General features: G+C 52.1%; 47 protein-coding genes (2 of these 47 only partly in view). 38 read left to right on the top strand and 9 right to left on the bottom strand.

Features of this window, described 5'->3' with window-relative positions:
- From PCAR_RS11910 to gatC, 7 genes are all read right to left on the bottom strand, one after another.
- Nucleotides 1–157, bottom strand: partial view of an ABC-F family ATP-binding cassette domain-containing protein gene (locus PCAR_RS11910; protein ID WP_011341925.1) — the 5' portion only. It extends 1,493 nt beyond the left edge of the window; the window shows 157 of its 1,650 coding nt (coding positions 1–157); the start codon lies at nt 155–157; the stop codon falls past the left edge of the window.
- A gap of 177 nt (nt 158–334) precedes the next feature.
- A complete protein-coding gene (locus PCAR_RS11905) occupies nt 335–1,186 on the bottom strand; it encodes an IPT/TIG domain-containing protein (protein WP_011341924.1) in 852 nt (283 codons plus the stop codon).
- Nucleotides 1,187–1,267: 81 nt separating this feature from the next.
- Nucleotides 1,268–4,462, bottom strand: a complete 3,195-nt coding sequence (gene glnE / locus PCAR_RS11900; protein ID WP_011341923.1) for a bifunctional [glutamate--ammonia ligase]-adenylyl-L-tyrosine phosphorylase/[glutamate--ammonia-ligase] adenylyltransferase — start codon at nt 4,460–4,462, stop codon at nt 1,268–1,270.
- A 15-nt stretch (nt 4,463–4,477) separates the two neighbouring features.
- On the bottom strand, nt 4,478–5,512 hold the full coding sequence (mtnA, locus tag PCAR_RS11895; RefSeq protein WP_011341922.1) for an S-methyl-5-thioribose-1-phosphate isomerase: 1,035 nt from the start codon (nt 5,510–5,512) through the stop codon (nt 4,478–4,480).
- A gap of 113 nt (nt 5,513–5,625) precedes the next feature.
- Complete coding sequence (gatB, locus tag PCAR_RS11890) at nt 5,626–7,062, bottom strand: Asp-tRNA(Asn)/Glu-tRNA(Gln) amidotransferase subunit GatB (RefSeq protein ID WP_011341921.1); 1,437 nt, start codon at nt 7,060–7,062, stop codon at nt 5,626–5,628.
- A gap of 106 nt (nt 7,063–7,168) precedes the next feature.
- Complete coding sequence (gene gatA / locus PCAR_RS11885) at nt 7,169–8,626, bottom strand: Asp-tRNA(Asn)/Glu-tRNA(Gln) amidotransferase subunit GatA (protein ID WP_011341920.1); 1,458 nt, start codon at nt 8,624–8,626, stop codon at nt 7,169–7,171.
- Nucleotides 8,627–8,721: 95 nt separating this feature from the next.
- Nucleotides 8,722–9,009, bottom strand: coding sequence for an Asp-tRNA(Asn)/Glu-tRNA(Gln) amidotransferase subunit GatC (gene gatC / locus PCAR_RS11880; protein WP_011341919.1), 288 nt, complete (start codon nt 9,007–9,009; stop codon nt 8,722–8,724).
- 509 nt (nt 9,010–9,518) lie between these two features.
- Here gatC and PCAR_RS11875 point away from each other — a divergent pair.
- Nucleotides 9,519–10,193, top strand: coding sequence for an OmpA family protein (locus PCAR_RS11875; RefSeq protein ID WP_011341918.1), 675 nt, complete (start codon nt 9,519–9,521; stop codon nt 10,191–10,193).
- Between the two features lie 225 nt (nt 10,194–10,418).
- Nucleotides 10,419–12,950: a bifunctional aconitate hydratase 2/2-methylisocitrate dehydratase gene (locus PCAR_RS11870; protein ID WP_011341917.1), complete on the top strand. Its 2,532-nt coding sequence runs from the start codon at nt 10,419–10,421 to the stop codon at nt 12,948–12,950.
- Between the two features lie 175 nt (nt 12,951–13,125).
- Here the strand turns inward: PCAR_RS11870 and PCAR_RS11865 are convergent, their stop codons facing one another.
- Nucleotides 13,126–13,674, bottom strand: a complete 549-nt coding sequence (locus PCAR_RS11865) for an HD domain-containing protein (RefSeq protein ID WP_011341916.1) — start codon at nt 13,672–13,674, stop codon at nt 13,126–13,128.
- 108 nt (nt 13,675–13,782) lie between these two features.
- Between PCAR_RS11865 and PCAR_RS11860 the strand changes: the two genes are divergently transcribed.
- Nucleotides 13,783–15,000 (top strand): TIGR00300 family protein, encoded by a 1,218-nt coding sequence (locus PCAR_RS11860; protein WP_011341915.1) that lies wholly within the window; start codon nt 13,783–13,785, stop codon nt 14,998–15,000.
- Nucleotides 15,001–15,105: 105 nt separating this feature from the next.
- Here the strand turns inward: PCAR_RS11860 and PCAR_RS11855 are convergent, their stop codons facing one another.
- Nucleotides 15,106–16,287: an MFS transporter gene (locus PCAR_RS11855; protein WP_011341914.1), complete on the bottom strand. Its 1,182-nt coding sequence runs from the start codon at nt 16,285–16,287 to the stop codon at nt 15,106–15,108.
- Nucleotides 16,288–16,398: 111 nt separating this feature from the next.
- Between PCAR_RS11855 and PCAR_RS11850 the strand changes: the two genes are divergently transcribed.
- The 35 genes from PCAR_RS11850 to accC form a co-directional block, all read left to right on the top strand.
- A complete protein-coding gene (locus PCAR_RS11850; protein ID WP_041531367.1) occupies nt 16,399–17,988 on the top strand; it encodes a sensor histidine kinase in 1,590 nt (529 codons plus the stop codon).
- On the top strand, nt 17,989–19,344 hold the full coding sequence (locus PCAR_RS11845) for a sigma-54-dependent transcriptional regulator (protein ID WP_011341912.1): 1,356 nt from the start codon (nt 17,989–17,991) through the stop codon (nt 19,342–19,344).
- A gap of 133 nt (nt 19,345–19,477) precedes the next feature.
- On the top strand, nt 19,478–20,077 hold the full coding sequence (locus tag PCAR_RS11840; protein ID WP_200858969.1) for a GspH/FimT family pseudopilin: 600 nt from the start codon (nt 19,478–19,480) through the stop codon (nt 20,075–20,077).
- Nucleotides 20,068–20,535, top strand: a complete 468-nt coding sequence (gene pilV, locus PCAR_RS11835; protein ID WP_011341910.1) for a type IV pilus modification protein PilV — start codon at nt 20,068–20,070, stop codon at nt 20,533–20,535. Before PCAR_RS11840 ends, pilV begins: the two co-directional genes overlap by 10 nt.
- Nucleotides 20,532–21,593, top strand: a complete 1,062-nt coding sequence (locus PCAR_RS11830; protein WP_081425067.1) for a PilW family protein — start codon at nt 20,532–20,534, stop codon at nt 21,591–21,593. The genes pilV and PCAR_RS11830 overlap by 4 nt, the downstream gene beginning before the upstream one ends.
- A gap of 24 nt (nt 21,594–21,617) precedes the next feature.
- Nucleotides 21,618–22,154 carry a pilus assembly PilX family protein gene (locus tag PCAR_RS11825; RefSeq protein ID WP_011341908.1) on the top strand — a complete coding sequence of 179 codons (537 nt, stop codon included), beginning with the start codon at nt 21,618–21,620 and terminating at the stop codon, nt 22,152–22,154.
- A 229-nt stretch (nt 22,155–22,383) separates the two neighbouring features.
- Nucleotides 22,384–27,045: a PilC/PilY family type IV pilus protein gene (locus PCAR_RS11820; RefSeq protein WP_425358613.1), complete on the top strand. Its 4,662-nt coding sequence runs from the start codon at nt 22,384–22,386 to the stop codon at nt 27,043–27,045.
- 49 nt (nt 27,046–27,094) lie between these two features.
- Nucleotides 27,095–27,511: a type IV pilin protein gene (locus PCAR_RS11815; RefSeq protein ID WP_011341906.1), complete on the top strand. Its 417-nt coding sequence runs from the start codon at nt 27,095–27,097 to the stop codon at nt 27,509–27,511.
- Between the two features lie 226 nt (nt 27,512–27,737).
- Nucleotides 27,738–29,087 (top strand): DUF1015 domain-containing protein, encoded by a 1,350-nt coding sequence (locus tag PCAR_RS11810; RefSeq protein ID WP_011341905.1) that lies wholly within the window; start codon nt 27,738–27,740, stop codon nt 29,085–29,087.
- A gap of 79 nt (nt 29,088–29,166) precedes the next feature.
- Complete coding sequence (gene rnr, locus PCAR_RS11805; protein WP_011341904.1) at nt 29,167–31,329, top strand: ribonuclease R; 2,163 nt, start codon at nt 29,167–29,169, stop codon at nt 31,327–31,329.
- Nucleotides 31,330–31,339: 10 nt separating this feature from the next.
- The gene (locus PCAR_RS11800) at nt 31,340–32,332 is read left to right on the top strand and encodes a bifunctional riboflavin kinase/FAD synthetase (RefSeq protein WP_011341903.1); all 993 of its coding nucleotides are present in this window, start codon (nt 31,340–31,342) and stop codon (nt 32,330–32,332) included.
- Nucleotides 32,329–33,180, top strand: coding sequence for a shikimate dehydrogenase (locus PCAR_RS11795; protein ID WP_011341902.1), 852 nt, complete (start codon nt 32,329–32,331; stop codon nt 33,178–33,180). Before PCAR_RS11800 ends, PCAR_RS11795 begins: the two co-directional genes overlap by 4 nt.
- 112 nt (nt 33,181–33,292) lie before the next feature.
- On the top strand, nt 33,293–34,993 hold the full coding sequence (gene pilB / locus PCAR_RS11790) for a type IV-A pilus assembly ATPase PilB (RefSeq protein ID WP_011341901.1): 1,701 nt from the start codon (nt 33,293–33,295) through the stop codon (nt 34,991–34,993).
- A 95-nt stretch (nt 34,994–35,088) separates the two neighbouring features.
- Nucleotides 35,089–36,213 (top strand): type IV pilus twitching motility protein PilT, encoded by a 1,125-nt coding sequence (locus PCAR_RS11785; protein ID WP_011341900.1) that lies wholly within the window; start codon nt 35,089–35,091, stop codon nt 36,211–36,213.
- A 125-nt stretch (nt 36,214–36,338) separates the two neighbouring features.
- Complete coding sequence (locus tag PCAR_RS11780) at nt 36,339–37,556, top strand: type II secretion system F family protein (RefSeq protein ID WP_011341899.1); 1,218 nt, start codon at nt 36,339–36,341, stop codon at nt 37,554–37,556.
- 86 nt (nt 37,557–37,642) lie between these two features.
- A complete protein-coding gene (locus PCAR_RS11775; RefSeq protein WP_158447424.1) occupies nt 37,643–39,235 on the top strand; it encodes a two-component system sensor histidine kinase NtrB in 1,593 nt (530 codons plus the stop codon).
- A 128-nt stretch (nt 39,236–39,363) separates the two neighbouring features.
- Entirely contained in the window at nt 39,364–40,785 is a 1,422-nt protein-coding gene (locus tag PCAR_RS11770) for a sigma-54-dependent transcriptional regulator (RefSeq protein ID WP_041531366.1), read from the top strand.
- Nucleotides 40,786–41,023: 238 nt separating this feature from the next.
- A complete protein-coding gene (locus tag PCAR_RS19135; protein WP_011341896.1) occupies nt 41,024–41,614 on the top strand; it encodes a type IV pilin protein in 591 nt (196 codons plus the stop codon).
- A 177-nt stretch (nt 41,615–41,791) separates the two neighbouring features.
- The gene (locus PCAR_RS17930) at nt 41,792–42,349 is read left to right on the top strand and encodes a type IV pilin protein (RefSeq protein ID WP_011341895.1); all 558 of its coding nucleotides are present in this window, start codon (nt 41,792–41,794) and stop codon (nt 42,347–42,349) included.
- A 27-nt stretch (nt 42,350–42,376) separates the two neighbouring features.
- Nucleotides 42,377–43,120 carry an ABC transporter ATP-binding protein gene (locus PCAR_RS11755; RefSeq protein ID WP_011341894.1) on the top strand — a complete coding sequence of 248 codons (744 nt, stop codon included), beginning with the start codon at nt 42,377–42,379 and terminating at the stop codon, nt 43,118–43,120.
- Nucleotides 43,117–43,929 carry an ABC transporter permease gene (locus tag PCAR_RS11750; protein WP_011341893.1) on the top strand — a complete coding sequence of 271 codons (813 nt, stop codon included), beginning with the start codon at nt 43,117–43,119 and terminating at the stop codon, nt 43,927–43,929. Before PCAR_RS11755 ends, PCAR_RS11750 begins: the two co-directional genes overlap by 4 nt.
- Entirely contained in the window at nt 43,926–44,789 is an 864-nt protein-coding gene (locus tag PCAR_RS11745) for a hypothetical protein (protein ID WP_011341892.1), read from the top strand. The genes PCAR_RS11750 and PCAR_RS11745 overlap by 4 nt, the downstream gene beginning before the upstream one ends.
- Nucleotides 44,790–44,850: 61 nt before the next feature.
- The gene (locus tag PCAR_RS11740) at nt 44,851–45,630 is read left to right on the top strand and encodes a prepilin peptidase (RefSeq protein WP_011341891.1); all 780 of its coding nucleotides are present in this window, start codon (nt 44,851–44,853) and stop codon (nt 45,628–45,630) included.
- Between the two features lie 634 nt (nt 45,631–46,264).
- The gene (gene pilM / locus PCAR_RS11735; RefSeq protein WP_245523288.1) at nt 46,265–47,371 is read left to right on the top strand and encodes a type IV pilus assembly protein PilM; all 1,107 of its coding nucleotides are present in this window, start codon (nt 46,265–46,267) and stop codon (nt 47,369–47,371) included.
- Nucleotides 47,368–47,946, top strand: coding sequence for a PilN domain-containing protein (locus PCAR_RS11730; RefSeq protein ID WP_011341889.1), 579 nt, complete (start codon nt 47,368–47,370; stop codon nt 47,944–47,946). The genes pilM and PCAR_RS11730 overlap by 4 nt, the downstream gene beginning before the upstream one ends.
- On the top strand, nt 47,943–48,554 hold the full coding sequence (locus PCAR_RS11725) for a type 4a pilus biogenesis protein PilO (protein WP_011341888.1): 612 nt from the start codon (nt 47,943–47,945) through the stop codon (nt 48,552–48,554). The genes PCAR_RS11730 and PCAR_RS11725 overlap by 4 nt, the downstream gene beginning before the upstream one ends.
- Nucleotides 48,554–49,087 (top strand): pilus assembly protein PilP, encoded by a 534-nt coding sequence (locus PCAR_RS17925; protein WP_011341887.1) that lies wholly within the window; start codon nt 48,554–48,556, stop codon nt 49,085–49,087. The genes PCAR_RS11725 and PCAR_RS17925 overlap by 1 nt, the downstream gene beginning before the upstream one ends.
- Nucleotide 49,088: 1 nt before the next feature.
- Nucleotides 49,089–51,713 carry a type IV pilus secretin PilQ gene (gene pilQ / locus PCAR_RS11715; RefSeq protein WP_011341886.1) on the top strand — a complete coding sequence of 875 codons (2,625 nt, stop codon included), beginning with the start codon at nt 49,089–49,091 and terminating at the stop codon, nt 51,711–51,713.
- A gap of 92 nt (nt 51,714–51,805) precedes the next feature.
- Nucleotides 51,806–52,969, top strand: a complete 1,164-nt coding sequence (aroC, locus tag PCAR_RS11710; RefSeq protein WP_011341885.1) for a chorismate synthase — start codon at nt 51,806–51,808, stop codon at nt 52,967–52,969.
- 107 nt (nt 52,970–53,076) lie between these two features.
- The gene (aroB, locus tag PCAR_RS11705) at nt 53,077–54,165 is read left to right on the top strand and encodes a 3-dehydroquinate synthase (protein WP_011341884.1); all 1,089 of its coding nucleotides are present in this window, start codon (nt 53,077–53,079) and stop codon (nt 54,163–54,165) included.
- Nucleotides 54,166–54,182: 17 nt separating this feature from the next.
- Nucleotides 54,183–54,983, top strand: coding sequence for a tetratricopeptide repeat protein (locus PCAR_RS11700; protein ID WP_081425065.1), 801 nt, complete (start codon nt 54,183–54,185; stop codon nt 54,981–54,983).
- On the top strand, nt 54,952–55,311 hold the full coding sequence (locus tag PCAR_RS11695) for a roadblock/LC7 domain-containing protein (RefSeq protein WP_011341882.1): 360 nt from the start codon (nt 54,952–54,954) through the stop codon (nt 55,309–55,311). Before PCAR_RS11700 ends, PCAR_RS11695 begins: the two co-directional genes overlap by 32 nt.
- Nucleotides 55,312–55,535: 224 nt before the next feature.
- Complete coding sequence (locus tag PCAR_RS11690) at nt 55,536–56,627, top strand: aminopeptidase P family protein (protein ID WP_011341881.1); 1,092 nt, start codon at nt 55,536–55,538, stop codon at nt 56,625–56,627.
- A 92-nt stretch (nt 56,628–56,719) separates the two neighbouring features.
- On the top strand, nt 56,720–57,196 hold the full coding sequence (gene accB, locus PCAR_RS11685) for an acetyl-CoA carboxylase biotin carboxyl carrier protein (RefSeq protein WP_011341880.1): 477 nt from the start codon (nt 56,720–56,722) through the stop codon (nt 57,194–57,196).
- Nucleotides 57,197–57,359: 163 nt separating this feature from the next.
- Nucleotides 57,360–57,671, top strand: the beginning of a protein-coding gene (accC, locus tag PCAR_RS11680; RefSeq protein WP_011341879.1) for an acetyl-CoA carboxylase biotin carboxylase subunit. 1,026 nt of this gene lie beyond the right edge of the window; 312 of the gene's 1,338 nt are visible here — the first part of the coding sequence; its start codon is at nt 57,360–57,362; its stop codon lies off the right edge, out of view.

Raw genomic sequence — 57,671 nt, 5'->3', positions numbered from 1 at the left:
CCGTCTCCTCGCCGGTTACCAACCGGAAAATGGAGGTCTTGCCGGCACCGTTGGGGCCGACCAGACCGGTGCGCGTACCGGCGGGAAGTTGAAAACTGGCCCCTTGAAAAAGAACCTGCGAGCCGTACTGTTTGGAAATATTGGTAACGTGAATCATGGCGCCTCTCAGAAAAAAGTTCCGCATTGGTACCACAGCCCGGCCATGGACGGCAAGACCATTGATGCGTTAATCCGCTTTGTCGGGAGGCTATCAGAGTTAATTTGGATAAGGATAGGGCTTGGGGTGGGGCCTGTCTGAAGAGTTCGGCAAGGCGTGCTGCCGGTTTCTTGGCATTCACGGTGCGCTCAGAGAATAAACGGCACTTTCCCTGCCGTCCGGATTGACGATTTGCAGGGTCAGTTGGGTCGGTTGGCTGCTGGGCGGGTAACGTTTGTAGATCAGGGTGTTGCAATCCAGAAAAGAGAGGCTGTCAACCTTTAACGAGCCAGGATAAAAAGGGGTAATTGGTTGTCCGTTGACCATCAGCGTGGAGTTGTGAAAAAAATTTCTCCCGGAGATTCGTAGTTCGTAATAATTGACGTTTTCCTCCCCTCGGGACACGTTTTGGATTTCGGGCAGGGCATCGATGAGCAGGGCTACCGGCAGGGAATATTTGCCATTGGGATTGACCAGTTGAACCTGGTGCATGCCCGGTGTCAGCTCGGGTAAAGTGATGACCAGACTGTCGTCATCACGGTCTGCCGCCAGAGCTACGCCGTCCAGCAGTACTTGAACTCCGGGCAGAATATCTCTACCCTGGATCGTCACTTGTCTCTGAGAGCCGGTCACACACGCCTCAATTTTTGATGGGACCAGGCTGACAATGCCCGGGGCCGGAAGGGCAACCCGGAAAAACAGACTGTGTGCCGATTTTTCCTGCCCCTGTTGCAAAAACAGCAGATAATCGCCTTCCGGAAGTTCCGGCACGGAAAAGGTGATCCGCTTTTGCGTGATGTTGGCTGGTTGCAAGGTGAGGTCTCCGAAAACGACCCGGACTTGTTGCTCGAAAGGACCGCCGATGATGCTCACGGGACTTCCGGGGCTTGCAACGGCGGGGAATACGCCAGTCAACTCGGGAGCCAGAGCCAAGGCCGGACCGGGTAGCAGTATCAGGATTATCCATAGGAAAAACGATATCCGGATCATACTTTCTCCTTGCTACGAGTCACCTTTCCATTAAAACATCGAAATAGCGAAGTACAAGTCCGGATGCGCAGGCCTTTGGTGTCAGTCGGAAGTCATTTTTTCCGGGGCCAGATAACGATCGAAGATGGCGCGGATGTTTTCCGTCGCGTTGTGGTAGTCGGTCAGCAATTGGCGGTCGGCCCGGTCTTGCTGGTAGCCGAGGCGTCGGGCCATTTTTGCCAGGCCGGCGGGGTCGTCGGTGAAGGCGTTGATGGATTGGTCGTGAACCAGGCGCAGACGGTTCTCCAGACGACGTAAAAACTGGTAACCGCTGGCCAGCAGACGATAGTCGGTTTTATTCAGCAGATCCTGGCGATGCAAAACCTTCAGGGCCGTCAGCGTGTTCTGAGTCTGTAGCGCCGGGCAGCTGTCGCCATGCAAAAGTTGCAGGTACTGGACGAGAAATTCCACATCGACAAGCCCGCCGCGGCCGGTCTTGATATTGAGCCGGCCGCCGTCCTCGCGGGCGATTTCCTGTTCCATGCGTTGACGCAGACGATAAATCTCCTGTTTGTGATCTGCAGGCAGGGGGCTCTGGTAAACAATCGCATGATTGCATGCGGCGATACGTTCGGCCAGCGGGGCCGGCCCGACCACCACCCGCGCTTTGATTAAAGCCTGGCGTTCCCAGAGCTGTGACGATGTAGCGTGGTAGGCACGATAGGCAGACAGGCTGGTGACCAACGGACCCTGATGACCCGAAGGGCGCAAACGGGTGTCGAGCTGGTACACGTAACCTTCGCCGGTAATCAGGCCCAATATGGAGATGATACGCTGGGCCAGTCGTGCAAAATATTCCTGATTGCTGCGTGGCCGGAATCGCTCGGGGTCGCTTTCCGGTGCCGCCGCGGTGTTCCCTTCCCCCTCAAAAATGAAAATGATGTCCAGATCCGAGTGGTAGGTGAGTTCGCAGCCCCCGAGTTTTCCCATGCCGACAACCGCAAATGCAGCTTCGCCGATGCTGCCATCCGGGTTCTGGCATGTCGGGATGCCGAAGCGCGGCAGCAGTTCCCGACGAGCAATGAAGACCGCTTTTTCAAGGCAAATTTCAGCCACTTGCGTCAGTTGGCGTGGGCCTTCCTGGGGAGCCATTTTGCCATACAGATCGTTGAGGGCGATGCGCAGGAATTCTTCGTTGCGAAAGCGGCGCAAGGCATTGAGCTGGCCTTCGTAATCGGGCGCCAATTGCAGTAGGCGTTCAAGATCCTGTTTCATGGTGTCGCGGTCTTTGCGTTCCACGGCATGGGCCCGGGCCACCAGCATGTCGAGGATTTCCGGATGCTGGATGAGATTGCGGGACAAAAACTGGCTGGTGCCGAACAAGGAAATGAGCAGCTTGGGAATCTGCAGATTTTCAGCCAGCAGCGCGTAAAAGGTGGCCCGTGCATGCAGGCCGGATAAAAAATGCTCCAGGTTTCTCAGCGCCATGTCCGGTTCGGGAAAATCAAGGACCTCCTGCAGCAACAGCGGTGCGATACGCTCGAGATGGCGCCGGCCCATGGGCGACAATCTCACATGGGGCGGACCGTCCCGCAGAGTCAGTAGATTGGTATAGGCCGCATCCGGAAGGCTGAAGCCTTTTTCTTCCAGCAGGTCCTTGGCCAGATCTTCGTCAAGGGCCGGATCGAGCAGCATGCGCACCTCGCGACTGACTTCGATGGCGGCCTCCTCTTCACCGGTGTAGAACAGGTCGTGGTAGATCGCTTCCACACCCTGGCGGTGACGCTCCAGTTCGGCCATGAACGCACCTTGCTCGGCGAAACCGCAGCGGCGTCCCAGCAGCGACAGCTCATGACTGTTCAGCGGCAGGTTATGGGTCTGGCGTTCCTGCTCCACCTGGATGCGATGCTCGGTGGTGCGCAGGAAAATATAGGCCTCGGACAGGGTGTTGTAGGTTTCTTCGTCGGCCAGTCCTTCCCGGCGGAGCAGCGCCAGTGCCTTGAGGGAGTTTCGTTCGCGCAATTCCGGTTTCTTGCCGGAGTGGACCAGTTGAATGGCCTGGATGAAGAATTCGATTTCGCGGATACCGCCGCGACCGAGTTTGAGATTCAGCTCGCCTTCTCGTTCACGGGTCAGGTTGCGGTTGATCTTCTGCTTCATCAATTTAAGGTCTTCGATCATGGTGTAATCGAGAAACCGGCGGTAGATAAACGGTTCCAGATAGTCAAGCAGTTGTTCGCCCAGGGCCAGAGAGCCGGCTATCGGCTTGGCTTTGAGCATGGCGCAGCGCTCCCAGCTCTGCCCCCAATGTTCGTAATAGGCTTCGGTGTTACTCAGCGAGTTGACCACTTCGCCGCTCTTGCCTTCCGGACGCAGGTCGAGATCGACCCGGAACACCAATCCTTCCTCGGTGCGTTGGCCGATGGCGCGGGTGACCAGTTCTGCGAGTTTGACAAAGTACTGGTGGAGCCGCAGGCGGTTTTTCATGCCGCCTTTGCCGTCAGGGGTTCCGGTTGTTTGTCCCTGATCGCTTGAATAGCAGTAAATCAGGTCGATATCGGAGGAAAAATTGAGTTCGCGGCCACCGAATTTGCCCATGGCCAGCACCACGAACTCTGCCTCGATTCCGGGGTTACCGTCGGGCGTGTCGATCAGCGGGGCACCATGTTCGGTTTGCAGCAGTTCCCCGCAGATGTCGACTGCGCGCTGCAGGCAGGCTGCGGCCAGGTCGGACAGTTCGGCGGTGACCTCTTCCAGTGGCGCCAGGCCGCCAAGATCGCGGCCTGCGATGCGCAGGATCTCCTGCTGTTTGTACAGGCGCAACTCTTTTTGCAGGGCGGGAAAATTCCGGGGACGGTCAGATTGCCGGCACAGGTCGTCCAGCATGTCGGCGGTATTTTTGTTTTTCAGCAGTCCGCCATCGACAAACAGGGGGCGGCAAAGGGTGGGGCGTCGGCACAGGATGTTGGTCAGGAAGGTGGACGCTCCCAGAACGATGAGCACATGCCAGCAAGCCTGCGTCGAGGAAAAAAGGGCCTGTCGATCCTCCGGTTGCAGCATGCCGGCCAGACGTTCCAGGCCGTTGAGGGCCTGGTCGGGGTCTGCCGCAGCGAGGGCCTGTTGCGCCAGTTGAGCCAGATTGGCGCCGCTGCCGGCCCACGGGTAGAGCAACAGAAGGTTGGCGGCGCTTCTGGAGCTTTGGACAAAGCCGAGCTCGGCGGCGAGATGAGCCAGGGCTTTCTCGTCGCCTTGTTTACAGAAGCTCTCCAGTTGCGCCGATAGGCTTTCCGGGCTCATGAATCAGGGCATCTCCTAAAAGAGGTTGGCCAGGCCGCGGACATAGTCCCCCCGAACCACACCGCGTTCGGTAATGATAGCAGTTATCAGGCCTGCCGGGGTGACATCGAAGGCCGGGTTACGCACGTTGATGCCTTCGGGGGCCAATCGGGTCGGGCCGCAATGGGTAACCTCGCTGGTATCCCGTTCCTCGATGGGGATGTGATCGCCATCGGGAATTTTCAGGTCGATGGTCGACAGGGGGGCGGCCACATAAAAGGGCAGGCCGTGTTCTTTGGCCAGTACCGCTACACTGTAGGTGCCGATTTTGTTGGCGACATCGCCGTTAGCGGCGATGCGGTCAGCGCCGACAATGACGCAGTCGATTTCGCCCTGGCGCATGAGGGCACCGGCCATGTTGTCGCAGATCAGGGTGACGGGGATGCCATCTTTGTGCAGTTCCCAGGCGGTCAGCCTGGATCCCTGCAAAAAAGGGCGGGTTTCGTCGGCCAGAACGCTGATTTTTTTGCCGCTTTCCACCGCTGCGCGGATCACTCCCAGCGCGGTGCCGTAGCCGCCGGTGGCGAGAGCTCCGGCGTTGCAGTGGGTCAGCACCCGCGCGTTGTCGGCGATGAGCTCGGCACCATGCCGGCCCATGGCACGGTTGATGGCATCGTCCTGGGCGGCGATGGCCTGGGCCTCGTCCATCAGGGCCGCCTTGATGGCGTCCAGCGGCAGCGCAGCGAGTTCGCGGGCTTTGGCTTGCATGCGCTCAAGAGCCCAGAACAGGTTGACGGCCGTGGGGCGGGTGGCGGCGAGGGTGTCGCAGACGTTTTTCAAGGCGGCGAGAAAAGACTCGAAGCTGTCGGCTTCGATGTCGCGGGCACCGAGGGCGGCGCCATAGGCCGCCGCCACACCGATGGCCGGCGCTCCACGTACCACCATGGTAAGGATGGCCTCGGCAACCGCCTGGTAATCACGGTATTCGAGCCATAGCTCCTGCGTGGGGAGCAGGCGCTGATCGATCATGCGCACGACTCCGTCACGGTATTCGATAGGCTTGATGGACATGCTGATTTTCTCCAACGGGCTGTGATGTCTGTCTGGTTGGCCGCCTTGCCCCATTATACGTCCGATGGGGCGCGCAGGACATAGGCGGTCAGAAAATAAATAAGGCGCCCCGATTATTCCCCTGTCAGTTTTTTCTTCAACAGTTCATTCAGGGTCTTTGGATTGGCCTTGCCCTTGGTGGCACGCATGACCTGTCCGACGAAGAAGCCCATCAGCTTGTCCTTGCCGCCTCGGTATTCTTCAACCTGACTCGGGTTGGCCGCCAGTACTTCGTCGATGACAGCTTCGATGGCCCCGGTATCGGTGACCTGCTTGAGGCCCTGCTCCTCGATAATCGTATCAGCATCCTTGCCGCTCTGCCACATGGCATCAAAGACGGTCTTGGCGATTTTGTTGGAGATGGTGTTGTCGTCGATGCGTTGCAGAATGCCGGCCAGCATCGGCGGGGTTACCGGACACTCGGCAATACCTGCGCCGCTGTCGTTGAGTGCGCGCTGCAGTTCGCCCATGACCCAGTTGGCGCACAGCTTGGCGTTGCCATGCGCTTTAACCAGACTATCATAGTATTCGGCCATGGCCCGATCCGCGGCCAGAACCTCGGCATCGTATTGGGGAATACCCAGCTCGCCGACAAACCGGGCAATCTTGGCTTCCGGCAGTTCGGGCAGCTCGCGGCGTATCTGTTCAACCCAGTCGTCCGAGACGATCAACGGCACAAGGTCGGGATCCGGGAAGTAGCGGTAGTCGTGCGCTTCTTCCTTGCTGCGCATGGAGCGGGTGGTGCCGCTGGCGGTGTCGAACAGGCGGGTTTCCTGGACGACCGTGCCACCGTCATCGAGGATGTCGGCCTGGCGTTCGATTTCGTAATCGATGGCCTGCTTGATAAACCGGAAGGAGTTGATGTTTTTGAGCTCGGCACGGGTGCCGAATTCCTTCTGTCCCCAGGGTCGGATCGATACGTTGGCGTCGCAGCGGAAGGAACCTTCTTCCAGATTGCCGTCGCAGACGCCCAGGTAGACGACGATCTGATGCAACTTTTTCAGGTAGGCGATGGCTTCATCCGAGGAACGCATGTCCGGCTCGGAAACAATTTCCATCAGCGGCGTGCAGGCGCGGTTGAGGTCGACCCGCGAGGTGTCGCCGTCGTCGTGCAGCAGCTTGCCGGCATCTTCCTCCATATGAATGCGGGTGATGCCGATCGATTTGCTGGTGCCATCGACGTCGATATCGAGGCGCCCGTGTTCGCAGATCGGCAGTTCAAACTGGGAGATCTGGTAGCCTTTGGGCAGGTCGGGGTAGAAGTAGTTCTTGCGCGCGAAAATGGAACGCGGCGCGATGCTGCAATTGGTCGCTAGGCCGGTTTTGATGGCGTACTCGACGACCTTGCGGTTGAGAACCGGCAACGCTCCGGGCAGGCCCAGGCATACCGGGCAGGTCTGGCTGTTGGGCTGGTTGCCGAAGGCGATGGAACAGTTACAGAAAATTTTGGTCTGGGTGGTGAGCTGGACGTGAACTTCCAGCCCGATAACAACTTCGTATCGCGATGTCATGGTCGATTCCTTCCGCACGCAGGATGCCGGCCGGGTTTCGCCTGTGCCTGCATGGATGTCATGGTCGATGCCCTTGGAACCGGGGGCTTTGCTCCCCGATCCGTGGCTACAGGGGCGCGCAGTGGCGGTGCCAGTCGGTAGCCTGCTCGTACGCGTAGGCGGTCCTGAGAATCGTTTCTTCACCGAACGGCCGGCCGATGAGTTGCAGGCCGATAGGCAAACCGTCATGGGAGAATCCGCAGGGGACGCTCATGCCGCAGGTGCCCGCGAGGTTTACCGGGATGGTGAAGATGTCCGAAAGGTACATCTGCAGCGGGTCGGCGGTCTTCTCGCCCATACGGAAGGCCGGAGTCGGTGCCACCGGGGTCAGGATGACATCAACCTGATTGAAGGCATCGAGGAAATCCTGGCGGATGAGGGTGCGCACTTTCTGGGCTTTGAGGTAGTAAGCATCGTAGTAACCCGACGACAGGGCATAGGTGCCGAGCATGATGCGCCGTTTGACCTCGGGGCCGAAACCGGCGGCGCGGCTTTGCATGTACATGTCGATTAAGCCGCGGCCCTGATCGACCCGCTCGCCATAACGTACGCCGTCATAGCGGGCCAGGTTGCTGGACGCCTCGGCGGTGGCGATGAGGTAGTAGCAGGCCACGGCATATTCGGTGTGGGGCAGGGAGACTTCGACGGGCTCGGCACCGAGTTTCCGTAAGGTGGCGATAGCCTTGTCGATGGTTTGGCGAATATCCGTATCCAGGCCTTCGATGAAATATTCTTTGGGCAATCCGATTTTGAGACCTTGGATCCCCTGTTTCAGTGCGGCCTGGTAGTCGGGGACCGGCGTGTTGATGGAGGTCGAATCGGCCGGATCGTAACCGGCCACGGCGCCAAGCATCAGGGCGCAGTCCTCGACGTCACGGGTCAGCGGCCCGACCTGGTCGAGGGACGAAGCATAGGCGATGACCCCGTAACGCGAAACGCGGCCGTAAGTCGGTTTGAGTCCCACGACGCCGCAATGGGATGCCGGCTGGCGAATGGAGCCGCCGGTATCGGTGCCGAGTGTGGCTACAGCCTGACGCGCCGCCACGCAGGCCGCCGAGCCCCCGGAAGAGCCGCCGGGCACGCAGTCCTGGTTCCATGGATTTTTGACCGTGCCGAAGGCGCTGTTTTCGTTGGAACTGCCCATGGCGAATTCGTCCATGTTCAGTTTGCCGAGGATAACCGCGTCCTGCTCCTGCAGCTTGCGCACGGCGGTGCCGGAGTACGGCGGAACAAAGTTGTCAAGAATACGCGAGGCGCAGGTGGTGCGCATGCCCTCGGTGATAAAAATATCCTTGAGGGCCAAGGGGATACCGGTCAGGCTGGCCGCATTGCCGGCGGCGAGACGTGCGTCGGCGGCCTCCGCGTTTTTCAGGGCAGCTTCTTCACTTTGGGTGATAAAGGCGCCGATGCGCTGGTCGGTATCGGCAATGCGCGTCAAAAAAGCCTGGGTCAGCTCGCGAGAGGAGATTTCCCGGTTTTTCAGAAGCGCCTGCAATTCGTGGATAGTCAAATCCGTTAATGCCATGTTGCTCTCCTGTATGCGTACAGGGCGATCGGAGCCGGCCTGCGACAGAAACTGCGGCAGATGTCAGGCCATGCCCAGGTTCCCTGGAGTCAATGTTATTCGATAACCTTGGGGACGACAAAGCAGTTATCCGAAGCTTCGGGGGCATTCTGCAAGGCCTTGTCCGTGCCGATGGATGATCCGGCGCAATCTTCGCGAAAGGCGTTTTCCACAGGTACGGCATGGGCGGTGGGGATAATATGATCGGTATCGAGTTCGTTGAGCTTTTCGACATAGCCGAGGATGGCATCCATGTCGTCGGTCAGGCTGGCCAGTTCATCCTCCGACAATGCCAGCCGCGCCAGTCGCGCGACATGCTCAACCTGTTCTCTGTTTATTTTCATCGGTCAACCTCCGTAAATTTGGTGTCCCATTTTCACAAACCGTCAAACTAGCATGGAAAAGGCGAGATTTTCAAGTTTTAAGCCGGAGCGGGTTGATCGACCGTTGCGAATTCTGGTTGCTAAAGGTCCTTGCGATTTTTGTCACAAGGCCGCTGCCTTTTCGTCCATCGGATCAACTTTGTTCGGAGGTATGGATATACGATGATTCGCCTGCCCCCGATGGGGGAGCGGCTTCGTCATGGGGGGCGCTGCGATCGCCTCGCCTCGTCTTTTAGACAAAACTGGTTTGCACCTCGGGCATAATTGATTACGCGGATAAGAAAAAATGCGGGTAGCTGGTAAACTTTCCTCAAGATAATCCGTCTCAAGAATACAGGCTGTTTGTGAGTGAAGTATTATTGAAACGATCTAGGAATTTTTCCTGAGGCATGTTAGAAATATGTGGGTTTGAATAAGGTTTCGCCATCGTTATACTCAAAACCATAATTTGTTCTAGGAAGGAGCAGGCTATGAAAAGATTTTTGACTGTTGTTGCGGTGCTTTCCCTGGTTGCTGCCGGTTGCAGCCAGCCCATGACGCGGACCCAGAAAGGCACGGCCATCGGCGCGGGGGCTGGTGCGGCCGTAGGCGCAGGATTGGGACAACTCATCGGCGGTGATACCGAGGGTACTCTTATCGGTGCCGGTATCGGTGCCGCGTTGGGAGGGACGGTAGGCGGTTTCTATGCCAATTATATGGAAAAGCAGGAACAGGCCATGCGGCAGCAATTGGCCGGGGTCGAAGGGGCCAGTATTCAACGTGATGCCGAAGTGCTGGCGGTGACGTTCAAGTCCGACGTGCTGTTCGATGTCAATTCCTATTCCGTCAAATCCGGCGGTTACGACGAGTTGCAGCGAGTTGCCGGGGTGCTCAACAATTATCCCCAGACCAGCATCCAGATTGCCGGACATACCGACAGCACCGGCTCCGAGCAATACAATATGCAGTTGTCCCGGCAGCGCGCCGAGGCGGTTAAGAATGTGCTGGTCGGTTATGGGGTGGCACCCGCTCGCCTGATGACCGTCGGCTACGGCGAAAGCAAGCCCATTGCCAGCAATGCCAACGAGGCCGGTCGTCAGATCAACCGACGTGTGGCTATCACCATTACGCCGAATCAGCAGCAGATGTCCACCCAGCCTTACTGATAAGCATAAGCAATGTCATTCAAAAAAACGCCCGCCCGGGTTCACGCCCGGCGGGCGTTTTTTATACATTTGCGTGTTATTCGAGGGGCGTCAGGTTTTTTTAGATCACAGGAAGCTTGACCGGGACTGAATATGTCCTTAAATTTATTGAAGTGTGGACAATGTGACAATAGGCGAAATCCTGGCTGACGGCCGTTGTCGGCCCATGAAATATGAGGAGACTTTATGCTCAATGAATATTTGCAACATGTTGATGATCGTGCAGCAATGGGGATCCCGCCTCTGCCGCTGTCTGCAGAACAGACGGAAGCACTCTGCCGGTTGTTGACCGCTCCTCCGTCCGGTCGGGAGACGCTGCTGGCGGATCTATTGAAAAACCGGGTGTCGCCCGGAGTCGATCCGGCGGCTCAGGTCAAGGCGGATTTTCTCGGACGCATTCTGCGCGGTGGGGTTGTCAGTCCCCTGGTCGACAAAACCACCGCCGTCGAGCTGCTGGGTGCCATGCTGGGGGGCTACAATATAGCGCCGCTGCTGGGGGCATTGCGTGATGCGGAGTTGGCACCGTTGGCGGTCGAAGCCTTGAGCGGAATGACTCTGGTTTACGATGCCTTCGATGATATCGTGGCCTTGGCTGAGAACAATGATTATGCCCGTCAGGTTCTGGAAAACTGGGCTGCGGCCAGTTGGTTTACATCCCGCCCGAAGGTGCCCGAGAGCATCCGGGTGAAAGTTTTCAAGGTTGAAGGTGAAATCAACACCGATGACTTTTCGCCGGCCGGCGATGCCTGGAGTCGTCCCGATATTCCTCTGCATGCCTTAAGTATGGGCGGCAGCCGCTTCGCCGGCGGTATCGAAACCATAGCGGCATGGCGCAAAGCCGGCCATCAGGTGGCCTTTGTCGGGGATGTGGTCGGTACCGGATCTTCGCGCAAATCGGCCTGCAACAGTCTGCTCTGGCACATCGGTGAAGATATACCCGGCGTACCCAACAAGCGTCGAGGCGGGGTGATCATCGGCGGCGCCATTGCCCCGATCTTTTTCAATACGGCACAGGATTCCGGTGCGCTGCCTATCCATGCCGAGGTCGACAAGCTCGAGCATGGCGCGGAGGTGACCATCGAACCTCTGTCTGGGCGTATTCTGGATTCTGCGGGGAAGCTGCTGACCTCTTTCGAATTGGCGCCCAATACCCTGCCGGACGAGTATCAGGCCGGTGGCAGAATCCCTTTGATCATCGGTCGTTCCCTGACGGAGCGGGCGCGGAAGGTGCTAAAGGTGGAACCCGCCGACTTTTTCACCTTGCCGGACAACCCCGTACCCCAGCCCGATCAGGGTTACACCCTGGCCCAGAAACTGGTGGGCAAGGCCTGCGGATTACCCGGAGTGCTGCCCGGAACAGCCTGCGAACCGCGTATGACCACGGTCGGTTCGCAGGATACCACCGGTCCGATGACCGCGGACGAACTGAAGGAGCTGGCCTGTCTCAAATTTCAGACGCCGCTGTTCATGCAGTCGTTCTGCCATACTGCCGCCTATCCCAAGCCGGCGGATGTCAAGATGCACCATAGTCTGCCGGAGTTCATGGCAGAGCGCGGCGGGGTCGCCCTGCACCCTGGCGACGGCGTGATCCACAGCTGGTTGAACCGCCTGTTGCTGCCCGATACGGTTGGTACCGGCGGCGATTCCCATACACGCTTTCCCATGGGCATTTCTTTCCCGGCGGGTTCCGGCCTGGTAGCCTTTGCCGGAGCGCTGGGTTTTATGCCGTTGGACATGCCGGAATCGGTACTGGTGCGCTTCAAGGGCTCGCTGAAGCCGGGCATCACCCTGCGCGATGTGGTCAATGCCATCCCCTACACGGCTATTAACCAGGGGCTTCTGACGGTTCCGAAAAAGAATAAGAAAAACATTTTCAACGGCCGTATTCTTGAAATGGAAGGGCTTGAAGACTTAACCGTCGAGCAGGCTTTCGAGTTAACCTGTGCGGCAGCCGAACGCAGCGCCGCGGCCGGCTGCATCCAGCTGAACGAGGAGCAGGTGGCCACCTTCCTGCGTTCCAACCTGGCGCTGATGAAGAGTTTGATAGAGGATGGGTACGAAGCGTCCGAAACGTTGCAAAATCGCATCGACGCCGTCGAAGAGTGGCTGAAAAATCCCACTTTGTTGCGCGCCGACGCCCATGCCCGTTATGCGGCTGTGATCGAGGTGGATCTCGATGAGCTGAATGAACCTCTTATCTGCTGCCCCAACGACCCGGATGACGTGCATCCGTTGTCGGAAATTGCCGGCGAAGCCATCGACGATGTTTTTATCGGCTCCTGTATGTCCAATATCGGTCATTTTCGTGCTGCTGCGGCCATCTGGGAGGGGCGACATTTCAATGACCGAGTGCGTACCTGGGTCTGTCCGCCGACCCGCATGGACCATCAGCAGTTGAAGGATGAAGCGTTGTTTGCAACCTTCAGCGCCATTGGCGCCCGTATTGAACTGCCCGGATGTTCCCTGTGTATGGGGAATCAGGCGCGGGTTCCGGCCCGCGCGCGGGTGTTTTCCACTTCCACGCGTAATTTCGATAATCGACTCGGCGATGATGCTCAGGTTTATCTCGGTTCGGCGGAGCTGGCGGCCATTATCGGCTGGCTTGGTCGCATTCCGACAGTGGAGCGGTACTTTGCGATTTACGAGGAGCGGATATCCTCTCGGACTGAGGATATATATCGTTATCTGCAACTGGATGAGAAGGAAGCGCTTCGGTAGTCTGTTGCGACTAAGGCCGTCTCCCTCAGGGGGGGGCGGCCATCGTTTTTTCGGAAGATAAAGTCCTCGGCACAGGCCGGTTGTCGAATTATTCAATCCAGCCAGCATCGGTCCTGCAACAGCTTTCCGCAATCATTGGCGAACCAGGGGGGGGGTACAGCAGGCGGGATTGAATTCATACCGTGAACATGCTGTGCCACCGGTCGAATATGTCCACCTTGTCGGATCCGAAGCGCATCAGGGAAGCGCGCACTTCGTCCGGGGTTCGTTCGCGACCGTGGTTGGCGGGGTTTTTGGAGAAAAACAGGTCGGCATAGGCGATAATCTGTTCCTCGAGAGTTGTCGGCAACATGTCCCGCTCGGGCAGCGGGAGTTGTTGCCGGATAATCTCGGCCGAGGTCAGTCCGACGCCGATATGCCGTTCGCATACCAGGGCATGACGTGGCAACCCTTCGGCTTCGAGCAGTTGCCGTCCTTTCAGGCCATGACACAAATAGGGCAAGTCTCCGAAACAACCAAGGGCCGCCGCCGATGTGTAACATATGCCGATATCATGCAACAATGCCGCCTCGGTGACGAAAGTTACGTCGACAGACCCATCTGGCAGGCTGCCTGCAATATCGGTGGCCTTTGCGGCAACGCTTCGACTGTGCGCCAGCAGGATCCGATGGGCTTGGCTGGCGGGGATATAGTACTTATCTAAAAGGGCAATGGCATCGATCATGGTCGCATATCCTTGTGCATGCATTTTCACCATTTTACTGCATTAGGTATGTGTTGCGCCAGAGGGGATTTTCGTAGTCCTCGGCCTTAGTCCTGAAGGAAGGTGTAAATGCCAGCGCAGCATGTCAAACTTGAGGGACACATTATCGATCAGCCGATCCTTTCCCGGGTACTCGACACCGTGGAACGTTTCGGTGGGTGTTACGAAATTGTCGAATTGGATATCGGCACAACACGCAAAGCTGAGAGCCGGGCGCTGCTTTGCGTTAAGGCGGATGATGAAGCGACGCTTCAATCGGTATTGCAGAATCTGGCGTTGCTGGGAGTTGAGCCCGTGATGCCGATACCGGCGAAATGGGAAGATGCTCCGGCCGATGGGGTATTGCCGGATCGCTTCTATGCCACAACCAATCTCCCCACGGAGGTTTTCGTCGAAGGCCGCTGGCTTTCGGTAACCGGTCAGGAAATGGATCTGGCCATTGTGCTTGACGAATCGATGCAAAGGGCGTGGACCGTGCCCATGGCCGACGTCAGGGCGGGGCAGAGGGTGGTGGTGGCAACCGAAGGGGTGCGTGTCAGTTATCCTCCGCGCCAACAGGACAGCACCGGTTTCCGTTTTATGGAGAGTGCCGTCTCGGCAGAAAAACCCAAACGGCCCTTGTTGCAGCGGATCGTTGCCACGGCGCGCCGGATCAAGGCCGAAGGTGGCAAGGTCCTGCTGGTCGGCGGCCCGGCGATTATTCATACCGGTGCCGGACCGGTACTGGAAAAACTTATTCGGGACGGTTGGATCGATGTACTGTTCGCCGGTAATGCGTTGGCGGCTCACGATATCGAGGCCGCCCTGTACGGTACCTCTCTTGGCGTGCCTGTCGAGGGCGGTCCGCCGGGTGGCGAAGGCCATGCCCACCACTTATGGGCCATCAACCGAATCCGCAGGGCCGGTTCCATCGCCGGGGCCGTGGAGCTTGGCAGCCTGACCAAAGGGGTGATGCATGCCTGCATAAGCCGGTCGGTACCTTTTGTGTTGGCCGGTTCGATTCGCGACGACGGTCCTCTGCCCGATGTGATTACCGATACCCTGACGGCCCAACGTGCCATGCGTAGCCATGTCCAGGGTGTTGGGATGGCCATTATGGTCGGCACCACCCTGCATGCCATCGCCACCGGCAATCTTTTGCCTGCCGGTGTCGTAACCGTGTGCGTCGATGTCAACCCGGCGGTCGTCACCAAACTGCAGGACCGCGGCAGCCGTCAGTCCCTCGGTATCGTCATGGACGCTGCCTCGTTTCTTGAATATCTGGCGGATGGGCTGGGGCAACGGTAAAATCCCCAAGTGACAAGTGACAAGTGACAAGTGACAAGTGACAAGTGACAAGTGACAAGGATCAAGGACCAAGGACCAAGGACCAAGGACCAAGGTATACCTATTTTACGTTGTGGCGTATGCCAGAAACTTTTTCGCCATGGGCGGCAGTAGCAATGCAAATACTCCTGCCAGCAGCAGGAAGGCGACATCCATCCCCCAGCGGTCTGCGACCATGCCGATCAGGGGGCCGCTGGCGATGAAGCCGATGCGAAAAGACAGGCTGTGCAACGATTGAATACTGGCGCGATTGCGACGTGCGCTGGCTTGTTGCAGCCGGTGTCGCATCATGGGGCCTTGCAGACCGCGCATGGCGGTGAGCAGGTAATAAAACACAAAACTGCCCAGCCCCGCGGTCAGGCCGAGACCGCTGTAGGCAATGACAATCAGGGAGATGAACAGCACGCTCATGCCGCGCATGCCGAGGTAGTACTGGAGTCTGTGACTGAGCAGGGAAAAGACGGCGATGGTCAGATTGGCGCCGGCCCATATGGGCCCGAACCAGGCAAGAGGGACCTGGCATTGCTGCATGAAGGGTTGAATCATCCATACGGTGTAAAACGATGCCAGTCCCAGCAGGGTGCCGAATACCATGGTGGTGCGAATGGCCGGATTGTCGCGCCAGGCATAGCGGCATACCCCCAGCGCTTCGGTCAGATGGGACTGGATGGCCGGGCCTTGTTCGGTCGGCGATTCACGCAAGGTCAGACAAATTCCCAAAGCCAGGATCCAGATCACGATCTGCAGGGCAAAGGGCAGCAGCGGCGAGGTGGCGTACATCAGCCCGGCAAACAGTGCGCCGGCCGCTTCGCCGGTCTGCCCCCAACTGGTCATGCGCCCGTCAAATCGCGCATATTGTTCCTCCTGTTTTTCGGCCTGCAGCGTTTCGAACAGCAGTGCGCTGTCGGATCCGCTGATGAAAGCGTAGCATACCCCGAGCAGCAATTCCGCCAGCAGGACACTCGCAAAGGAATCCGCAAACAGGTAAAATGTCCAGCCGATAATGCCAAACAAGGCCGCCACCAGCAGCGCGGCACGGTATCCCAACCGGTCGCTGAGGTACCCTGAAGGGTATTCCATCACCACACTGGCGAGGGAAAACAATCCCTGCAGCACCAGAATCTCGGTCAGGCTCAGGCCGATATGATCCTTCCAGAACAGGGTGATGATCGCCATGGGAAACAGGGTCATCTTCAGGAAGGCGAAGATGTAAAGTTTGTAGACGTTGGCAGAGATTATTTGTTTCAATGGTTTTGTACCTGCAATTCATTTAGCGGTCTGGAAGGTGTTTGTATTTAAAGTGAAGGTGCCTTTTTTATTGAAGATATTGATTTATTGTTGTGGATGAAAGTCTATGCTATGCTCAAGATTTATGAGATAAAAAACATGATAAAAATCAATTTTTTCTTGACGCCGATATTGTTTATTTTCAAAACCCGGTCCCTCGGTCTCCGGTCTGAACTTATCATGCATTTGGTGTTTTTGGTCGGAGCTGCTTTGCTAATGGGAGGGTTCCTTCTTCTACGTCTCGGTGAAAAGGAACTTATCGATCAAAGGGTTGCCATCTTTCAAACCGTTTTGGAGACGATGACTAACCTATCTTCACGGGATGGTGTAAGTGCACGTCCTTTTAATATTCAATTGAATGAAATGTTTCATCGGACCGGTTCTTTACTGGGAGTAGCCAGCGCCGAACTGTGGTTACAAAAAGGAAACATGTTGGAGCGCGTTGCATCCAGTGATAAGAAGGATGTTTTTGCTTCTCGCTCAAACCGTCGCTGGAATCCCGAAGTTATCACAGAAACTCGTTCCATGGTCATGTATCCTCCCCTGTGGCCGGCGGGCAAAAACCGTAGCGATTTTTTGGCAAAAATCGAAGTTCCCATTCGTTTTAACGGACAAGCGGTTGGCGTTTTGCAAAGTTGGTTGTCTCTGCGGGAAATCAGGGACCAATTGCAGGGAGCCCGTCGCATGGTCATATTATACGCATTTCTCTACGGCATGGTGGTGCTTATTTTTGGTATATACCTTTTGAATCGCCATGTGGTGCGTCCTACCGCCCGCCTTCTAACTTCGACCATGGCCATTGCCGCCGGAAATCTGGAGCAACACGTTCCAGAAGCAGGACCCCGGGAAATTGCTTCTTTGGCCAAGGCGTACAATGGGATGGTCGAAACTTTAAAAAATAGCCGCAAAAAAACGGATGAATACATATTGTCCTTACAACAGGTCAATGGCGAACTTAAAAAAACCCGGGATGAGTTAATCCATACGGCGCGGATGGCCACGGTCGGCCATTTGGCGGCGGGATTGGCCCATGAAATAGGGAATCCCTTAACCGCTATTATTGGCTATCTTTCCTTGCTAAAAGCAGAATTACGCTCCGGGCCTCAAACCGGACTGGTTGAAAGAGCTTCCGGCGAAGCAAACCGGATAGATCGATTGGTAAGGGATTTGCTCGACTTTGCATCACCGGCTTCTACAACGGCAGAGTTGTTTGATCCGATAAGAGTGTTCGAAGAAGCTATCGATATTCTGACTCATCAGGGTAAGATTTCCGGGGAAATGATTCAAAACGATTTACCACCGGTTCTTGCACCGGTGCATATGGTTCGTCACCGTCTATTGCAGGTGTTTATTAATTTGGTCTCAAATTCACGGGATGCTCTTGTCGGCCCCGGGACGATCCGATTGTCCGCTGGTGTTTTGGAGGGGTGGGTATCCTTGAATGTTGCCGATAATGGGATCGGTATCGAAGAGGAGAGCCTTCAACACATTTTCGACCCATTTTTTACGACCAAAGAACCCGGCAAAGGGAGGGGGCTGGGACTTGCGGTTTGTTATCGGGTTATCAGAGAGGCCGGTGGTTATATTGAAGTCGTTTCCGATAAGGGGAGGGGGACCGAGTTCACCGTTCGGCTTCCCATCATTCCGAACAGAGGGTTGTAAGTGGGAGACAAGGTCAAAAAAATTCTTGTCGTTGATGATGAGTCTTGCATGCGGCATATGCTTAGGCTGGTATTGCAAAGGGCGGAATATGTTGTTTCCGAGGCCGCAAATGGGCAGGAGGCTTTGATCCGCCTGGAGAAAGAAATGTTTGATGTCGTTTTGTGCGATGTCTGCATGCCGACTTTGGACGGACCGGGATTTTTAAAGGAATTAAGGGCCCGCAATGTGTCCCCCACCGTTATAATGATGAGTGCCTACGGTAATCTAGATACTGCTGTTGAGTGTCTTAAAGAAGGTGCTTTTGATTATATCAGTAAGCCGTTCAAACCCGATGAAGTTGTGTTGACTTTACGCAAGGCGGAAGAACGTTTGAGATTGCGGGAAGAAAACGGCCTGTTACGTCAGGAGCTAAATCGCACGGCGCAATCAGGGCAGATGGTTTATGCATGCTCGGGTATGGAGCAGGCAATGACCCTGGTCGGGCGTGCGGCGCAGGTAAATTCGCCGGTTCTTGTTACAGGCGAAACCGGAACCGGTAAGGAATTGGTTGCGCGTGCCTTGCACCAACAGGGCAAGCGGCGGGGAAAACCCTTCATAGCTATCAATTGCGGTGGAATGAACGCCGGGGTTATCGATAGCGAACTTTTCGGCCATATTCGGGGTGCCTTTACCGGAGCGAACCGCGGTCATGATGGCTTATTTGTTGCGGCCGAAGGCGGGACCTTGTTTCTGGATGAAATCGGAGAATTGCCAATGACATTGCAGCCCAGGTTACTACGGGCTCTTCAGGAGCAAGAGGTGCGTCCCGTTGGTGCGGTGAATCCGAGACCCACCGATGTGCGCATTGTCGCCGCAACGGCGCGAAACCTGCAAGAAGAAATCAATGCCGGGCGTTTTCGCTCCGACCTGTTTTTCAGGTTGGCGGTTATTGAAATCCATCTTCCGCCTTTGCGTGAACGCAAGGGCGATATCGCCTTACTTGCTGAACATTTTCTTTCCCGTCTTGCTTTAAGGGAGGGGCGTAGTTGCCCATCACTGACCCCGGAAGCGGTTGAATCTCTCGAACGTTATGCCTGGCCGGGCAATGTACGCGAACTTGCCAATTTTATGGAAAAGACTGCCATTTTTTGTCGTGATGACAAAATATGCATGGAGCATCTGCCCTGGGAAATCCGGCGGCACCCTCGGGATAGAGGACAGGATATGTCTCTCAAAAAAGCCGTATCGCGGATAGAACCCGAATATATCAGGAGAGCGCTGTCGGTAACCGGCGGTAACCGGACGAAGGCTGCGCAATTGCTCGATATCAGCCTCAGAAACCTGCATTACAAAATAAGGGAGTATGATTTGGAATAAAGGCAAAATTTGCATGATCGTGCAAAATTTGCATGGTTGGCGTTGAGGGTAACTTCATTTGTCACTCGTAACCGTTTGAAATTTCGTAAGATTAGCGGGTTGCAAAAATGGCATGGATTTTGGAGAAGATAATATGCAGTACAAGCTTACCGGAGGCAGCATGGCTATACGAAATGTTTCACCCAGCTCAAGGGACAGAGGTTTATGCAGGGCCGGCTTTACCCTCATTGAGCTCATCGTAACCATTGTTGTGGCAGGTATTTTGTTGGCTATTGCCGTGCCTGCTTTCAGGGGATTAGTTCTCTCAAACAGGCTCATGACACAGACCAACGAAGTGGTTAGGACTTTGAATCTGACTCGTCAGGAAGCGATTAAGCGCGGTGTCAGGGTGACCATTTGTCCGAGCAACGATGGAGCGACTTGTAGCGGTGCAGGGACCTGGGAACAGGGTTGGATCGTTTTTAACGATCCAAACGCCAATGCCGCTCCGGATGCCGCCGAGACCATTTTGTTCGTCAATAACGGTTTGGGCGGTCTTGTGACGCTGCGTACCGGGGCCAATTTTACAAATTCCCTCAGTTACTTGCCCAACGGCATCAGCCGCGGGGGAGGAGGGCTTCCGAACGATACCTTTCGTATGTGCGATCAGCGGGGTACCGCCAATGCTTTTTCTATTGTCATAAATTCTGTCGGTCGCGTTAGAGCCGACCGGGGAGCTGCCCAATGTCCATGATCGATAAATCCGTATTTGAAGTCGACGGAACACCCTCCGGGCCCCCAGGTTTTTCCCTTATCGAGGTTCTGGTGGCTTTATTGATTCTATCGATCGGGCTTATTGGGCTTGCCGGTGTTCAGACCCGTGGCGTTACGACCAACTACAGTGCATTGCAACGTTCGCAGGCTACCCTCTATGCCTACGACATTGTTGAGCGTATGCGAGCCAATCGGGAAACAGCACGTCTGTCTTCCTGGCCCTATGAAATCGACTTTGGTAATACCCCGGATGGTGGGTTGCCCACACTGGTGCAACAGGATCTAACCGGTTGGTTAGGTAGCGTAGATGATCTTCCCAACGGCGAGGGAGCAATTACCATGACTAATCTCGGTAATGGTCGTATCCGTGCCACTATTCAAGTGCGCTGGGACGAAAAGGGAGACCCGCAACTCATTACCGTTGAGACGATTTTATGAAAGATAGAGGAATGAAGATGCCGATAGGGTTTACGATCACTGGCAACTCGAGGGGAATTTCGCTGATCGAAATGATGATAGCGATGCTTATAGGCATGTTGTTACTCGGGGGAGTATACCGGATATTTATCAGTACTACGACCTCCTACCGATTTGAGGAGGAACTGTCCAATTTGCAGGAGAACGGGCGCTTTGCCATGGAGTTCTTAACCCGTGATACACGACAGACCGGATACAGAGGCTGTGCGGGGAGCGGGGTATCGGTAACCAATACCCTGAATGCCGGAGCCGGAGCCCTGTTTGATTTCGATCGTGCGGTAGAAGGTTATGACGATGTTGCCGATCCGAACGCGGCCGATTTTGTAGCTATGGGTATTACACCCATAATCGGTTCAGATGTTCTTATTCTCCGCAAGATGGATAGTGATGTGATGGTAGAAATCGTCGAGCAGATGCCCGATACCTCCGCCGACATTAAGATCACCGGTGGGATTAATCCGGCCCCGATTGCCGATTTTGATATCGTCATGGTCTCCGATTGTCAGGCTGCAGCGGTATTTCAGGTCACGAATTATACCGACGGTGGTGGGTCGATTAAAGCAGACGTTGTTCATAACTCCGGGGTTGGTTCCCCCGGCAATGCGACCAAGGATCTCGGCCATTCCTTCGGGCCTGGGGCCGAAATCGCTAAAATGACCACCTATGTCTATTTTATTGGTACGAATGCCGATGGCGAGCCCGGTCTTTATTATAAGGTTAGTTCTGGGGTAGCACAGGAGATTGTCGGTGGTATCGAATCGATGCAGATTACCTATGGCATCGACGCCGATAGCGATCGCGATATCGATAGTTATGTAACGGCTGCCGGGGTTGCGGATTGGGCAACGGTTCTGGCTGTACGCGTCGGCTTACTCGTGGCGAGTATGGATGAAGTTCTTCGTGGCGAAGTCGATGCAGCAGCCTATACGTTAAATGGAACGAATATCGCGGCTGCTAATGATCGTCGCTTGCGCCAGGTCTTTACTACGACTGTGGCTCTGCGCAACCGTTTACCCTGATAATACCGAAAGGTTGATTAATAAATGAGAAAATATGTTCAACCATTGAATGTTGGTTCCGGAAAAAGCGAGAAAGGTGCGGCTCTCGTTACCAGTCTGGTTATTTTGCTGGTTCTGTCGCTACTTGCCCTGGCGGGGATGCAGGGCAGCGTTCTGGAAGAACGCATGGCCGGCAATATGAGCAATCGCAACTTAGCGTTCCAGGCTGCCGAAGCCGCATTGCGCGACGCCGAATATTATCTGGAGAGTGCGGCTCTTCCGTCTTTTAACGGGAGCGGTGGTCTCTATCAGCCGACCACCGCCGGGACAACGGCCCGTTGGGAACTTATCAATTGGGATGAAAATGATTCCCGTATTATTTCCGGGGCCAATACTATCGATGGAGTTGCGGAGCAACCCCGGTATATTGTCGAGGATCTCGGAGAACTTGAAACCGGCAACAACCGATCGCTGGTTGCAGGTGAGGCGGTTGCCGACAACCGGGTCTATAGAGTGACCGCCCGCGGGGTGGGTGGTGCCTCCACTGCGACGGTTATACTGCAGACCACATTTAAAAAATAGACCGAAGGATTATGTATAGCATCTGCGGATAGGGATCGATGGGCGGTCCGTGTTATCGGAGCAGAGGAGATATGCGATGAGATTCACTGTAAATAAATGGCAAACATTGCTTTTTGAGGGACTCTTGGTACTTTGGGTTGCAGGTATGACAACGTCTGCCGTTGCCGGTGAGGTTGCCCAGTCCCCCCTGTTTTTGACCCAGGAGGTTCCTCCCCTGAATCTGATTGTTATGGGGCGGGATCATAAGCTGTATTACGAAGCCTACAACGATGCATCGGATCTCAATAACGATGGTAAATTGGATATCCGCTACGATCCCGCCATCGAATATTTCGGTTATTTTGATTCTTACAAGTGTTACGAATATGATGGCTCGGCGAGTCCCGCAAGGTTTGACCCCAGCAGTGTCTCTGCCGATAAAACCTGCTCCGGATCGAATGAGTGGAGCGGAGATTTCCTCAATTATCTGACCACCGCCCGCATCGATGCTCTGCGAAAAGTTCTTTATGGCGGTTATCGCTCGGTTGATACCGCCACTGAAACAGTCCTGGAGCGTTCGCATGTCCCCCAGGATGCCCACAGTTGGGGGAAGGAATACGCCAGTGTTGCCGTCGATGGTTATGATATTCAGGATTATACACCCCTGGCTCTGCCGGATAGCGGTAATCGTCATTTGTTCGGCAATACGACTCTGCGTGCCGATGATACTATTCCGCGACTGAGGGTTCTCCCAAACAGCAGCCATCGCATCTGGGAGTGGGTTTCCAAGGAACAGCCAGTTCTCGATAGTAGTCTCGAATCGTCAGGTACCAGTTATACGGGTTATCCCGCGAGCCATTCGGCTTATGAAGATCTGGTGAATCAATTTGCTACTGCGAGTCATTTGCAGGGATCTCAATCGGTTTCCTTGATCGATGGTAGTGGAAACCCCTTTGGTTCCGATGATTATTACCTTACGGTTTTTAAGGGTTACCTGGTCGTATCTACGGCGGGAACCTATTCTTTTTCGGTTAACGGGGACGATGCGGTAGAAGTCCTTGTCGATGGCACGGTGGTGACCGGATGGTATAGTGGACACGGTGCCTCTTCCACTGTGCCCCCTTCCGGTGTCGGCACGATATCCCTGGGTAGTGGCAACCACAAAGTGGAATTTCGTCACCAGGAAGCTTCCGGCTCGGACAGCTATGAGCTATGGTGGTCCGGACCCGATTCCGGAAGTTCATGGCAAATTGTACCTGCCGCATCCTATTCCGGGTTAATTCAATCGGTATATGATGTGAGCACCAGCAACTCCGTCATCACAGACTATGCCGTGCGGGTAGAGGTGTGTAAAAGCGGCATGTTAGAAAGTAATTGCCGCCAATATACCGATGCAAGCAGTGTCGACCATTACAAACCTGCAGGATTGTTGCAGGAGTATGGTGAAGACGATCAAATGTTGTTCGGTCTGTTGACGGGATCCTATACAAAAAACACCTCTGGTGGTGTGTTGCGCAAAAAAATGGGGAGTTTCTCCGATGAGGTTGATGCCGAAACCGGTCAATTCACCTCGGTTAATGGCATTGTCAAGACCATCGATAAGCTGAGAACCATCGGATTTTCTACCGGATATACTTATAATCAAAATTGCGGATGGATCACTACTCGCCCCATCAACGATGGCGAATGTCGGATGTGGGGGAATCCTATTGCCGAGATGATGTATGAAGGCGTGCGATATTTTTCCGGCAAAGGCAGTCCGACCTCCGCGTTTGATATTGCTTCCAGCGGCAACGATGATGCTACCTTGGGCTTGCCTTTGGCGAGTTGGGACGATCCCTTTGCCGAGGGAAATAATGAATATTGTGCAAAACCTTTCCAGCTTATTATTAGTGATATCAACCCCTCCTATGACACCGGACAATTGCCCGGGAGTTATTTTAACTCTTTTTCCGGTGATGTCAGTGATCTCGACGTCGATTCTCTGGGGCAAAAGATATGGGGTCATGAATACGGCTCGGATCAAAAGATTTTTATTGGGCAATCGGGTTCGGTGTATGATGGGGCGCCGACTCCGAAAGCGGCCGAAAGCTTCGGTTCCGTGCGCGGCCTTGCTCCGGAAGAACCGACTAAGCACGGTGGATATTATGCCGGAAGTATCAGCCTATTCGCCAATCAAAATGACATCAGCGATGCCGAGGAAGAGCAGAAGATGACTACCTTTGCCGTGGCTCTTGCGTCGCCTTTGCCCCAGATCAAGATTCCGGTGGGTGATAGTACGATAACCTTGGTCCCTTTTGCCAAATCGGTAGGAGGGTATTCGATAAACGCGACTCAAGGATCGTTCCAACCGACCAACTCCATCGTCGATTTTTATGTCGAAAGCCTGTCGTCAACGTCGGGAAAATTCCGTATCAATTTTGAAGACGTTGAACAGGGTGCTGACCATGATATGGATGCGATAGTCGAATACACCTATGAAGTTATCGATAGCGATACGGTAAAAATAAATGTGGAATCGACATATGCCGCTGGGTCGATTATTCAGCACATGGGATATGTTATATCCGGGACTACAGCGGACGGGACATATCTCGAAGTGCGGGATGTGGATACCACTGAAGCTTCCGATCCTGACTATTTTCTCGACACTCCTCCCGGGGGGACTATCGGTGTTGACTGGGACGATGATAAACCGTTGCCCCTTACGGCAAGCCGTTCCTTTAAGGTTTCGGGGAATAATTCCGCTTTTTTCCTGAAAAACCCACTGTGGTACGCTGCGAAATACGGGAATTTTAAAGACCTGGACGAAAATGGGTTGCCCGATGACGGGGAATGGGATGCTGATAGCGATGGACAACCGGATAACTATTTTCTGGTTACCAATGCCTTGACCCTTACAGACCAATTGTCCGAAGCTTTTAGCGAAATTCTTGGGATGACGTCTTCGGCTGCCGCTATCGCAACCAACTCTACCCGGCTCGATACCGATACCCTTATCTACCAGGCGCGGTTTGAGAGCGGTGATTGGTTCGGACAGTTGCTGGCTTATCCAGTGAACGAAGATGGCTCCGTCGGTTTGCCTGTCTGGGATGCGGCAGAGTTGTTGCCCTTGCCCATCAATAGGGATATTTATACTCTCAACCCTGATGTATCCGGAACTCCGCAGGGCGTTCCTTTTACCTGGACGACAACGACCGAATTGCATACAACTCAGCAAGCCCTGCTGAATCAAAACGGTTCGGGCGCAGTGGATGGCTTGGGGAAAGAACGATTGAATTATTTGCGCGGAGACCAGTCTGAAGAGCAAAAATACGGTGGTCCTTTCAGGAATCGTGATAGTGTATTGGGGGATATCGTTAATTCGGATCCGTGGTTTGTCGGTACGCAAAATTATGGTTACGGCGATCTTCCGGATCTGGAAGGGTCAACCTATCTTAGCTACCGGGAATCGGCCGTTTACCAAAACCGCCCCAAAATGTTGTATGTGGGTGCTAACGACGGTATGTTACACGCTTTTGATGCCGGAAACGGGGAAGAGAAGTTTGCCTATGTTCCTCTCGGTGTCTTTCCAAATCTGAGCGCCCTTACCGATCCGACTTACGAACACCAAATGTATGTCGACGGCTCCCCCCGGGCGACCGATGCCTATATCGATATTTCCGGTGATAGTATTCCAGAATGGAGAACCGTTCTCGTCGGCACGTTGGGTGCGGGTGGTAAGTCGGTTTTCGCTCTCGATGTTACCGAACCGGACAGCTTTACCGAAGATAACATCCTGTGGGAATACGCCGATACGGATCTAGGCTATACTATCGGCCAGGCCTATATCGTCCGCATGGCCAACGGTAGATGGGCTGCCGTGTTCGGTAATGGCTACAACAGTACTAACTATACAGCTGCCCTTTATATCGTCGATCTGGAGACGGGAGCTTTGATCAAAAAGATCGATACAGGCACCGGGAGTTCGGCTCAACCGAATGGTTTAGCGACCCCAGCGCCTGTTGATTATGACGGGGACCGTATCGTTGATGCCATATATGCCGGCGACCTGCATGGCAATATGTGGAAATTTGATGTCAGTGCAACCAATATCAATAGTTGGGTGATTGCTCTAAAAAAGGGCAGTACTTATATGCCTTTATTTACAGCCAAGGGACCCTCGGGGGAAATTCAGCCGATTACCAGTCGGCCCAATGTAGGATACGGTCCGAATGGAAATAGTGTCGAGGTCATGGTCTATTTTGGTACCGGGCAATATTTTGAAAAGTTTGATAATGTGGTGGGGACAAATCCGCCGGTACAAAGTTTTTACGGTATTCGAGACAGCCGTGATAACAACGCTCAGATCGCTGAAACTGATCGTAGCGTTCTCGTGGAACAATCCATTCTTGTAGAGCTCAATGCCTTCGATTACGATCTCCGGGTTATTTCGGACTACGATGTGGTCTACGGTTCCGATGTGAAAGGCTGGTACATGGATATGGTTTCCCCGATAAACGGTGCGGAAGGCGAAAGGGTCGTCGATTCGCCGTTGTTGATTGGCGATCATCTGGTTTACACTTCGGTTGTACCGTCAGGAAATCCTTGCGAATTCGGCGGGACCGGTTGGTTGTATGAGGTAGATCCCCTCACCGGAGGACGGGTTACCTACAGCGTTTTTGATCTCGATGGTGATGATCTATTTGACGAAGGGGATTATGTTACCGTGGAGATCGATGGCAAAGAAGTTAAAGTTCCGGTCAGCGGAAAACGTTCTCAAAGCGGCATCATTACGACCCCCGGTGTAATTTCTGCGGGAACGAAGGAATACAAATTGTCGAGTACCTCCTCCGGTACTATCGAAACGACAACGGAAAAACCCGGTGACGGTAGTTTCCTGGGACGCTCATCCTGGCGACAGATACGATGATCACTGGGGTTTTAGATGCCAATTGAATAACGGATCTACGGAGTAGATAATGAAAACAAAAGAGAGTGGTTTCAGTTTGATCGAACTGTTGGTGACGGTTGCGATTATCGGCATTTTGAGTGCTATCGCCGTACCGATTTACAATCAACATATTCTGCGAACTAACCGTGCTGCTGCAAAAGGTCTTCTTACGGAGATGGCCCAACGTTTGGAACGTCATTATACCCGTAATAATACATATGCGGGTCTCGATGTGCAGGACATGGTTACCGGAGTGACAATTATCAATGCTAACGAAATTGAGTCCCGACGTTATCGTTTTCATTTTCAGGCAGGCGGTGCTCCGGATGCGACATCTTTTATCCTCGAGGCTGTACCGCAGGCAGGACAGGCCGGGGATGACTGTGGGACTATGTCGATCAATCAGGCCGGGGCAAGAAATGCAGCGCAGGCAGGATGCTGGTGATTAGGAGGCTGGGTTTTTTTAAGCTCTTTTTTAAATAAGGTTGAAAAGATTATCTTCTAAAGACCTGGTCGGCAATTATTGCCGACCAGGTCTTTTTTGTTGCATAGTAGCGGATATTAGGTGACCAGGATTATAGGCAGGATTTCCCTTGCGCCTTCCATGGCCCCTTGCGTATAGTTAAGTATTTAATCTGCTGGTAAAACCAACCGCAAGGGAGTCTCGACGTATGGCAAAGATCGCTCCGTTCAGGGCCGTTCGCTATAATCTTGAGAAAATCCAGGATCCTACCCGCGTTACGGCACCACCGTATGATGTCATTTCTTCGCAGTTGCAGGAGGAGTTGTATCAGCGCAGTCCGTTTAACCTGGTTCGCCTTATTTTGGGCAAAATCGAAGAGGGCGATAACGAGGGCTGTAACCGTTATGTGCGTGCGGCAGGTTTGTTTCGGCAGTGGATGACGGACGATATTCTCGTCAGGGATATGCAGCCATCCATTTATCTCTACGATGAGGAATATCAGGCCGAGGGATTGGGGGCGGTGGTGCGCAAAGGATTCATGGCTCTGGCGCGCCTGGAGGATTTTGCAACCGGCATGGTCAAACCCCATGAAAAAACCCTCTCTGGCCCCAAGGCTGATCGGTTGCAGTTGACCAAAGCCTGCGAAGCCAACTTCAGCCCCATTTTCGGTCTGTATTCCGATCCATGTTGCGTGCAGGAGGCCCTGACCTGGGAATTGAAAAAGCGGACTCCCGATCTTGAAGTCACCGATGACGACGGGGTCATACACCGTTTATGGCAAGTGACTGACGACACCGTTATTCAAAAGGTCTGCGAATTACTGGAAAACAAACCTGTATTTATTGCCGATGGTCACCATCGTTACGAGACCGCTTTGAATTACCGCGATTTCAGGCGGGGACAGTGCGACGATTTCAGCGGCAAGGAACTGTTTAATTACGTTTTGATGTACTTTGCCAACATGGAAGACCAGGGGATGTTGATCTTTCCCACGCATCGCCTGGTGTATGGATTGCAATCTTTCAGGTTGGAACCGTTTCTTTCCGAATTAAGCGATTATTTTGAGGTCGAGGCTCACTCCATGGATCCGAATGATGCCGAATCCAGGCGCGAGGTGCGTAACATCCTTCAGAAAAAAGGGGAGGCCCGACCCTCTGTGGGGCTTTTTGCGGGCGGACGGACTACATACTTTCTAACCCTCAAGGATGAACACTGCATGGACGCTTTTTTTGATGAAAAGGCTTCCAAGGCACTGCGCACTCTCGATGTGTCGATACTGCACCGCCTGGTCTTGGAAAAGATGCTTCATATAACCCCGGAAGCCCAGGAACAGCAGACCAACCTTAAATACATTAAAAATTTTGACGAGCCGTTCTCTCTGGTACAATCGGGACAGTATCAAATGGCGTTCCTGATGAACTCCACACGAATGACCCAGGTCCGGGATGTGGCCAATGCCGGCGAAAAAATGCCGCAGAAATCGACTTATTTTTATCCCAAGCTGCTCAGTGGTCTGGTGATAAATCAGATTGCTCGTGACGAGATGGTTGAGGATTGAGTCGATTGACGAAAGGGGCGGGGCGTAGCAGGGAAACTCTGCTGCTTCTTTTTTTGTAGAAGATAAAGGTTTTTAGGTTATGAATCTGACGCCCGATGATCTCTTGAAACTATTGAGTCAAAACCGGGGGAAGCCACTATCCGGACGGCAGATCGTTTCACAATTCCAGCTTTCGCGAGATCAGCGTCAGCATGCGTTGCGCATGCTGGATTCCCTGGCCGATGAGGGATTGGTGCGGCGGGTTAGAAAAGGACTCTTTTCTTTGCCCAGGTCGAGCGAAATGGTTGTCGGCAAAGTGTCGGTGCACCGGCAGGGGTATGGCTTTGTCATTCCCGAAGCTGCCGGTCAAGCCGATGTGTTTATACCGGCCAGGTATATGCGGGAAGTCATGGATGGGGATCGTGTCGCCGTTCGTGTCCAGCGTTCTTCCCGAGGCGGATACGAGGGGCGAGTTCTTCGGGTACTGTCCCGGGCCCATCAAACGATCGTTGGCACGTATCGTCCCGGACATGGATACGGCATGGTGTTGCCCAGCGATCCAGCGCTTTCCCATGGCATAATGCTTTTGTCCCCGGCGCCAGGCGATGCTCATGCCGGGGATCTTGTTGTTGTGTCCATTGCACAGTACCCTGGCCGTCGGGAGCCCCCCCGGGGTGTCATGGTTGAGGTGCTTGGAGATCCTGCCGATCCTCAAGTAGAAATCCTGGCTGCTGCCTATAAATTCAATCTCCCCCGCGAGTTTTCCACCGCAACCCTGGAGCAGGCACGATCCATCGCCCCGGTGGTTAGGGAGGAAGACCTCGCCGGTCGCGAGGATCTGCGCAGCACGCTGTTCGTGACCATCGACGGAGAGACCGCGAAGGATTTTGATGATGCGGTGGCCGTCAGCCGGGAACCCGGTGGTTGCATGCGGCTGTGGGTGGCTATCGCCGATGTCGGTCACTACGTTGCACCTGACAGTCCTATTGACCGGGATGCCAAAGAGCGCGGAACGAGTGTTTATTTCCCCGGCAGTTGTTTGCCGATGCTGCCCGAGGCGCTGAGTAACGGCATCTGTTCGCTGAATCCCGGCGTTGACCGCCTGGTACTGACTGCCGAGATGCTTTTTGATAAACAGGGAGTCATGCTGGAAAGCCGCTTTTTTCATGCGGTCATATGCAGCAAGGCACGGTTGACGTATCGTGAGGTGGCCGATGTGTTGGCCGCGGGGGCAATTCATAACCCCGCTTTGTCGGATCCGCTGATTTCCCAGCTGCATCATATGTCCGAACTCGCCTCACGATTGCAGGCCATGCGTTTTCGCCGGGGCAGCCTCGACTTTGATTTGCCGGAGCCGGAAATCGTTCTCGATCTCCAGGGGCGGCCCGATCAGATCTTGCGTGCCGAACGTACGGTGGCTCATCGTTTGATCGAAGAGTTCATGTTGGCCGCCAATGAAGCTGTGGCCAAGTTTTTGTCGGATAGAAATATCCCTCTGCTTTACCGGATACATGAATCTCCGGAAGTGGAGAAACTTTTCGCTTTTCAGACGTTTCTTGCCCATTTGAACATTGGCCTGGTGGTGACTGACGATTCCGTATCGCCGACCGTGTTGCAGGGAGTGCTTGAAACGGTTCGTGATCGTCCCGAAGAACGCATGGTCAACCAGTTTTTGCTGCGAAGCATGAAGCAGGCGCGTTACAGTTCCGATAATCTCGGACATTTCGGCCTTGCTTCCGACTGCTACTGCCACTTTACGTCACCTATCCGGCGTTATCCCGACCTGGTTGTGCATCGTATTTTGAGCAGGGCACTGTCGACTTCAAAGAGATCCTCTGCAACGGTCAACCTTGAAGAACTTGGTGACCTTACCTCTCAAAAAGAGCGGCGCGCCATGGAAGCTGAACGGGACATCGTAGCACTTAGACGGTGCCAGTTCATGGCCGATAAAGTTGGACAGGTCTTCGATGCGTGCGTGGCCGATGTACAGCCTTTCGGGATATTTGTTGAACTCAAGGATGTTTTTGTCGAAGGTCTGGTGCATGTTGCCACCTTGACTGACGATTATTATGAATTTGACGAGGAGTTGCATCGTCTGGTAGGTCAGCGACGCCGAAAAATTTTTCGTATCGGCGAGGTGGTGACGGTACAACTTGTGAAAGTAAACCTGGAGCGCAGAGAGCTCGATTTTGAACTGCAAGGGATGCGGACCGATATGGCATCAGCCACTGCCGGTCGCCGGCGCAGTAAAAAGAAGTGTTGAATCCAAAACCATGAAAATTATCCGAGATCTGCAAGATTTGGAAACCCCCATCGATAAAGCTGTGGTCACCATCGGTAATTTTGATGGCATTCATTTGGGGCATCGTGAAATTTTCAGACGCATTGTCACGCGTAGTCGCGAAATCGGAGGCACATCTGTGGTCTACACATTTGTGCCTCATCCGTTAAAGGTCTTGGCACCGGAGCGCGCACCGGAACTGATCAACACCTATCCCGAAAAAGAAGTGTTGATCGAGGCCTCGTGTATAGATGTGCTGATTTGCGCACCCTTTAGCCGTGATTTGGCCGAACTTCCGGCGCATCGTTTTGTCCGCGAGGTCCTGGTGGAAAAAATCGGGGTTAGCCATCTTGTCGTTGGTTACGATTATCTTTTCGGCAAGGATCGGTCCGGCGACATCGAGTTGCTCCGTCGCATGGGTGAGCACCTCGGTTTTTCCGTTGAGGTTCTGGATCCCATTGCCACAGGAGATACGGTCTACAGCTCAACCCGGGTCAGGGAACTGGTTCGCCGGGGTGAAATGCGCGATGTGGTTCAGGTCCTCGGCCGGCATTACACTTTTGAGGGTAGGGTCGTGCACGGTTTCGGGCGCGGATCGAAGCTGGGTTTTCCCACGGCCAACCTCAAAACCGACAAGGAATTAATGCCCTGTCCCGGTGTTTATGCCGTCAAGGTGAAGCGGGGCGGCGTGCTGATCGACGGGGTGTTGAATCTTGGCCAGAATCCCACGTTTTGCGCGGCCGGTTCTTTTATTGAGGTCCATCTCCTCGATTTCGAAGGGGATCTCTACGGGGAAAAGCTGCGCGTGTATTTCGTCGAAAGATTGCGCGATGAAAAATGTTTCGATGGCCCGGAGTCGTTGATGGATGCCATTCGGGAAGATATCCGCAGGGCGCGGGCATTACTGCCCTGTGAAAAAATCGTTAAATATTGGGAATATCTCGATTGTGGAACACCAGTGGATAGAGAAGGACAGGATCTATGATTTTACGCGGCACCACGCAGGTTTTCGGTATTTTCGGTCATCCGGTCGAACATTCCTTGTCTCCGATTATGCAGAACGCCGCTTTTCAGGCGCTTGGCATGAATGCCGTTTATGTGCCTTTTCCCGTTGCACCGGAAAAGCTTGCCGATGCAGTGGATGGAGTGCGTGCGCTGGGGATTCGGGGGGTGAATGTCACGATTCCCCATAAAGAGAAAATCATTGAGTTTCTCGATGAGCTCGATCGAAAAGCGCGCATGATCGGGGCGGTGAATACCGTCGTCAATAAGGATGGCTATTTGATCGGTTATAATACGGACGAGACCGGTCTCATAAAGTCGCTGGCCAGGGATCTGGATTTTTGTCCCAAGGGGAGGCGCATTCTGATGCTCGGCGCCGGCGGCGCCGGTCGCGCCGCGTTGGTGGCCCTGGCGGAAATGGGAGCCCGCTGGATTGGTATCGTCAATCGTACCCGGGAAAAAGCCGAAGATCTTGCACGGTCTTTTCGAGACAGCTTTCCGGGAACGATTTTTGCTGTGGTAGGCCTGGATGAAACGGAACTGGCGGAGGTCTGCCCATCCGTCGACCTGGTTCTCAACAGCTCGGCCGTTGGCATGAAGGGGGAGGTCTTTACGCAAATACCATGGTCGCGGCTCAATCGTAGTGCCGTTGTCTATGATATCGTGTACCGGACCCCGGTAACCCCTCTGGTGACCACGGCTCGCGAATATGGATATCGGGCGGCAGACGGTTTGGGTATGCTCATTGCTCAAGGGGAAGATGCTTTCCGCATCTGGACCGGACAGGATCCCCCTGAAGGCGCCATGCAGCGGGCGCTTGGTCTGCCATGAAAAGTTTTTTGGTTTCTTGACTTCTTCTTAATGTTTGGCTAGTCTGTAGCGCTATTAATGATAATATGTTTGAACTTACACCTGCTTATTTCATTGTCCAGAGGGATTTCTTATGACAAGTAACCGACTCGGCGAATTGCTGGTTCGCAATGATTTGATAAGTGCCGAGCAATTGAACCAGGCTTTGGAGGATCAAAAGCTGAACGGCGGGCGCCTCGGCACCTGCCTGGTGCGCCTCGGTTTTGTCAAGGAAGAGGAACTTTCCGCATTTCTGTCCAAACAGTACGGTGTCCCGTCCATCAATCTCAACGATTTCGAAATAGATCCCGACGTCATTCGTCACGTACCTGCCGAAATCTCCCAGAAATATCAGATTGTTCCCGTCAACCGGGCGGGTTCCACGCTGATCGTGGCCATGAACGATCCGTCCAATCTGTTTGCGATTGACGATCTCAAGTTCATGACCGGGTTCAATATCGAGGTGGTGGTCGCCACCGAGTCGGCGATCAAGGCGGCGATCGATAAATATTACGACCAGAGTGCCACCTTCGCCGATGTTATGGAAGATCTCGAAGATATAGATCTCGAGGTTGTCGACGAGGAAGATGACGTTGATGTTAATGCTCTGGAAAAGGCCACGGAGGACGCGCCAGTTGTCAAGCTGGTCAACCTTATCCTGACCGACGCCATCAAGAAAAAAGCCTCCGATATTCATATCGAGCCCTATGAAAAGTCGTTCCGGGTCCGTTACCGTATCGACGGTGTGCTCTATGAGGCGATGAAGCCGCCCATGAAACTCAAGGCGGCCATAACATCCCGTATCAAGATCATGGCGGAACTGGATATTGCCGAACGTCGCTTGCCGCAGGATGGTCGTATCAAGATCAAACTGCCCGGCGGCAAGGACATGGACTACCGGGTCAGTTGTCTGCCGACCCTGTTCGGTGAAAAGATCGTCTGCCGGTTGCTCGATAAATCCAACCTGCAGCTCGATATGACCAAGCTGGGGTATGATCCGCAGCCGCTGCAGTGGTTCAAGGAGGCCATTCATAAGCCTTTCGGCATGGTTCTGGTTACCGGGCCGACCGGTTCGGGCAAAACCGTATCGCTTTATTCGGCGCTTGCGGAACTGAACGATACCTCCCTCAACATCTCAACCGCCGAGGACCCGGTCGAATTCAACTTTGCCGGTATCAACCAGGTGCATATGCACGAGGAGATCGGCCTCAACTTCGCCGCGGCGTTGCGCTCTTTTTTGCGGCAGGATCCCGATATCATCATGATTGGCGAGATCCGCGATTTTGAAACCGCCGAGATCGGCATCAAGGCGGCATTGACGGGTCACATGGTGTTATCGACCCTGCATACCAACGATGCCCCCAGCACCATCAGCCGTATGCTCAACATGGGGATCGAACCCTTCCTGGTAGCATCGGCGGTCAACCTGATTACCGCACAGCGCCTGGGGCGGCGCGTCTGTAAAGAATGCAAAGAGGTTGAGGAAATCCCCAAACAGGCCTTGATCGATGCGGGTGTGTCTCCGGAAGCCGTGGACGAGTATGTCTGCTACCGCGGTGCCGGATGCGATGTCTGCAATAATACCGGTTACAAAGGGCGTGTCGGCATTTATCAGATCATGCCCATGTTCGAGGAAATCCGCGAACTGGTTCTGGCTGGGGCCAATACCTCCGAAATCAAACGCGAATCGATGCGTCTCGGGGTTAACACCATGCGTCAATCCGCGTTGATCAAGCTTAAGGAAGGCGTTACATCTTTCGAGGAAGTTTTACGCTGCACCGTATCGGATGATTAATGGTCCGGGTGGTCAACCTTGGCAGTCTCTCTCGGCTTTTTGCCGCGGGAACAGGTTTGTGCCAGTTATGTTTGTAAGTGAGGAGTTGTTAAGTCATGCAGGAACCGGAACAGCAGGTTAAACTCGGAATTCGTGAGCTTCTGTTTAAAATGGTTGAGATGGGGGCCTCCGACCTTCATATCACTACCGGAGCTCCTCCTCAGGTCAGAGTCGATGGTCAGGTTACCGGGCTGAAGCATCCTCCTTTGCAGCCGGCCGAAACCAAGCAACTCTGTTACAGCATTTTGACCGATGCGCAAAAACGCAAGTTCGAAGAGGAGAACGAACTCGATCTTTCCTTTGGCGTCAAGGGCCTGGCGCGTTTTCGCGGCAATATCTTTCTACAGCGCGGGGCCTTGGCCGGTGCCTTCCGGATGATTCCGTACAAGTTTCGCAGTTTTGAGGAACTTGGACTGCCGCCGGTCGTCAAGGATATTTCGCGCAAACCTCGTGGCTTGATCCTGGTCACCGGCCCGACCGGCAGCGGCAAGTCCACCACCCTGGCATCCATTATCGACGCCATCAACATGGAACGTCACGACCACATCATTACCATCGAAGATCCGATCGAATATATTCACCCACATAAGAACTGCCTGGTAAACCAGCGCGAGGTCGGGTCCGATACGCACTCCTTTAAAAAGGCCCTGAAATATATTCTGCGCCAGGATCCGGATGTGGTGTTGCTCGGCGAGTTGCGCGATCTCGAGACCATCGAGGCAGCTTTGACCATTGCCGAAACCGGGCATCTTTGTTTTGCCACGCTGCATACCAATTCCTGTGTACAGACCATCAACCGTATCGTTGACGTTTTTCCCACCAATCAACAGGCCCAGGTCCGCACCCAGCTGTCCTTTGTGCTCGAAGGGGTTTTGTCGCAGAACCTGTTGCCCCGATCCGGAGGCCAGGGGCGTGTGCTGTGCCTTGAGGTCATGATACCTAATGCGGCCATCCGGGCGCTGATTCGCGACGACAAGATCCACCAGATCTATTCCCAGATGCAGATGGGTCAGGAACGTTACGGTATGCAGACCATGAATCAATCGTTGTTCATGCTCGCCTATCGTAAAATGATTTCGGTGGATACCGCTTTGACGCGCTCCCCGGAGCCGGATGAACTCAAGCAGATGCTGGCCAATCCCAATGCCATTTTGAAGCGGCAGCTTCATGTCGGTCAGTAGTGGGCGGGGAAGGCTCACCTGGATCGGTCGGGAATAACGGTTGTAAGGATTTTGATTTTCAAATTAGATTAACTCGACAAGCTGCATGTTTGAATAGGCAGCGCTTTTATATATGGAGGTGACGTGTGGCCAAGTTTGCGTGGGAAGGCAAGACTCGCGGCGGAGATGTCCAAAAAGGTGAGATGGATGCACCCAATGAGGCAGCTGTCGGCGCACAGCTACGTCGTCAGGGCATCATGCCCTCCAAAATAAAAGAGCGCGGTAAGGGCCTCGATGTCGAGATAAAAATTCCGGGTATGGGGGGGAAGGTAACCACCAAGGACCTGGTTGTTTTTACACGGCAGTTCGCCACCATGATCGATGCAGGCCTGGCATTGGTTCAGTGTCTTGATATTCTGGGTCGGCAGCAAGAAAATCAAGTGTTAAAAAAGGTATTGGTAGAAGTTAAAGAGGGGGTAGAGTCCGGCTCCACTTTTGCCGATGCTTTAAGCAAACATCCCAAGATCTTTGACGAGCTGTTTGTTAACCTGGTGGCCGCCGGTGAAGTTGGCGGTATTTTGGATACCATCCTCAACCGATTGGCTGCTTATCTCGAAAAAGCCCATAAGCTTAAGAAAAAAGTTAAGGGCGCTATGACCTATCCTGCTACGGTTGTTGGTATTGCCGTCATTGTTATTGGGGTTATTCTTGTTTTCGTTATTCCTGCCTTTGAAAAAATGTTTGCCGATTTCGGTGGCGTGTTGCCATTGCCGACCCGTATCGTTATTGCCATAAGTAATTTTATTCAAAGTTGGATTTTTGCCATTATAGGCGGAGTGCTATTGACTAGCTTCCTTTTTAAACGCTTTTATGCGACCCCCAAGGGCCGAACCCTTGTCGATGCTTATGCGCTGAAATTGCCTGTGTTTGGCGTTTTGATCCGTAAAGTGGCCGTGGCCAAATTCTCTCGTACTTTGGGGACCATGATTTCCAGCGGTGTGCCGATTCTCGATGGACTTGATATTGTGGCTAAAACTGCTGGCAACAAAACGGTGGAAAATGCTGTGTATAAAGTCAGACAAAGTATAAGCGAGGGTAAAACAATCGCTGAACCATTAGAAAAAACAGGGGTTTTTCCTCCTATGGTATGCCAAATGATAGGGGTTGGTGAACAGTCTGGCTCTATCGATGGCATGTTGAATAAAATTGCTGATTTTTATGATGACGAGGTTGATGAAGCGGTTGGAAATCTTACTGCCATGATGGAGCCGATGCTCATGTTGTTTCTCGGTACGACAGTCGGTGGTCTGGTTATCGCCATGTATCTGCCGATCTTCAAGATTGCCGGAACCGTTGGTGGTTGATGTCCCTCCACCTTTTTGATTCATCAACCTGTATGGATAGTCAACGGTTGACTCCACGGTTGATGCGCTGGTTCTTTGGACTGCGCATGCTGGTTATCAGCCTGTTTCTCTGCGGTTCAATTTTATTTCAGATTCGCGGTGACTCAGGGGCTCAGTGGATTGTGCTCCGATATTTATATTTGCTCGTTGCTGTATCCTATCTTCAGGCGATGGTTTCATTGGTTCTGGTGAAATATGTCGGGCCTCTGAGATGGTTGGCCCAGAGTCAGGTTGTCTGGGACCTGGTCTTTGCCACATTTTTAATTTATCTTACCGGTGGTATTGCAAGTATCTTTTCGTCATTTTATATCCTGGTTATTTTGACCAGTGTCCTGCTTTTGTCCCGCAGGGATGTAATTCTAGTAGCCTCCGCTGCTGCCATTCTTTATGGTAGTCTGATAAACTTTCAATATTATCGACAGCTTCCACAGCTTCTTGGTGTTGTTTTTCCGACAGATGTCGGTGGGGCCGAAACACTTTATACGCTATTTATCAATATTGTCGCGTTTTTGGTTGTCGGTATCCTCGGAGGTATTCTGGTTGGGCGTTTGCTTCACAGCGAGGATGTGCGGCAACAGATCACCATCGACTATGAGGAACTAGAGCGGCTCAACCGTGCAATACTGGAGAACTTGACCAGTGGATTGGTGATCGTGGATCGCCAATTGCGCATTCGGTCACTAAATGCTGCCGCACAAGAGATGCTCGGTGGCTGTTTTAATGAATTGTACAATGCCACAATTTCCCGTTTTTTCCCGGACCAGATGTTCGTTCAAGAGGGACAATTCCAGGTGGTTTCCCGAGGGGAAGGCTGGCTTGTCGACCGGCATGATTGTCGCCGTCCCATCGGTTACAATACATCCATATTGACCGATCCGGATCGGCAGGTTGACGGGTTGCTGGTTACCTTTCAGGATTTGACGGATCTTAAGGAAATGGAAGAGCGGTTGAAGCGCAGTGACCGTTTGGCGGCCGTTGGTCAACTGGCAGCCGGGTTGGCACATGAAATTCGCAACCCCCTGGCTTCGATAAGCGGCTCCGTTCAACTACTCAAAGAAAATATTGCTCTTGGGGAAGAAGATCGTAGCCTGATGAATATAGTGGTTAAGGAAGCGGACCGCCTCAATGGCCTGTTAAGGGAATTTTTGTTGTTCGCACGCCCTTCGCCTCCGGAAAAGCAATGGTTTAGGGCCGAGGAGTTTGTCTCTGAGCTCGCTAATTTATGTTCGGCAGATAAACGCTTTAACAATATCGATATTCAAAGGCATTGTTCTCCGGATGATGAACTGTTAGGTGACAGAGGACAGTTGCGCCAGGCTCTGTGGAACCTCCTGATTAATGCAGCTGAGGCCATGCCTGATGGAGGTCGTTTGATATTCGATTTTCTTCCGAATCCTCCGAGATTGGTGGTTAGTGATACTGGGCCCGGAATTCCTGAATATCTTCGACAGAAAATATACGATCCATTTTTTACTACTAAGGACCATGGCACCGGCCTGGGATTAGCAACGGTACATAATATTGTCGAAGCGCATGGGGGGACTCTTGAGCTTCAAGGTAGCCAACAGGGCGGGGCCTCATTTGTTGTTTGTCTGCCGGTTGATGAGGCTGATGTTCATGCGGATAGGGCTTCCTGCTGATTTTAGTTGGCCGCCTTTAAACACGGAATATGGTTTTCGATCGAATATTATGTTAACCGGGAGTGGCATCCTTGTCATGTCGCGGGGAAGAACAAAAAAGGATAGTTATTCCATTGAAAAAGTCGGCTATGGAAAATAGACAGGAAAATCAGCATCGCATTCTCGTAGTTGATGATGAAGAGAGTATGCGAGAATTCCTATGCATTCTCCTGAAGAGGGACGGATATCTTGTTGATGCTGTAAGTGATGGTCAACAGGCAGTTGCATGCCTTAAAGAGCAAAACTACGACCTTATTATCAGTGACATTAAAATGCCGAGGTTGGATGGGTTTGGATTGTTGGATCATGTTAAGGAACGATTTGCAAGTACGGCCATGATTATGATCACGGCATTTTCAACCGCGGAGCAGGCTGTCGATGCCATGAAAAAGGGCGCGTACGATTATATAACCAAACCTTTTAAAAACGAAGAAATTCGTCTGGTGGTTGAAAATGCCCTGGAGCGTATGGATTTGCGCCGGGAAAACCTGCAACTCAAAAAAGAACTGGGCCAGCGTTTCTCCTTTGCTAATATTATCGGCAAAAGCAAAGTCATGCAGGGGGTTTATGACCTGATTGAAAAGGTATCCGCGAGTAAGGTCAACGTTCTTATTACCGGAGAGAGCGGTACCGGCAAGGAATTGGTCGCTCGCGCGATTCACTACAATAGCGATAGGCACGATCGGCCTTTTGTAGCCATATATTGCGGGGCCATTCCAGAAAACTTATTGGAGAGTGAACTTTTTGGTCATGAAAAAGGCGCCTTTACCGGTGCGGTGCAACAGAAGCAAGGCTTGTTCGAAGTGGCAGACGGGGGGACTCTGTTTCTTGATGAAATCGCCGAATTGCCTCCTATGATGCAGGTGAAATTGCTGCGGGTTATTCAGGAACATGAATTTCGCAAGGTTGGCGGCACCCGGGATCTCAAAGTCGACGTACGCCTGGTGGCGGCTACCAATAAAGACCTGGCGCAGGCGGTAACCGAAGACCAATTTCGAGAAGATCTGTATTACCGGCTCAACGTTATTCAGGTTGGATTGCCCCCATTGCGGGACCGCCGGGAAGATATTCCTCTGCTGGTTAGTCATTTTCTGCAAAAGTTAACCCCCGGTTTTAGTACAACGATTCCTGACGGCGTGATGCGGCGATTTCTCGATTATCACTGGCCGGGCAATATACGCGAACTTGAAAATACCGTGGAGCGTTGTGTCGTTCTTGGCGGCAAGGGAGAAATCACCGAGGATAGTCTGCCGCCCCATATGCTTTGTATAAGCGGGACAGGAGATCAGCAACTTACGGAGTTGCCGGAGGAGGGGCTTGATCTCGATGATTATTTAGGGGCTATTGAAAAGGATATCCTCCTCAAGGCTCTGGATCGGACTGGCGGGGTGCGCAAGCGGGCCGCCGAACTTCTCCATATCACCTTCCGCTCCATACGCTATCGTTTGGCAAAATTCGGGATTGAGGCCGAAGGTGGGGACGAACGATCTGGGCTCGGGTGTGACAAATAATGTCAGTTTTCGTTGACGTGTATTGTTCCTAATGTCGTCGAGGAGAGAACCCGAACTTTGGTGTTGCAGCACATGGAGTAAAATAAGGTAATAAAAAACAGTAAGTTGAGTGAAAGTGTTTTGTTTGCCCGGATTTGGCATGTCCAATGCACATACAGAATGTGACTTTGCGAGGCAACCCATAACCGGAAATCGAATGGTCGATTCCGATAATTTAACCACGAAAAGGAGATAAACTATGTTGAAAGAACTTCGTAAGAACGAAAAGGGTTTCACTCTCATCGAACTGTTGATCGTTGTTGCGATCATCGGTATCTTGGCCGCCATTGCCATTCCCCAGTTTGCCGCCTATCGTCAGCGCGCCTTCAACTCCGCCGCCCTGACCGATATTAACAATCTGCAGAAATCCGAAGCTGCTTTCTTTACCGATTGGCAGGTGTTCGGTCACTCTGCCGCTGCAGCAGCAGGTGCTGCGCCTAATGCTGCTACCGCCGCTAACGCCGGTGCCATCGTTACCGGTCCCGATAACGGTGTCGCCGGTAACGTGATCTGGGTCACCGGTAATGCCCAGTCTTTGCAGGCCGGCTTGAGCAACAATGTTGATATGATCGCCCACACCAATGCCGGCGGTGATTCTTTTAACGCCGCTACCAAGCATGTTCAGGGATCCCGTTCCTACGCCGTTGACGCCGATCTGACCGCTACCTACATGGCGGAGGCTACCGTCGGAAACAATCTGGTTGCCGGTGACATTATCAATCCCGTTGCCCAGAATGACGATTTTAATGGTCAAAACAATAATGATGGTAATCCCTTCACCATGATGTAATGATCTTCAGAAATCCTGAAGATCATCTGAAAGTCCCTGTCGTAAGGCGGGGACTTTTTTTATAGTAGTTATATTTTGAATTACAATACAATTTTAGGACATCAGGATATTTAAGGGGTGGTCTTAGGCTTGAATAATGAGGGCTTTTCTGATAAAAATCAGAATTCGGGAGGCGCTATGTCGATGATGTGTGTCAGCTCAAAGAATAACAAAATTGGTGGTTTCTCCCTTATTGAACTGGTCATCGTTGTTTTTATCCTCTCTGTTTTGGCAGCGGTTGCTATTCCCAAGTATCGGGAACTTGTGGCCCGTGCCGATAACGGTGCAGCTCTTGCGGATCTCGGACAACACTGCAAACTCGAAGCGGCTTTTATGGGAGACTTTTCACAGTATGGAAGAACCAACAATGCTGCTGCTGCTGCTGCTCATGGAGTCGGGGCGATTTTAATCGGTCCGGCGGACAATACCATGGTTATTGCCTGTCCGGATGGTTATGTCCGAGTGGGGCTGAGCAGTGGCGTCCATTTTTTATCCAATACCCAGGCCGCCAACGGTTCCGGTTTCAGTGCCATTTTTAAACATGTAAGTGGAACACGGATTTATGGTGTTGATAGTGATACTTTCGGTATTTTTCAGATCCCCGGCGTCTCGGGGCAGACCTTGCTGGCATCGGGGGCCAACGTAGCGTCAACTGCTGGTGATGATTTCAGTGCTGCAGGATGGCAGCATTTTTAGCAAAAGTACCCGGTACGGAGAGTTGGAATGGTTATTGTTGATGGGGTATGTAAGACTTTTCGGGAGGGGCTGCGTGGCCGGAAAGTTCAAGCGTTACAGGGCGTAAGTGTCAGTGTACACCAAGGTGAAGTTTTCGGATTCCTCGGACTTAATGGAGCCGGGAAATCCACCACGATTAAAGTGCTGTTAAATCTGATTCGCCCGGATGTCGGTAAGGCTACGATTCTCGGCCGGGATGTCCGGGATCCTTCGGTTAGAAACCGTGTCGGGTTCCTGCCCGAAAATCCATATTTTTACGATTATTTGACCGGCGAAGAATTGCTCTGGTTCGGAGGTCGGGCTTCGGGGGTAGCAAAGAAGGTTCTCAAAAAGCGTATTCCTCTGTTGATGGAGCAGGTCGGGTTGACTGATGCCGGAAAACGGCATTTACGCACTTATTCCAAAGGTATGGTGCAACGCGCAGGCTTGGCTCTTGCCATTGTGCATGATCCCGATGTGGTCATTCTTGACGAGCCAATGAGCGGTTTAGATCCCCTGGGACGAAAAATGGTCGGGGATATGATCCTCAGTCTGAGAGGGGAGGGTAAGACGGTGTTCTTTTCCTCCCACATCCTTAATGACATCGAAAGATTCTGTGATCGCATTGGTATCATTGCCAAAGGGCGTTTACGTCTTACGGGCAAGTTGTCGGAACTTGTTTCGTCCGAGGATACTCTTGAGAGACTTTTTTTGCGCTCTGTTTCTGCAGAGGACGGAGGGCAGATATCATGAAGTCACTTGTACCGTTGATGGTTATCACCTTTAAGGAAGGCATCCGGAACCGCGCTATCTTTGGTATTTTTTTGTTGGCGCTTTCTTTGTTTGCAGCCAATTTTTTGATATGTGGCATGATTATGCAGGAAGTTGGGAAAGTTGCTGTTGATGTTGCCTTGTCAGCGGTTTCCTTTTCCGGGCTTTTATTGGTCTTGTTTGTCGGTATCAATCTTTTGGCGAAAGACCTTGATCGTCGGACCATTTATATGGTCCTGGCGAGGCCAATCTCCAGGGCGCAATACATTTGGGGTAAGTTTTTAGGAATGGCCTTGCTGATCATTGTATCGGTATCCTTTTTGGGAGGAGGGGCTTTGCTTTCCATCGCTTCGGTGAAGTGGGCTTATCCAAGTTATTTTTCGAGGTTCGCCTGGGGTGGTATTTTGTGGGCGCTTGCACTCATTGCTCTTATGCTTATTTTGTTGTCTGCGCTGAGTTTTCTCTTTGCCTCCTTTGCTTCCAGTTCTTTTGTTACCTTGATATTGACGGTTATTAGTTATTTCATTGGCCATGGCGTTGCAGCTATTAAAGTCCTAGTTGAAGCACCGCAGACGGTCGGAATAGAAGTGTCTGCAACCACCGTGCGATTGGTGGAGACGGCTTATTATCTTTTTCCTAATTTATCCGTGTTCGATATCAAGATACAGGCTGCCCATAATCTTCCGCTTTCTCTGATGTACATGTTTTGGATCGTGGTTTATGGGATAATATACTCGGGATTAGCTGTAACGGTAGCCGGGTTTATTTTTTCACGCAGGGAGTTTCCGTGAAGCGCACATTCCTGTTTCTGGTCGTTGTCGCAGCTCTGGGTTACGGCCATGTTTATTCTTTAGCTAATGTCTCTCGGGCTCATTCAGACCTGCCGGTGCCATTGGATCAAGGTTATGTTTTGCCGGGAAACATGCTCAGGGTTTTTGCGGTTGAGTATCGTGGGATCGTGGCAGATTTGTGTTTTTTAAAGGGTTTAGTGGCGTACGGACGAACCCTGGAGGGAGTATCTTCGGATCGTTCCATAGAGTTAGAATGGCAGCGTGTATATAATCTGCTTGACGTGGCAACAGATCTCGATCCTTATTTTTTCGATCCGTACTATTTTGCCAATTCAGCTCTGGCTCGCAATCCTTCGATGGTTCCGATTATCAACGATCTTCTTGTTAAAGGAATGGATGCCCGAGATTGGGATTGGATGATTCCTTTTTATTTAGGGTTTAATTATTTTTACTATTTGAATGATGATTATAGTGCCGTTCAGTATTTGATGGTTGGTGCTAAGCGCCCCGGGGCTCTTTCCTTGCTGGCGACACTTGCGAGCCGGCTTGCATATCGTGGGCACAGGACTGAAAATGCCATTCTTTTTCTGCGTGGCATTATCGTCAAGACCAAAGATAAACAAACGCTTGAACTTTATAAAACCCGACTTGAGGCCCTTGAACAAATCCTTTATCTCGAGAGGGCTGTTGCATATTTCCGTCAAAAACACGAAAGAGAGCCGATGGACCTGAATGAATTGATTCTTCTGGGGGTCATTCCGAAGTTACCGGATGATCCCTACGGCGGGGAGTTTTTTCTGGCGGAAGACGGGTTGATAAAATCTACGAGCGACCTGACCTACAAAAAGGGTAAATATTGATTTTCCCTTTTTGTGGTGAACGAAATGAGTACATTGTCGACGATTTGGGGGGGGTGTAAACATGGATTCTTATTCGGTTGGTGCGGTGGTTTTCCTTTTTGGAACCGTAATCGGGTCTTTTCTCAATGTTTGTATTTATCGGGTTCCTCATGGATTGTCCGTGATTTCACCTTCCTCCCATTGTCCTCAATGCAAGACGCCTATTCGTTGGTATCAAAACATTCCGATTTTCGGTTATTTATTTTTGCGTGGGCGTTGTGCCTCCTGCGGGGTCGGTATTTCCATACGTTATCCCATGGTTGAGGTTTTAACAGGTGTCTTGTTTGCTTTGGTGTGGCATGACCTCAGCGGTCTATTTGTGATCCCTGTCTATTGGTTGTTTGTTGCCTCCATGGTGACGATCTCCTTTATTGACTTGGATCATAAAATTATTCCGGATGTTATCAGCTTGCCGGGGATCGTTCTCGGATTCCTTCTATCTTTCGCCGTTCCTTGGTTAACCTGGCAGGATTCCATTTTGGGTATACTCTTAGGTGGAGGGAGTCTCTATCTCGTTGCGAAGGTTTACTATTGGATGACTCACGTCGAGGGAATGGGTGGCGGAGATGTTAAGTTGCTTGCCATGATCGGTGCCTTTCTTGGATGGAAAGCAATTCTGCCTGTCATTTTTCTGGGTTCGTTATCCGGAGCCTTGGTGGGGGTTCCCCTTATGTTATATAAACGGGCCGGTGGAAAACTAGCGATTCCGTTTGGACCATTTTTGGCTACTGGAGCCGTTATTTACCTGCTTTTGGGGGAACAGCTCATCCAATGGTACATTTCTTTTGCCTTTCCTGAATAACCCACGGGGGCGTCTTCCGGGGTGTTTATCTGTTGAACCGCTGTTTTTAATAACCGATTCTCTTCGATGGATTTTTGTTCTTTCCCCGTTCAGGTTTTTAGATCTGTTGGTAGGTTGCCACCCGCCTCTATTTTAATTCAATTTTAAGCCTTTATGCCATGGTGTGATCCGAGAAAAGGGCTTGTGATTGTCAGTGTTGAATAAGGGTGTTTGATTTCTGATAACGGTGACTTTTAGGAAACGCCCTTGTTCTTTGTGCCGATATATGGTGTTGACTGTTTCTTTTCTTTATCATGTGGTGTGCTTTTCCTTGAATTACGTAAAGATTAATTGAGTTGTTGACACATGAATTTATAATTCTATAATATTGTTTAACTTTTCCTGAGGGGGACCTGATAGATGCGCTGTTGAGGCATCAATCCGTTCCACGTTTGTTGGATATTTAATGGCCTTGTTTTATTTGGTGACATGACAAATGCTATTATGCCGGCAGGTTTCAGTGGTGCATATGGTGGTCATGCCGCCTCGTCAGGGTAAGATTCTGCATGCCATGGTTTCTGAGTATTTAGGTGGTTGTGGTATGCAAGTTGCATGATTGCTTGTTTGTCATTTTGTGGCAACAGGTGTCGGTTGAATGATTGCCTTGTTCTCAATTTATCACGATCGGGGATGTCGAATGTTTTTCGGACTGTTTGGAGCGAGCGAGGATGTCGTCGGTATCGATATCGGTACCAGGTCTATCAAGCTGGTTCAATTGAAGCAGGTGAAGGGTAAATATCAGTTGGTAAATTTGGGGATTGCCCAATTGCCAACCAGTGCCATAGTTGACCATGCAATCATGGATTTGGCAGCCGTGGCTGAATGTGTTCGGAGCCTGGTGGAAAGCCAATCGGTCCAGACAAAAAATGTCGCAACTTCCGTTTCCGGACATTCTGTTATTATCCGAAATATTTTTTTGCCGACGATGAGCGATGATGAGGTTGAAGTCTCCATTGAATGGGAAGCGGAACAGTATATACCTTTTGAGCTTTCTGATGTTAATCTCGATTTTCAAATTCTCGGGCCTGATCCAAAAGATCCATCTCAGATAAAAGTACTGCTTGTTGCAGCCAAAAAAGATTTTATAGATGAATTTCTTTCCGTGTTTAACGAATGTGGATTGAATCCGGTCGTTATGGATATTGATTGTTTCGCCCTCGAGAACGTCTTTCAGGCAAACTATGAGCAGGAGGAGGCTGTTGTCGGACTGATAGATGTTGGATCCAGTTCGATGAATATAAATGTTTTGCACGAAGGTCTTTCCGTTTTTACTCGTGATATACAAGTAGGCGGAAATATGTTCAATGATGAAATCCAAAAAAGACTGGGCCTCAATAGTGAAGAAGCCGAGTTGGTTAAACTCGGTGGAACCATAGAGGAGGTTCAACCCGATGTGGTTGCCGAAATTGTATCCGATTCCATGGAGCAACTAGTGCAAGAGATTCAACGTTCCATTGACTTTTTCGCGGCAACTTCTTCCGATAAGCAGGTTGAAAAGGTCTATCTTTCTGGCGGGGTTGTGAAGACCTCCGGATTGGTCGATGCATTGCAGAAACAGCTGGGGATTCCCGTTGAAATTATGAATCCTTTGCGGAATGTGTCCATAGATGGTGATAAGTTTGATATGGAGTATGTAGAGTCGGTGTTGCCTTTCCTGGCTATCGGTACCGGACTTGCGATGAGGAGGCTTGGCGATAAATGATACGTATTAATCTTTTGCCTGTCAGGGCCGCCCAGAAACGTGCCAGGTTTCAGCGGGAAATTTTCTTCTGTGTTGTTGCCGTTGTTTTTGCTTTGCTGGTGTGTTCGGCTCTTTATGTTCAATCAAGGATAAAAATTGCCGGGGAAAAGGCACTGATTGCGGAATATAATAAGGAGATCGCCAGTCTTAAATCGGTTCTCGGCGAGGTCGCCGAATTTAAAAAGAAACAGACCGAATACCAGGATAAACTGAACGTTTTGGCTGATCTTAAACGGAAAAAAAACGGGCCGATCCATTTGCTGGATGATCTAAATAGGGCCCTTCCCGACAAGTTGTGGCTTGAAAGTTTTCAGGAGGAGTCGGGTGGTGTGAAGATTAAGGGTGTTGGTGTTAGCGAAAAATCTGTGGCTGGTTTCATTACTGCACTGGAGTCCTCTCCTTATTTTCGTGATGTTGATCTTAAAGTTACTAAACAGGTTGAGCAGGATGGGGTGAAGTTACAGTCTTTTGAAATCTACTGTAAACAGGATGCGCCGCCTATTAAAGTTTCCGGGAAGGAAGGTTCAAAGATATGAATCCTAAACTGGACAAGGTTCTTAGCCTTCCGAATTATCAAAAACTTCTTTTGCTGTTGCTGGTCTGTTCTGTTATTTTTGGCCTTTTTTGGCTCGTTGTTTATCAACCGATGGGGAAAGAGCTCGATAGATTGCAAAGGCAAAAAGGAGGGTTAGAGCGGAAGCTTGCCGAGGACAGGCGAATTGCCGATAATTTGCCGAAATTTCGTGCGGAATACGAAAAACTAGAAAAACAGCTTGAGGTAGCCCTTAGGGAGTTGCCCAACAAAAAAGAGATATCTTCGCTTCTGGTCGGAATTTCTTCTCTTGCTAAAAATACCGGTTTGGAGGTCGTCGAATTTAAGCCCTCCGCTCCGGTTCCTCAGGGGTTTTATGCTCAGGTACCTGTCTCTTTAAGATTAAAAGGATCATTCCATGAGATTGCTATGTTTTCATACCATGTCGGAAACATGACTCGCATAGTCAATCTCAGTAATCTCAGGATGGGAAATGCCAAGGTCGAAGATGGTAGAAATTTATTGAGTGTTGAATGTAAGGCGACGACCTTTCAGTTTATCGACACTCCTGTCGATAAGGCCAAAACGGGAAAAAGGAAGGGTAGAAAATAATGATTTGCCGATCATTGTTACTGTCGATTACGCTCGGCATGATTGTTTTGATGGTTTCCGCCTGTGGAAACGATGAAAAGGCCTCAGTGCCGGTTCCTCCTCGGCAAAAAGTTAAAGTTGCCCCGCGTCCTTCGTCGGCAGATGTAAAAGCCGTTGAAGACGAGCAAAAGGCTCCCGCGGGTTATGTTTATGACCCTGCCGGGTTGCGTGACCCTTTTCAAGCTCTGGTTATGATAAGGAAGCCCGTCTTGGATGATGGGCAGCCCTTGACGCCACTTCAGAAATTTGACCTTTCTCAATTCCGACTGAGCGCCATAGTTGTCGGTAAGGAAGAGCCGATGGCTATGGTTACCGCCCCTGGCGGTAAGGCATATGTTCTAAAAAGAGGTGTAAAGATCGGGAAGAATGGAGGCGTTGTGACCAAGATTTCTCCCGACCTTGTGCATGTGGAAGAAAAATATTATGACTTTACCGGTAAATTATCTAAGACGAGTCTTGAACTTGGGTTTATTAAAAAGGCAGGAGATAACTGATATGCGATGTGTGCCGTTTTTAAATGAAGGAAGACGCGTGTTTACCGGTTTGCTTTTGGTTGTCTGGGCGGTTTTTCTGCCGGCATTTGTATTTGCAGAACCGGGCGGAATCGATTCAAACAGGATCGTTTCGGTGGTTCATGACCAAGGTGGGGTGTTGATTTCTACCTCCGGGGCCGTTGGTGATGCTTATTCTGTGTATGATGCATTGGATCCTCTGCGTATTGTCGTAGATATATCCGGTGTGGGGGTCGATGGTCTTGATCCTGAAATTCAGGTTTTCGATGGTGTCGTTGAACAAATCAAGCTTTCTGAGTTTCAGTTGTCTTCCGGTCAGTTGGGGCGGGTGGAAATTTTTTTAACAAAGCCCATGACGTCTGAAGTTGTTTCGACCGAAAATGGAATCAGAGTCGGTTTGAAAGCGAATGCCTCTGGACTTGCCGGGACCAGTGAGGCTGATGTTGCTGTAACGACTCGGTCTTATGAGGAATCGATTCAACAGTCTTCTGTCTCTATGGACGATGCCAAGATTATCGGTAGCGTTCAGGTTGAAACCGGGAAAACAACCGTGATTGCCGATGGTCTTATCGGGAAGGTGAAACATTTTGCCCTTGTCGATCCTGCAAGGCTCGTTGTTGATGTTTATGGTGTAAAAGCCGGTTTTGATGACAAAAGTTTCGGGTTGAATTCGGGCCTTAAAAAAATGAGGGTTGGTGCTTATCCGGATAAATTACGGTTTGTTTATGATGCCGCGGATTCAGGTTTGCCTGCCTATTCCGTTGATAAAGCCGGCAATACTATGACCGTAGCATGGGGAGGCGTTGCCGTTTCAGGAAAACCTGTTCCTGATGCGGTGGCTGCACCTGCTCCGCTGATGGCGACATCCGCGAAAAAGTCCATGTCTGATAAGGTCAGTGTAACTTCCGTCGATTTTCGCGTTGAGGGTCATAAATCTATACTTTCAATAGGCCTTTCCTCTCCTGGAGATATTGTACAGCCGCTCAGCACAGGTAATATCATCCAGTTTGGTATTAAAAGAGCTTCTATCGGTCAGCAGCATCGCCGTACGATTGATCCGTCGGTTTTTCCGACCTCTGTGCGGCTTATAACCCCTTACACTATCAGGAAAAACGGGGGTGATGAAGTACGCTTTGCGGTCGAAATGAAGGAGATGCAGACTTATGAATTGCGTCAGGAAAAAGATGCCCTGCTTTTTATTGTAGATAACGGACATTTTGTCGAGGGGCTGCCTTCAGGGATTCAGCATGAGGTGGTTCCCGTAAATGTGCCTGCCGTATCCGGACAGGGGCTTTTCCCCGGAAATGATATGCCGGAAAATGGAAAGGATGGTATAAAGCCGGATGGTAACGTGCCCCTGCAAATGGATGCTGATACGATTACAATTCAACGTAAAAAAGAATATGTTGGCCAAAAAATATCCCTGGTTTTTGATGATGCTGATATTCGGAATATTCTCCAACTTATCGGTGAAGTCAGTGATTTAAATATTATCGTTGGAGACGATGTTAAGGGAAATATGACGTTGCGTCTCATCGATGTTCCGTGGGACCAGGCCTTGGACCTCGTGCTTGAAATTCGGGAACTCGGCAAGTTACAGGAAGGGAATGTGCTGAGGATTCTTCCTCTCGCTAAAATCAGGCAGATGCAGCAGGAACAGTTTGCTGCTGCCCGCGCCAAGGAGAAACTTGAAGATCTCGTTACCGATTTGATTCCGGTGAGTTACACTGATGTTGAGGGGCTTGTTGAAGCCTGTAAAAAGCGCTTGTCGGATCGGGGCAAAGTTATTGGTGATGTTCGGGATAAAAAGCTGATTGTTACTGATATCCCTTCCGTTGTTGCCGATATTAAGCAATTGGTTCGGCTTTTGGATACACCGGTGCGTCAGGTTTTGATTGAAGCACGTATCGTTGAGGCGAGTGCAACGTTTTCGCGTGACCTCGGGGTTAATTGGGGTATTAGTTATCAACATAATCCTGGCAGCGATGTCGAAGGCAATGACGCAAGTATCGGTATGGGGGGGACCTTGGTAGGTATTCCCGTTTCACCGGGCGAAGTTTCCTCTGGTATCGTCAGTGGATTGACATTTGGACAGGTTGGAGTGGACAAAACAGTTCTTGACTTAAGGCTCGCCGCATTAGAACAGTCTGGACACGGTCGGATTGTTTCAACTCCAAGAGTGTCTACGCTCAATGGTGAAGAGGCTGAGGTTGCTCAGGGTACTGAGATCCCTTATTTGTCTGTTAGCGACGACGGAACCAAAACAGAATTCAAGAAAGCGGAGTTGAGTCTTAAGGTTACGCCTGAAATAAATCCGGATGGTAGTGTCATACTTGAAATTGAGGCTAAAAATGACTCTAGGGGGGCTAATACAGGATTGTCTGAAGCACCCGCTATAGATACCAAACGTGCAACAACAAAGGTTTTGGTTAAAGATGGCGAAACGACCGTCATCGGTGGTATTTTTATCCAGGATAAATCTGAAAGTGACTCCGGCGTTCCTTGGTTGATGAATGTCCCCATTTTGGGCCACTTGTTTAAATCCAAGTCGGTCAGCGAAGAGCGGCGTGAGTTGCTGGTGTTCATCACCCCGCGCATTTTGGACTAGCCAAACGATCCTGATTTCGCTATTCTCTACATCTTGAAAAACTAAAGGACAGGTGTTTTGCCTGTCCTTTTTTATGCTGACAGGATGGATAAATGAACAGGTTGCGTTATTTGACTGCCGGGGAATCTCATGGCCCTTCTTTGACGGCTATTATCGAGGGGATGCCGGCGAATTTGGAATTGAATGAAGGGGATATCAACCGGGACCTTGCTCGCCGCCAGTTGGGGTATGGTCGCGGTGGGCGGATGCTCATCGAGAAGGATAAGGTAAACTTTACCTCAGGTGTGCGTTGGGGCAAGACGTTGGGGTCCCCCATTACCCTTTCCATTCAGAATCGGGATTGGGAAAACTGGGGTAAAAAAATGTCACCCGTGGCCGAGGATTTTGTTGAGGGGATGGCCATTACGCATCCGCGACCCGGCCATGCCGATCTTACCGGAGTGATTAAATATCGGCAGGACGATGCACGCAATATCCTGGAACGCTCCAGTGCGCGGGAGACCGCTGCCAGGGTTGCCGTGGGGGCTCTCTGTAAAAAATTTCTCGCCGATCTTGGTATGTCCGTTCTGGGTTATGTCTCTGAGCTCGGCGGGGTTTGCGCCGATGCTTCTCTGGAAGATTACCACGAACGATTTGCCCTGAGTGAGGAATCCCCTTGCCGGACCTTCGATGCCGAGGCGGAACAGCGCATGATTAAAGCTATCGACCGGGCCAAGGAAGACGGCGATTCCCTGGGAGGTGTTGTCGAGGTGGCAGTCCTGGGGGCGCCGGTAGGGCTTGGAAGCTATGTGCAGTGGGACCGTCGACTGGACGGGCGCTTGGCCTATGCCATGATGAGCATTCAGGCTTTCAAGGGCGTCGAAATCGGTCTCGGATTCGAAGCCGGACGCCGTCCCGGTTCTCAGGTGCATGATGAAATATTTCATCAGGGCGATGAGTTTGTACGGAAAACCAACCGGGCAGGTGGTCTTGAAGGCGGCATGACCAACGGCGCTCCCATTATCGTTCGGGGAGCCATGAAGCCGATTCCCACCTTGTATCAGCCGTTGCAGACCGTTGATTTTCGCACTAAAGACGCCTTCGCTGCCGTGGTGGAGAGGTCGGATGTGTGTGCTGTTCCGGCTGCCGCTGTTGTCGCGGAGGCCGTTGTCGCTATCGAAATGGCCCAGGCTATGCTGGAGAAGTTTGGCGGAGATGCCATGGAGGAGGTTAAACAGAATCTCCAGGCTTACGGCGAATATGTCCAGCGCTTTTAAAATACCTTTGCATCGGCATGGATGATCTGTTTCCGCGAGGCCCACGAAGAAACTCTCTTTAAAGTTTGTCCGTAGGTTGCTCCAGGCGATTTTATGGAGTTTTTACAATGAAATTAAAAAGAATGGTTGTCGGGCTTGGTGAACGCAGTTATCCCATCTGGATTGGCGGGGGAATATTTTCGCGACTTCCTGAAGCTTTGCAGGAAGTGAACTTCCCTAAAAAAATCGCCGTAGTTTCCAACCCTCTGGTGCAATCCCTGTATGGGCAAGCGCTGGCCGATGCTTTGCAATCCAGCGGTTATGATCACCACTTCATCAGCATTCCGGATGGCGAGGAACACAAGAACTGGACAACCCTGCAGACGATTTACGATGGGCTGATCGCCAAGGGGTTTGATCGCCATTGCGGTCTCATTGCCCTGGGTGGCGGGGTTACGGGAGATATGGGCGGTTTCGCCGCAGCTACCTTTTTGCGCGGGATCCCATATATCCAGGTGCCGACCACGTTGCTGGCTCAGGTTGACAGCTCTGTAGGCGGAAAGACTGCCATTAATCATCCTCAAGGTAAAAACCTTATCGGAGCCTTTTATCAGCCGCGGCATGTTCATATCGATGTCGATACCCTGCAAAGTCTCGATGCGCGTGAGTTTGCCACAGGGATGGCTGAAGTTATAAAATACGGCATCATCAAGGACAAGGCCTTTTTCGATTGGCTCTACACGCACCGTGAAGCTTTGCAAAGGCGGGATACCGAAGCCCTGATTAGCGCTGTAAAGAGAGCTTGCCAAATTAAAGCTAATATTGTAGAAGTTGACGAAAAAGAACAGGCTTTACGGGCTATTCTGAATTTCGGTCATACCTTCGGACATGCCATCGAAAACTTGTCTGGATACCAGACATACCGGCACGGTGAAGCCGTCGCCATCGGAATGATGGTCGCAGCGCACGTTTCCCGGCGCATGGATTTATGCACCGCAGATGAAGTGGGAGCTATAGAGCGGCTTTTACAGGTTTTCGATCTCCCCGTTACCCCTCCGGATTATTCTCTTGAAGCCTACCTTGAGGCCATGCAAAGGGATAAAAAGGTTCAACAAGGTAAACTGCGGTTGGTTCTGAACAAAGGAATAGGCGATTGTCTGGTGCAGGAAATCGACGCTCCGGCTATGTTGTTTGCCGAGGCTTTGAAACAGTTTTAACAACGTAATCAGGTGGAATGATGACAAAAGAAGAGGCAACAAAGCTGCTTGGAAAGATTGCCGGGTATCTGGAAATCGTTCAAAAGGATCCCCATTCCACGTCCTTTGTCCCCCTTAGCGATGCATATTGCAGCCTGGGCATGCTCGAAGAAGCTCTGTCTGTCGCGCGTCAAGGGATTGAGGCCTTGCCTTTTTTCGGTCCCGGTTACGTCGTTCTGGGGCGCGCCCAGATGCAATACGGCGAACTCGATAATGCCGAGCGGTCTTTTCAGAAAGCTTTGGATATCGATCCGCAAAGCGTTGCTGCACTTAAAAATATGGCCAAGCTGTATGTGTTTCGCGGAGAGCGGGAACAAGCCTGCGGACTTTTGGCCCGTGCCGTTGATTCTACGCCGGAAGATCCGGTTCTGGCCAATCTGCACAAATCCCTGCTGACGGCGGCCAACGCACCCGAACCTGTCAGCGCGACCGCCAGTTGTTCGGATACCTCTGAGCACACGGCTCCCTTCGCCACCGCTACGGTTGCGGATCTGTATGTACGGCAGGGCCATTTGGAGCAAGCCAGGGATATCTATCGGCAACTGCTGCAGGCGCAACCTGACGATGTCTCCCTGGAACAACGTCTTACCCATGTGGAGACACTGCTGGCCGAACAACCGGTTCCCGAAAGCGCTATAGAGAGCGCCGCGCCGGATTTCGTCGATGAGAGTTTTCACGTTGATTCTCGGAGCGATGTCGTTGCCCTGCTGCACAGATGGTTACAGGCTATCCAGGTAAGGAGAGAGCATGTTCAAAAACATTCTGCAGGACATTGTTGAACAGTCCGGTGGCGGTATCAGCTCGGCGGTGATGGGATATGACGGTATTGCCATCGACCAGTATGAAAAGCCTTGCGAGGGCATCGATCTGCAGTTGATAGCCGTCGAGTATGCCAATGTGCTTAAGGAAGTCAAAAGGACGGTGGAGATTCTCGAAACCGGGGATATGGAAGAAGTTGCCATTCGCACCGAGCGATTTACCGTTCTGATCCGTGCCTTGACGGACGAATATTTCGTCACTTTGACTTTGGGGCGTAATGGTAATTTTGGCAAGGCTCGCTATATGCTGGCAAAAGAATCCTTTCGTCTTCGCGAGGCGTTGGCATGAAGTCAGCCGCTTGTGACCATACCTGTAGACCTTTGCAGGATGTTCCGGCTGCCTTTGAACTTCCTACCTGTGCGTTTCATCTTTTACCTATCGAAATTCGGAAATTTTCCCCACCATGTTTTGCGTACAGGTTTCATGATCGTGATTTCAATTTCAGTTCCGGAACCGTCGGAATTCATCGCGGTTGACGAGAACTCTGCAACTGAGCCCGCCGGAGATATTGAGTGCCAAGCGACTTTGTGCTAAAAAGCAGAATTCCTGCGCTGCGTCAACTGCTGCGGTCCAACCGGTTGAGCGCGGCACTGCTCATGGATACCCCGAGTCTTCGCTACTTTTGCGGATTCAGCGGTTCCGACGGAGCTTTACTGGTTAGTGAGGATACGGTTGTCTTTCTGACCGATTCCCGTTATACCAGCCAGGCACAACAGGAAGTTACGGCAGACCGGATCGTCCAGCATGGTGGTAAGATTGAGGGGATTGCCGCGTTGCTGGACGAGTGGCGCGTCACCTCTATCGGTTTTAATGCCGATGCCTTGAGCTGTGCTACTCTTGAATCGTTGCGTGCCAAATGTTCGTCTGCTTGCCAGTGGCATCCGTTGCCGGGGACGTTCAGGGGCCTGCGGGGCATCAAAGATGCCGATGAAATTGTCGCCATGAAACAGGCGGCGCGTATTGCCGGCGAGGCTTTCGAGGAAATTAGGCCGCAGATTCGCCCGGGGGCGGTGGAACGTGAATTGGCCCTGGCCCTCGAGTTTGCCATGCGTCGTCGTGGCGCCGAGGAAAAATCCTTTCCGTTTATCGTCGCTTCCGGAGAGCGGGGTGCGCTGCCGCATGGTGTGGCCAGCGACCGGCGTTTGGAGTATGGCGAACTGGTTACTTTCGATTTCGGTGCACGGTGGCAGGGGTATTGTTCCGATGAAACGGTTACCCTTGCCCTGGGGAAGGTATCGCCGCGATTGCGTGAAATTTACGATACGGTTTTTCAGGCTCAGCAATCGGCTTTGAACGCTATCAAACCGGATGTGGCTTTGAAGGATATCGACCAGGTCGCCCGATCCTATATCGACCAATGTGGGTACGGCGAATACTTCGGTCATGGTCTGGGCCACGGCGTCGGACTTGAAGTGCATGAATTCCCCGTTGTTTCACCGCGTTCCGAGGATGTCGCACGAGAAGGTATGGTTTTTACTGTGGAGCCTGGTATTTATGTGCCGGGATTGGGAGGGGTGCGGTTGGAAGAAACCGTGCTTGTTACGGCCGATGGCTACCAACGCCTGACGGCCATCTGCAAAGATTTTCCCTCAATTGTCGTTTGAAATGGATGAAGTCATAACGACTGCAGGACCCGGGAGGAACAACCAAAGCTGCAGTTGGTAACTTTTCAATTGGTACAAGGAGATTAGCTCTTATGGATATCAAAGACCTCAGAACCCTGATCAAGATGGTAACCGCCACCGATATCAGTGAATTCGAATGGGAGCAGGGAGAGGAACGCATCGTTATCCGGCGCGGTCAGATCGTTGAGGCCGTTCCCGCCGTTGCTGCTGCACCGGCCATCTCGACTGTGCCTGCGGCTCCTGCGGCAGCCGCTCCTGCGCCTGTTGCCGTTGCGGAAGCCCCTGCCGAGGAAACTACCGAGGACGGGTATGAGACCATTGTATCGCCGATTGTCGGTACCTTTTATCGGTCTCCGTCTCCCGATTCCGAGCCGTATGCCGAAGTCGGCAGCGTTCTGGAAAAGGGGCAGACTCTGTGTATCGTTGAGGCCATGAAGCTCATGAACGAGATCGAGGCCGAGTTTAAATGCCGGATCGTCAAAATTCTCAAGGAAAATGCCCAGGCTGTCGAGTATGGGGATCCGTTGTTTCTGGTTGAGCCCGTTTAAATCGAATGCCTGTTCGTGCTTTACGGGCAAACGTCCACTCCGTTCATGGCCAGACATGCGGTTGTGAGCCCATGTACGGGGCAAAGCGCTATACAGGCGCATTTTAATCAGCCTCTACGTTATCCGCCGCCCGTGGCGGATTGCACCAGGAGACGTTATTCCCATGTTTCATAAGATACTTATTGCCAATCGCGGCGAAATCGCCCTACGCATTATCCGTGCCTGTAAAGAATTGGGCATCAAAACCGTCGCCGTGCATTCCGATGTCGATGGCGAATCTCTGCACGTGAAGCTGGCCGATGAAAGCATCTGCATCGGACCTGCCGCCAGCGGGGACAGCTATCTGAATATCAAAGCGATTATCAGTGCCGCCGAGGTTACCGATGCTGCCGCCATTCATCCCGGTTACGGTTTTCTCGCCGAGAATGCCGAATTTGCCGAGATTTGCGAAGAATGCGGCATTACTTTCATCGGC

Source organism: Syntrophotalea carbinolica DSM 2380 (assembly GCF_000012885.1).
In the GTDB taxonomy this organism is placed as follows: Bacteria; Desulfobacterota; Desulfuromonadia; order Desulfuromonadales; family Syntrophotaleaceae; genus Syntrophotalea; species Syntrophotalea carbinolica.
The sequence above is the reverse complement of the archived record's forward strand: the minus strand, read 5'-3'. Positions and strand labels throughout refer to the sequence as shown.

What these genes read in the sequence shown, in the direction of transcription:
- PCAR_RS11905 (WP_011341924.1), bottom strand. Translation starts at nt 1,186, where the DNA reads ATGATCCGGATATCGTTTTTCCTATGGATAATCCTGATACTGCTACCC.
- glnE (WP_011341923.1), bottom strand. Translation starts at nt 4,462, where the DNA reads ATGAGCCCGGAAAGCCTATCGGCGCAACTGGAGAGCTTCTGTAAACAA.
- mtnA (WP_011341922.1), bottom strand. Translation starts at nt 5,512, where the DNA reads ATGTCCATCAAGCCTATCGAATACCGTGACGGAGTCGTGCGCATGATC.
- gatB (WP_011341921.1), bottom strand. Translation starts at nt 7,062, where the DNA reads ATGACATCGCGATACGAAGTTGTTATCGGGCTGGAAGTTCACGTCCAG.
- gatA (WP_011341920.1), bottom strand. Translation starts at nt 8,626, where the DNA reads ATGGCATTAACGGATTTGACTATCCACGAATTGCAGGCGCTTCTGAAA.
- gatC (WP_011341919.1), bottom strand. Translation starts at nt 9,009, where the DNA reads ATGAAAATAAACAGAGAACAGGTTGAGCATGTCGCGCGACTGGCGCGG.
- PCAR_RS11875 (WP_011341918.1), top strand. Translation starts at nt 9,519, where the DNA reads ATGAAAAGATTTTTGACTGTTGTTGCGGTGCTTTCCCTGGTTGCTGCC.
- PCAR_RS11870 (WP_011341917.1), top strand. Translation starts at nt 10,419, where the DNA reads ATGCTCAATGAATATTTGCAACATGTTGATGATCGTGCAGCAATGGGG.
- PCAR_RS11865 (WP_011341916.1), bottom strand. Translation starts at nt 13,674, where the DNA reads ATGATCGATGCCATTGCCCTTTTAGATAAGTACTATATCCCCGCCAGC.
- PCAR_RS11860 (WP_011341915.1), top strand. Translation starts at nt 13,783, where the DNA reads ATGCCAGCGCAGCATGTCAAACTTGAGGGACACATTATCGATCAGCCG.
- PCAR_RS11850 (WP_041531367.1), top strand. Translation starts at nt 16,399, where the DNA reads ATGCTCAAGATTTATGAGATAAAAAACATGATAAAAATCAATTTTTTC.
- PCAR_RS11840 (WP_200858969.1), top strand. Translation starts at nt 19,478, where the DNA reads ATGCAGTACAAGCTTACCGGAGGCAGCATGGCTATACGAAATGTTTCA.
- pilV (WP_011341910.1), top strand. Translation starts at nt 20,068, where the DNA reads ATGTCCATGATCGATAAATCCGTATTTGAAGTCGACGGAACACCCTCC.
- PCAR_RS11830 (WP_081425067.1), top strand. Translation starts at nt 20,532, where the DNA reads ATGAAAGATAGAGGAATGAAGATGCCGATAGGGTTTACGATCACTGGC.
- PCAR_RS11825 (WP_011341908.1), top strand. Translation starts at nt 21,618, where the DNA reads ATGAGAAAATATGTTCAACCATTGAATGTTGGTTCCGGAAAAAGCGAG.
- PCAR_RS11820 (WP_425358613.1), top strand. Translation starts at nt 22,384, where the DNA reads ATGGGGCGGGATCATAAGCTGTATTACGAAGCCTACAACGATGCATCG.
- PCAR_RS11815 (WP_011341906.1), top strand. Translation starts at nt 27,095, where the DNA reads ATGAAAACAAAAGAGAGTGGTTTCAGTTTGATCGAACTGTTGGTGACG.
- PCAR_RS11810 (WP_011341905.1), top strand. Translation starts at nt 27,738, where the DNA reads ATGGCAAAGATCGCTCCGTTCAGGGCCGTTCGCTATAATCTTGAGAAA.
- rnr (WP_011341904.1), top strand. Translation starts at nt 29,167, where the DNA reads ATGAATCTGACGCCCGATGATCTCTTGAAACTATTGAGTCAAAACCGG.
- PCAR_RS11800 (WP_011341903.1), top strand. Translation starts at nt 31,340, where the DNA reads ATGAAAATTATCCGAGATCTGCAAGATTTGGAAACCCCCATCGATAAA.
- PCAR_RS11795 (WP_011341902.1), top strand. Translation starts at nt 32,329, where the DNA reads ATGATTTTACGCGGCACCACGCAGGTTTTCGGTATTTTCGGTCATCCG.
- pilB (WP_011341901.1), top strand. Translation starts at nt 33,293, where the DNA reads ATGACAAGTAACCGACTCGGCGAATTGCTGGTTCGCAATGATTTGATA.
- PCAR_RS11785 (WP_011341900.1), top strand. Translation starts at nt 35,089, where the DNA reads ATGCAGGAACCGGAACAGCAGGTTAAACTCGGAATTCGTGAGCTTCTG.
- PCAR_RS11775 (WP_158447424.1), top strand. Translation starts at nt 37,643, where the DNA reads ATGCTGGTTATCAGCCTGTTTCTCTGCGGTTCAATTTTATTTCAGATT.
- PCAR_RS11770 (WP_041531366.1), top strand. Translation starts at nt 39,364, where the DNA reads ATGGAAAATAGACAGGAAAATCAGCATCGCATTCTCGTAGTTGATGAT.
- PCAR_RS19135 (WP_011341896.1), top strand. Translation starts at nt 41,024, where the DNA reads ATGTTGAAAGAACTTCGTAAGAACGAAAAGGGTTTCACTCTCATCGAA.
- PCAR_RS17930 (WP_011341895.1), top strand. Translation starts at nt 41,792, where the DNA reads ATGTCGATGATGTGTGTCAGCTCAAAGAATAACAAAATTGGTGGTTTC.
- PCAR_RS11755 (WP_011341894.1), top strand. Translation starts at nt 42,377, where the DNA reads ATGGTTATTGTTGATGGGGTATGTAAGACTTTTCGGGAGGGGCTGCGT.
- PCAR_RS11750 (WP_011341893.1), top strand. Translation starts at nt 43,117, where the DNA reads ATGAAGTCACTTGTACCGTTGATGGTTATCACCTTTAAGGAAGGCATC.
- PCAR_RS11740 (WP_011341891.1), top strand. Translation starts at nt 44,851, where the DNA reads ATGGATTCTTATTCGGTTGGTGCGGTGGTTTTCCTTTTTGGAACCGTA.
- pilM (WP_245523288.1), top strand. Translation starts at nt 46,265, where the DNA reads ATGATTGCCTTGTTCTCAATTTATCACGATCGGGGATGTCGAATGTTT.
- PCAR_RS11730 (WP_011341889.1), top strand. Translation starts at nt 47,368, where the DNA reads ATGATACGTATTAATCTTTTGCCTGTCAGGGCCGCCCAGAAACGTGCC.
- PCAR_RS11725 (WP_011341888.1), top strand. Translation starts at nt 47,943, where the DNA reads ATGAATCCTAAACTGGACAAGGTTCTTAGCCTTCCGAATTATCAAAAA.
- PCAR_RS17925 (WP_011341887.1), top strand. Translation starts at nt 48,554, where the DNA reads ATGATTTGCCGATCATTGTTACTGTCGATTACGCTCGGCATGATTGTT.
- pilQ (WP_011341886.1), top strand. Translation starts at nt 49,089, where the DNA reads ATGCGATGTGTGCCGTTTTTAAATGAAGGAAGACGCGTGTTTACCGGT.
- aroC (WP_011341885.1), top strand. Translation starts at nt 51,806, where the DNA reads ATGAACAGGTTGCGTTATTTGACTGCCGGGGAATCTCATGGCCCTTCT.
- aroB (WP_011341884.1), top strand. Translation starts at nt 53,077, where the DNA reads ATGAAATTAAAAAGAATGGTTGTCGGGCTTGGTGAACGCAGTTATCCC.
- PCAR_RS11700 (WP_081425065.1), top strand. Translation starts at nt 54,183, where the DNA reads ATGATGACAAAAGAAGAGGCAACAAAGCTGCTTGGAAAGATTGCCGGG.
- PCAR_RS11695 (WP_011341882.1), top strand. Translation starts at nt 54,952, where the DNA reads ATGTTCAAAAACATTCTGCAGGACATTGTTGAACAGTCCGGTGGCGGT.
- accB (WP_011341880.1), top strand. Translation starts at nt 56,720, where the DNA reads ATGGATATCAAAGACCTCAGAACCCTGATCAAGATGGTAACCGCCACC.